This window comes from Streptomyces sp. MB09-02B (assembly GCF_033794485.1).
Taxonomy (GTDB): Bacteria; Actinomycetota; Actinomycetes; order Streptomycetales; family Streptomycetaceae; genus Streptomyces.
Genome location: NZ_JARGEE010000006.1, coordinates 1 through 56,856 on the forward strand (window position 1 = coordinate 1; position 56,856 = coordinate 56,856).

Below are 56,856 nucleotides of genomic sequence, written 5' to 3' on the forward strand. Positions count from 1 at the left end.
CCCCCGCCGCCCCTACCCGCCCCAGCCTGAAGGGGCGCGCAGCCCCTTCAGGCTGGGGCGGGTAGGGGCGGCGGGGGCGAGGAGAATCAGGCGGTGAAGTCGTCCCCGCGGGTTTCCGGCAGCGCCCACAGGCACGCCAGACTGACCAGGCACAACCCACCCGTGTAGAACCCCAGCACCAACGGCGACGACCACTGACTGTTCAGCCACGTCGCCACGAGCGGAGCGAACCCGCCCCCGAGCGTGTTGGCCAGGATGAACGCCGCCGACGCCCCGGTGTAACGCAGCTTCGCCGGGAACAGCTCCGCCAGGAACGCCGCCACCGGCGAGAACATCACGGCGAGCAGCCCGAGGCCCACGGTGTACGCCCCGGTGATCACGAACGCGTTGCCCGTACTGAGCGATCCGTACATCGGCACCGCCCACACCACACTCCCGACCGCGCCCGCCAGCATCAGCGGACGGCGCCCGACCCGATCGGCCAGCCGGGCGACGGGCAGGGTGATCGCGATCCCGGCCGCCGCCCCCACGCTCGCCGCGGTGAGCATCGTGTTCTGCGGGATGCCGAGCGACTTCGGCCCGTAGGACAGGCTGTAGACGATCGTCAGGTAGTAGACGGCGGACCCGCCGACCGCCGCACCGGTGCCGAGCAGCAGCCGCCCGGGGTACCGCGCGACGAGCGTGCCGATCGGGAAGCGCGACACCGGTGTCAGCGGGGACACCGGCGAGCCCGCGGGCGTTGCCGAGGACCGGTCCCGGAAGACCGGTGACTCCGACACCGTCGACCGCACCCACAGCCCGACCATCACGAGCACCGCGCTGAGCAGGAACGGCACCCGCCATGCCCAGTCGGTGAAGCCGTCGCGGCCCACGAGGTTCAGGGTCGGGAGGATGACGGCACTGGAGAGCAGGAACCCGAGGGAGGGGCCGACGTTCGGGACGGCGGCGTACAGGGCCCGTCGGCCGGGCGGGGCGTGTTCGGCGGCCAGCAGGACCGCGCCGCCCCACTCGCCGCCCATGCTGACGCCCTGCAGCAGACGGAGGGTCACCAGGAGGACGGGGGCGAGGAGTCCGGCGGTCTCGTACGTCGGGAGCAGACCGACGCCGACCGTCGCGAGGCCCATGAGCAGCAGGGAGGCGACCAGGGCGCGCCGGCGGCCCAGCCGGTCGCCGATCGTGCCGAAGAGCACGACGCCGAGGGGGCGGGAGACGAAGGCCGCGGCGAAGGTGAGGAACGCGGCGAGGGAGGAGACGGTCGGGTTGCCGGAGGGGAAGAACGCGGGGCCGAGGACGAGCGCGGAGGCCGTGCCGTAGACGGCGAAGTCGTAGTACTCGATGGTCGTGCCGATGAGGCTCGCGGCGGCGACCCTGGACGGCTTGCTCGACCCGGCCGACGGGGAGGCCGGTAAGGAGACGGGTCCGGGAGCCGCGGCCTCGGTGACGGTTCTGGACGGGGATTCGGGCATGGGGGGCTCACTTCCGGTACGCCCGGACACGAATGGTCCGGGACCAGAGGGGGACGGCCACGCATGAAACACGAACCGGAGTGTGGCTGTCACCCTAGGCCGGGAAATTCGATTCCCACAAGGAAACCTCGGAAAAGAGCGCCCGCACGAGTCCGTCGAATGTTTTCGACGAAGAATACGTGCCGATTACACGAGACAACGACAGGTAAAGCATGTGATCCCGCTATGCGTACGGACAGATCGGCAGAGTATGCCGCGAACACGACTCCCCGACCCCGTCAACCCTGCAGATCCTGTCAAGTCGCTATCAATAATCATGTGAGCCACTGCATAAAAATTTGCTCTCGGTCACGCCTTGCCAACTGCCGATCACGCACGGAATGCTGACGCCCGGCTGAACTTGAAAGTTCTACGACCATCGTTTTTCGGACATGGACGGAAGGCTCTTTTCCCGTGCTGAAAAGTGGCAAGCCATTACGTTGGAGAAGACTTTCCCTGACCGGCGACGACCGCCATTTGCTGATTCCGCTCGACCACAGCGTTTCGGACGGTCCGGTCGCTCCTCCGGGTCAGTGGGAAGAGCTGTTGAAGGCGCTGGTGGCCGGCGGCGCCGACGGGATCATCGTCCACAAGGGGCGGGCCCGCACGCTCGACCCGGCCCTCCTGCGGAACTGCGCACTGGTGGTGCACCTGAGCGCCAGCACGGCCTGTTCCGCCGATGTCGACGCCAAGGTGCTGGTCGGCGACGTGGAGGAGGCGGTGGCCCTCGGCGCCGACGCGGTCAGCGTCCATGTGAACATCGGCTCGGACACCGAGGGGCGCCAGCTCGCCGACCTGGGCGCGGTGGCCCGGTCCTGCGACACCTGGGGCATGCCGCTGATCGCGATGGTCTACCCGAGGGGCCCCCGGATCGAGAACCCGCACGACCCCGCGCTCCTCGCGCACATCGTGAACGTCGCCGCCGACCTCGGCGCCGACATGGTGAAGACCTCCGTGGCCCTGCCGCTCGCCCGGATGGCCGAGGTGGTGGCCCACAGCCCCATCCCCGTCCTCGCGGCCGGGGGCCCGCCCGACGGCTCCGATCTCATCGACTACGGCACCGCCGTGATGGCCGCCGGCTGCCACGGACTGGCCGTCGGCCGCCGGATCTTCTCCTCTCCCTCCCCCGCCGCCCTGGTCTCCCGGCTCGCCGCCGTGGTGCACAGCGGCGAGTTCACCGGTGACATGAGCATGCCCAACCCATCCGCTTACTCGACGATCGTGGCAGGTGTCGCATGAGGTTCGCGTGGATCGATCTCCGTGAAGTCCCCCGTCCGCAGCTCCAGGCAGTGGTGGACGCGGCCGTCCACGCCCGGATGGCCGGGGTCGTCTCCGCCGACGCCGAGCTGCTGGGAACGCTGCCGCCGACGGTGACCCGGGTGCTGGCCGGCGCGGCGCCGACCGCCGCTCCCCCGAAGAAGTCCGCCGACAAGGGCGACAAGGAGGCCAGGGCGGCGGCAGACGCCAAACCGGAGACCAAACCCGAGGGCAGGGCCCCGGCCGGCGCCGGCTTCGACCTCCTGCTGCGGAAGTTCACCGTCCAGGACGAGTTGGACGCCCTCGCCGCGGAGAACCGGGCCGCCACCGGCGCGCCGGTCGCCGGCTTCGTCGACGTACGGGACGACCGCACGCTCCAGCTGTCGTGCGTGGGCGCGATGGCGCTGCCGTACACGGTGATCCACTTCGCGGATCCGACGAAGATCCCGCTGGAGATCGTTCTCGCGGCGGCCGAGTCTGCCGAGGGGAAGCTGGTGACCGTCGTCGGGGACCTGGAGGAGGCGGCCATCGTCTTCGACGTCCTCGAACGCGGTTCCGACGGCATCCTGTTCACCCCCCGGAGCGCGGACGACGTGTTCGCGCTGGCCCGGCTGCTGGAGGCGACCACCCCGCAGCTGGAGCTGTCCACGCTCACCGTCGAGAGCATCCGGCACGTCGGTCTCGGCGATCGGGTCTGCGTGGACACCTGCTCGCACTTCGAGGAGGACGAGGGCATCCTCGTCGGCTCGTACTCCTCCGGATTCGTGCTCTGCTGCAGCGAGACCCACCCGCTGCCGTACATGCCGACCCGGCCGTTCCGGGTCAACGCCGGCGCCCTGCACTCGTACACGCTGGGTCCCGACAACCGCACCAACTACCTCAGCGAGGTCGGTTCCGGCAGCGCCCTGCTGGCGGTCGGCGCCGACGGCCGCACCCGGCGGGTGGTGGTCGGACGGGCGAAGCTGGAGTCCCGGCCGCTGCTGGAGATCCGCACCCACGCGGAGGACGGACGGCTGGTGAGCCTGACCGTCCAGGACGACTGGCACGTGCGGGTCCTCGGGCCGGGCGGCAAGGTCCTCAACGTCACGGAACTGCAGACCGGGGACGAGCTGCTCGGCTACCTGGCGCAGGACAAGCGCCATGTCGGCCTGCCCATCGGCGAGTTCTGCAAGGAGGTCTGAGGCCCCATGGGCGAACTCGTGGCGGCCGCGGCCGGCGAGGACGGGATGGGCGTCCTGGTCCAGCGGTTGTTCGACGCGCGGGACGACGGACTGCCCTATCTGACGCACCAGCGGGAGACGGTCACCCGCGGGGAGTTACAGGAGCGGGTGGCCAAGCAGGCCGCGGTGTTCGCCGGTTTCGGCATCGGGCCCGGCAGCACGGTGGGGCTGCGGACGCCGCCCAGTTTCACGCAGGTCGAGGTCCTGCTCGCGCTGTGGCGGCTGGGCGCGCAGGTGATGCTCTTCGACTTCCGGCTGAAGCCCGCCGAGGTCGACGCGCTGTGCGCGGTCTGCCGGCCGCAGTTCATGGTCCGGGCCGGCGCCAACGTCCGGGCCACGTTCGGCTTCCGCTCCGAGTACGAGGTCGCCACCGAGTGCCGCAGGGCGGGGCGGGCGGCCGACGGCGACCACCGGCTCGTCCAGTTCAGCTCGGGGTCGACCGGGCGGCCGAAGGTGATCGGCCGGACCGCCGGGTCGATCGCCGCCGAGGTCGAGGCGTTCGCGGCGGTTCCCGGGATGCCCGTCGAGGGCGACCGGCTGCTGCTGCTCAGCTCCACCGCGCACAGCTTCGGGCTGCTCGGCGGGTTGCTGCACGCGCTGGCGGCCGGGGTCTCCGTCGTCTTCGCGCCCCGGGTCTCGGCCCGCGACATCCTGCGGACCTCCCTCGACCACCGCGTCACCGCCCTGTTCGGGGTGCCGATGCACTACGAACTGCTCGCGTCCGCCCTCGACCCGCCCGCGCTGCCCGCGCTGCGGACCGCCGTCTCCGGCGGCGAACTGATGCCCCCCGAGGTCGCGGCGCGGTTCGCCGAACGGTACGGCGTCACGGTCGGTGAGGCCTACGGCACCACCGAGACCGGCATCGTCGCCGTCGACGTCGGCGGCACGCTCCGGCCCTCCGTCGGCCGCCCCGCGCCCGGGGTGGTCGTCCGCGCGCACAAGGGCGAACTGGACGTCGAGCTCGCCGAGTCGCCGTACCTCTTCGACTCCGGCGGCACCCAGTACGCCGACGGCTGGCTGCACACCCGGGACCGGGCCGCGGTCGGCGCCGACGGGACGGTCACCGTGAGCGGCCGCGCCGACTCCCTCGTCGTCATCGGCGGCCTCAAGGTCGACCTCACCGAGGTCGAGCACGTCCTGCGCGCGCACCCGGCCGTCGAACAGGCGGTCCTGGTCCACGAAGGCGTCACCGAGGCGTACGTGGCCGTCGCCGCCGGGGCCGGGAGCCCGTCGGCGGAGGAGCTGCTGCGCTGGTGCCGGGAGCGGCTGGCCGACTACAAGCTGCCCCGGGTGATCCGCCTGCTGGAGACCCTGCCCCGCACGTCGAACGGGAAGCTGGTCCGCCTGGCGGCGACGCTCCAGGCGGCGGCGGGCGGCAGCGCGTAGCGGCTCGGCGGACCCTGACGACGAGCGGCCCCCACGACATTTCGCACGACCTTCTCACGACATTCCCCCTGGAGATGGCGATCATGAGCACGTCCACCCTGGACAACGAGATCCGCGAGTTCGTCCTGACCACGGTCATCGACGAGATGAACATCCTGCTCAGCCGGGACGGCATCACCGACGAGAGCCCGGTGACCGTCGGCGGCCTGGAGCTGGACTCCCTGAGTCTCATCGAGTTGACGTTGCGGCTGGAGTCGCGGTTCGGCGTGGAGATCCCCGACACCGACATCGAGCCGCTGGCCTCGCTGACCCTCGGCGGGCTCGTCGCCGAGGTCGTCGGGCGCGGGGCGAAGGCATGAGGGCGGAGACCTCCCCGCAGACCGTCATGGGAGCCGTCGTCCCGGCCGGCGCCGCGCCGGTCGTCCTCACCACCGGGCTCGTCCGGGAGCTGCTGTCCGACCGCAAGATCTTCCCCGGTGTCCCGGACGACCTCGCCGAGGACGCCGAACTGGTCCTGGACTCCCTGGGGTTGGTGTGGCTGCTGCATGTGGTGGAGGAGCGGTACGGCCTGGTCGTGGAGCCCGATGACGAGGACATCGCGGGCCTGACCTCGCTCCGACGGCTCACGGAGTTCCTGGGCACGGCCGGAACGCCGGAAGCGGCCGGGACAGCGGGTGCGTCGGACGGGGCGGGTGCGCCGGGGCCGTCGGGTGCGTCGGACGGGGGTGAGCGCGGTGACCGGTGAGGTGACGGTGACCGGGTTCGGCGTCCGGACGGCGTTCGGGGTGGGCGCTGACGCCCTGCGGCGCGGTGTCTTCGCCGGCGTCCCCTCCTTCGCCCCCACCACGCGGTTCGACACCGGCCCCTACCGCACCCCGATGGCCGGCGCCGCCCCCGACGGCCCCGACGCGGTGGAGCACTGGGCGCTGCGTCCCGCTCTCGCGCGCTGCGGCCGGGAAGCCCTCGACATGGCGGGACTCCCGAAGGGCACCGAGGCGGCGGTCCTGCTGGGCATCGCGGGCGACTGCACGAGCATCACGCGGTACTGGCGCGAGGCGGCGGCACCGGGGGCCGACGCCGGGCACGTCGTCCCCGGCGACGAGGCGCCCGGGGCGCCCGGAGCGCCCGGAGCGCCCGATGCGGCCACGCTCGCCGACGCCGTCCCCGCACACCTCGCCGAGTCCCTGGCCGGAGGCCTCGGGCTGACCGGGCCCCGGCTCACCTTCACGAACGCCTGCGTGGCCTCCGCCGCCGCGATCATCCACGCCTGCCGGCTGATCTCCGGCGGGCGGATCGACGTGGCGGTGTGTGCCGGCGGCTATCTCGTGGAGGAGGAGACGTTCGGGAAGTTCGACTCGGGGCGGGCGTTGTCGCGTGACGGCACGGTGCGGCCCTTCAGCGCCGACCGCACCGGGCTGCTGCTCGGCGACGGCGTCGCGGCGGTCGTCCTGGAGTCCGCCGAGCACGCCCGGCGGCGCGGGGCCCGGCCGCTGGCGGGTGTGGTCGGCTGGGGTGCGGCGACCGACGCCCACCACATCGCGCAGCCGCACCCGGACGGTGTCGGCCTGACCCGCGCGACCCTGCAGGCGCTGCGGATGGCCGGGGACCCCGAGGGGGCGGGCCTCGGTTACGTCAACGCCCATGGCACCGGCACCAAGTACAACGACGGCGCCGAGACCCGGGGGCTGCGCGCCGCCCTCCGGGAGCGGGCCGAGTCGATCCCGGTCAGCTCCACCAAGAGCACCACGGGCCATCTCCTGGAGGCCGCCGGAGTCGTGGAGTTCGTGATCACGATGCTGGCCCTGACGGAGGGCGTGCTGCCGCCGACCGCCAACTTCACGCGGGCGGACCCGGAGTGCGACCTGGACTACGTCCCGAACAGCCCCCGCCGGGCCGACCTCCGCCGGGCGCTCACCATCAACGCCGCCTTCGGGGGCGCCAACACCGCACTCGTGCTGGAGCGACCGTGACGGATACGGACCTGGTCAGGACGACCGAGACGCGGTCGGCCGGCCGCAGCGGGGCCCCGGCGGGCAGCACGGTGGCGTCTCGTTCGGCGCTCGGGGTCCGGGCCGCCGCCACCGCGACCCATGGCACCGGGCGGGACGGCGACATCCCGCTGCCGCGCCTGCCCGGGTTCGTGGAGTCGGCGTTCAGTCCGCTGGTGTACGAGGTCGCCGCGCGGTGTCTGACCGAACGGCCCGATGGGGGCACCTCCCGCTCGGGCGAAGCCGGGAGTGGGGTAGGTGCCCGTACCGCCGTGGCGCTCGCGAGCCTGATGGGCGACACCACCACGGCCGATCTGGCGAGCCGACGGGTGGTCTCGGGCCGGGTCCACAACCCGCTGCTGTTCATGCAGGCCACCCCCAACTCCGTACTGGGGCACCTCAGCCGGGAGTTCGGGATCACCGGACAGATGTTCAGCCTGTCGACCCTCGCCGATCCGGTGACCGAACTGCTGGACATGGCCGACCTCCTCCTGGAGGACCCGGAGCTGGACCAGGTCCTGGTCGTGGGCGTGGAGCTCGGCGGCAGCGAGCGCTGGGCCGCCGTGCACCGGGAGCTGTCCGCCGACAACGGCCGTCAGGTCCCGGACCTGCCCGCCTCCGGCGCTCTGGCGGCGGCCCTCCTCCTCGGCCGGGCCGGTCCCGGCGCGCACCCCGGTTCCGGCGCCCCCATGACCACCCTTTCGACGGAGACGTACGCCGGGATGCGCTCGGGGGCGGCTTCGCACCCCGGCAGCGTCCAGGGCCTGTTCGACCTGGCCGCCGCCCACCGGCGGCGCCCGGGAATCGGGGAACGAGACGAGACGGAGAGCCATGCTCATCACTAGGCAGGAGCGGGCACGGATCTGCTCCGACACGGAACTCGGCGCCGGCAACGTCCTGCGACGGCTTCGGGCGTACGAACGCCCGCTCGACGAACCGGTGTTGCACACCGACGGCACCTGGCGCGCACCGGACGGCAGCCGCCCCGAGGTGCTGACACTCGGGCAGTTGTACGAGGTGGTCGAGACCTACGCGGGCTGGTACGCGGCCCACGGTGTACGCCCCCGCGACCCGGTGGCCATCCACTCCTTCTCCGCCGCCGAGTTCGCGGTGAACTTCCTGGCGCTGACGTCGCTCGGAGCCGTGCCGTCGTTCGTCAACGGCAACCTCGCGCCGGAGATCGCCCGGGAGTACGTCCGCCGCCAGGGCGCGGTGGGCGCCTTCACGGACGAGGCGCATCGCGAGGTGCTGGCCGGCAAGGCGGGTGACGAGGCCGGCACGGCGGGTCCGGGCAGCGCGAGAGGCACCGGGGGTGACGGCCTCGAACTCGGTTTCCGCCTGACCGCCGCCGACGTGCGGCCCGAGCACCGCGCGTCGCTCCCGCCGTCGTACCCCTACCGGCACGACCCCACCGACCCGGTGCTCATCTCCCACTCCTCCGGCACGACCGGTCTGCCGAAGGGGGTGCCGCACACCCACCGGACGCTGATGTACGCCCAGCTGCACCGGCTGCGGTTCTCGACCGGCGCCGACATGGAACGCACGCTGGTGGGACTGCCGGGCGCGCACAACGCGATGGTGGCCACCCTGCTGTACTGCCTGCTGCTGCGCACGGACCTCAAGCTGCTCTCCAGCCAGCGCGGCACGGACGTGCTGGACGCGGTCGAGGAGTTCCGGCCGACGACCGTGCTGGCGTTCGCCGGGACCTTCGGCGAGATGGCGGCGGAGGACCTGACGGCGCGCGACCTGTCCAGCGTGCAGGTGTGGTTCAACACGGGGGACGCGGCACACGAGGCGCACATCCGGGCGCTCGTCCAGCACGGGAGCCGGGTCGAGATCCGGCGCGATCTGAGCCGTGTCCGGGTGGAGGGGTCGGTCTTCGTGGACGGGCTCGGTTCGTCGGAAGCCGGCTACTCGGTCTTCCACAACCGGCACACCAAGGACACCTCCGCCTACTCGCGCTGCGTCGGCAAGCCGATCAGCTTCGCCGAGGCCGCCGTGCTCGCCGAGGACGGCACCCCGCTGCCACCCGGGCAGATCGGCCGTCTGGGCCTCAAGTCGCCCACGCTGACGCCCGGTTACTGGAACGACTCGCTGACCTGGAACCGCATGCGGCTCGGCGGCTACTGGCTCACCGGCGACCTCGCCCACCAGGACGAGGAGGGCAACTTCTACCACCTCGACCGGGCCCCGGACGCCATCCGCACCCCGGCGGGCATCGTCTTCAGCACCCGCACCGAGGAACTCCTCCTGGCCCGACTGCCGGAGCTCAGCGACTGCACGGTGGTCGGGGTCGCCCCCGACGGCGTACGCGCGGACTGGGACGGCGACGGCGAAGGGGAGGCGTACGCACTGCTCCAGCTCGCCGACACCGGCGGAGCCGCCGAGGAGCGGAGCGGGCCACGGGACGACGCGCAGCGGACCGGAACGGCGGTCGACGAGGAGTGGACCGGGCGGGTCAACGCGGTGCTGACGGCCGCCGGGTTCCCCCCGGTGACCCGGGCCCTGCGGATGCAGCCCGGTGACGTGGCCAAGGGCGCCACCGGCAAGGTTCTCAAACGAGTGATGCGCGACCGGTTCGCCGCCGACACGGCCGACGCGGTCGCCGCCGAGGAGCAGCACGCATGAGCACGCACACCGACGCCGAGGGCGTCAACCACCGTGCCCGGGCCGGTGAGGCGTACCGGCTGTGGTGGCAACACGACGCCAACTGGTACCAGGGGGTGGCCGCACGGTTCGGGCAGGAGGCCGCGAACGAGATCAACGCGGAGGCGATGGGGAAGGTCGCCCTGCACGTCGGACAGCGGGTCGCCCGGCTGCACGGGTCCCTCCCCGACACCGGCGACGGCCGCAAGGACCTGGAGGAGCTGCGCCGCCGCTACGACGACTGCGGCGACCGGATGTTCCCGCCGGAGCTGCGCAACGCCTCCACCGAGGTCGAGGACGACGACCTGATCGTCCTCACCCTCCGGCGGAACTTCGCGATCACCATGGTCCGGATGGCCGGCTCGCTGGAGGGCTACCGCTGCCCGTGCACCGCCGTCCACGCCGGTTGGTCCGAGGGTCTCGGTGTCACGCTCGCGGAGAACCGGGCCGAGACATGTCTGCGCGACGGCGACAAGGCGTGCCGCCTCCTCATACGGGTCGCCCCGACCGCCACGGCTACCGCACCACCCGCCGCAGTCGTCCCCGGATCGGAGGCCTGAGCCATGCGCGTACTCGTCGCCGGGGCCACCGGCGTGGTCGGACATCCGCTGGTGGGCGCGTTGCGGGCGCGGGGCCACCGGGTGAGCGCGCTGGTGCGGCAGGGGTCGCCGGGCCGGGCCCCGGAGGCGGACGAGGTGGTGGTCGCCGACGCGCTGGACCGCGCGGCCGTGCTGTCGGCGGTGTCGGCCGCCCGGCCCGAGGCGGTCGTGCACCAGATGTCGGCCCTGCGGCTGCTGCGGGACGACCCGCCGGAGGCCTTCGCCCGCACCGCGCGCCTGCGCGTCGAGGGCACGGCCCATCTGATCGAGGCGGCCCGCGCGGCCGGCGCGCGCCGACTGGTAGCCCAGTCCATCGCCTTCGCCGCCGCCCCGGCCGGCGACCGGGTCCTCGACGAGGACGCGCCCCTCCACGTCGACGCCCCCGACCCCGGCTGGGCCTCGACGGTACGGGCGATCGCCGAGCTGGAACGGCAGGTGACGCACAGCGGCCTGGAGGGTGTGGTGCTGCGCTACGGCACGCTGTACGGCCCCCGCACGGCGTACGCCCGTACAGGCGCGACCGCGCAGTCCGTGCGGGCCGGCCGGCTGCCGCTGCCGGGCGGCGGGGCCGGGATCATGTCGTTCCTGCACGTCGAGGACGCCGTCGGGGCGGCCGTGACGGCCGTCGAGTCCGAGGCGACCGGGGTCTTCCATGTGACGGACGACGATCCGGCGCCCGCCGCGCAGTGGCTGCCGCACTTCGCCCGGACGCTGGCCGCGCCCTCCCCGCGCACGGTCCCGGCTGCCCTCGCGCCCCGGCTCCTCGGCTGGTTCATGGCCCACCAGCTCACCTCCGCGCACGGCGCCGCCAACGACCGGGCCCGTACGGTCCTGGGCTGGAAGCCGACCCGACCGAGCTGGCGCGACGGGCTGGGCCGGGAATGACGCGTGCCCATGCCGCCCTCGCCGTCGGCGGGAGCACGCGAACCGCTGTGACCGGGGGCCGCGCGACCGTGCGCGACCGCGGGAGAGACGGAGGCATCCGATGAGCACCACGAGCCGGACGGCTGAGAACACCTCGGCCGCCCCGTCCCGAAGCCGGCTCGTCCTCCTCGTCGTGGTCTGCGCACAGATGCTGATCTGGCTGGACACCTCGATCCTCAACGTCGCCGTCACCACGCTCGCCGACCCGGTGGAGGGCCTGGGCGCCACGCCCGGCGAACTGGAGTGGGTGGCGAGCGCCTACACCCTGGTCGTCGCCGGCACCCTCTTCGCGGGCGGCGCGCTCGCCGACCGTTTCGGCCCCCGGAACACGCTCGTCGCCGGGCTCGCGCTGATCGGCGTGGCCTCCGGGGCGGGCGCGTTCGTGGACAGTCCGGAGTGGCTGATCGTGGCCCGTGCCTTCATGGGCGCGGGCAGCGGCCTGTTGATGCCGGCGACGCTGGCGGTCATCGTGCAGAGCACCCCGGAGGAGAAACGCACGCGGGCGATCGCGATCTGGAGCTCGTCGAGCGGTCTCGGCGTGGCCATCGGCCCGGTGGCGGGCGGGGCCCTGCTCAGCCACTTCTGGTGGGGCTCGGTGTTCCTGGTCAACGTGCCGATCGTCGCCCTGTGTCTGCCGGCGGTCCTGGCCTTCGTCCCCGACCTCGGCGGCTCCCGACGCCGCGTGCTCGACCTGCCCGGCCTCGTCCTGTCGGTGCTCGGCCTGGGCGGGGTGGTCTACGGCATCATCGAACTCGGCGGCGGCAGCGCCTGGTACGGCCCTCACGTGCTGCTTCCCCTGGTGCTGGGCGGTGTCGTGCTGACCGTGTTCGTCGCAGGTCAGCGCAGGTCCGCGACGCCCAGTCTGGATCTTCGGCTGTTCCGGCAGCCCGGCTTCACGGCCGGCAGCGTGGTGCTGCTGATCGCCTTCATGGCGTTGGCCGGTCACCTGTTCTACGCGGCCTTCTACCTCCAGGGCCCCCGGGGCCTCTCCCCCGCCGACGCGGGAACCGTCATGATCGCCGCCGCGATCGGCATCGTCCTGGGCAGCCAGGCCTCTCCCGCGCTGAGCCGTCGGCTGTCGGCCCGCTGGACCGTCGCGGCCGGGGTCCTGGCCACCGCCGCCACCTACGTCGCGTACGCCTGGCTCGACGGGCGGACCCCGCTCTGGTTCGTCGCGGCGCTGCTGTGGATCCAGGGCTTCGGCATGGGGCTGGTCGGCACTCCGGTCACGGCCGTGATGATGCGCGGGGTGCCGCCCCAGCTCGCCGGCGCCGGTTCCGCCGTCAACAGCGTCACCCGGCAGGTGGGCGGCACCCTCGGCGTGGCCATGGCCGGCTCGATCCTCTCGGCCGTCTACCGGGACCGGATGGCCGACGCCGAACTGCCCGCCCCCGCACAGGGCCTGTCACCGGCCGCCGAGGAACAGGCCCGCACCTCGGCCGAGGCCGCCCGCTCCCTGGCCGACTCGCTGAACCTGCCCGGCCTGGCCACCACGGCCGACCGCGCCTTCCTCGACGCCATGTACGCCGCCACGCTCTCCGTCGCCGCCCTCGCCCTGATCGGCTGCCTGGTGGCGGTGGCGGGCCTGCGCTCCCCACCGGGCCGGTAGAAACCCGGTCTCTCAGGAGCGCGGGGAACCGCGCGAGCAGGCCCCCACCGGAGCGCCACGGGAGCGCCACCGGAGCGCCACAGAGCCCCACCCGACAACGAACCCGAGCCTCCCACGCACCCAAGAGGGACCCCCATGACACAGTCCACCCCCCGCTCGGTCTTCGTCACCGGTGGCAACAGAGGCATCGGGCTCGCCACAGCCCGCCGCTTCACAGCGGCCGGAGACCGGGTGACGGTGACCTACCGCAACGACGAGCCCCCCGCCTCCGAGGGCTTCCTCTCCGTACGGTGCGACGTGACCGACACCGACCAGGTCGACCAGGCCTTCAAGGAGGCCGAGACGGCCCACGGCCCGGTCACCGTCCTGGTCGCGAGCGCGGGCGCCGCCCAGGACCGGCTGCTGGTGCGGATGTCCGAGGAGGACTTCACCTCCGTCCTCGACACCAACCTCACCGGAGCCTTCCGGGTCGCGCGGCGCGCGGCGCGCGGCATGCTGCGCGCGGGGCACGGCCGGATCGTCCTGATCTCCTCCACGGCCGCCCTGCACGGTTCGCCGGGCCAGACGAACTACGCGGCCGCGAAGGCCGGTCTGGTCGGCTTCGCCCGCTCCCTCACCCGGGAGTTCGGCGCCCGGGACATCACCTGCAACGTCGTCGCGCCGGGACTCACCGAGACGGACATGAGCCGCGCCCTCACCCCGGAACAGCGCCGCGCCCTGCTGAGCACCACCCCCGCCGGGCGGCTGGGCACCCCGGAGGAGGTCGCCGACGCGGTGTCCTTCCTGGCCGGCGCGGGTTACGTACGCGGCGCCGTGCTCCCGGTCGACGGGGGCGCCGGTATGGGGCACTGAGCTGCCCGGGGGCACCGGTCCGCTGCCGCCGGGACCGGGTGGGGAAGCGGACGTCGCGCGGCCGCCCGTTTCCCCACCCCCGGTTCGGGACGCCGATGCGAACTAGCTCCGCCCGCGCAGCGCCCGGTACGTGGTGACCAGGGCCTTCGTGGACTCGTCCAGCCCCGGCACCTCGGCCCCTTCCGTGAGCGCCGGTTCGACCCGCTTGGCGAGGACCTTGCCCAGCTCGACGCCCCACTGGTCGAAGGAGTCGATGTTCCAGACGGCGCCCTGGACGAACACCTTGTGCTCGTACAGCGCGATGAGCTGGCCGAGGACCGACGGGGTCAGCTCCTTCGCCAGGATCGTCGTCGTCGGGTGGTTCCCCTTGAAGGTCTTGTGCGGCACCAGTTCCTCCGGCACGCCCTCCGCCCGTACCTCGTCCGGCGTCTTGCCGAAGGCCAGCGCCTGGGTCTGGGCGAAGAAGTTGGCCATCAGCAGGTCGTGCTGGGCCTTCAGCGTGTCGCTGAGCTCGGCGACCGGCTCGGCGAAGCCGATGAAGTCCGCCGGGATCAGCTTCGTGCCCTGGTGGATCAACTGGTAGTACGCGTGCTGCCCGTTGGTCCCCGGCGTGCCCCAGACGACCGGCCCGGTCTGCCACTCCACCGGCACCCCGTCGCGGCCCACGTACTTGCCGTTGGACTCCATGTCCAGCTGCTGGAGGTAGGCGGTGAACTTGGACAGGTAGTGGCTGTAGGGCAGCACCGCGTGCGACTGGGCGTCGTGGAAGTTGCCGTACCAGATCCCCAACAGGCCCAGCAGCAGCGGCACATTGGACTCGGCGGGTGCCGTACGGAAGTGCTCGTCGACGATGTGGAAACCGTCGAGCATCTCCCGGAAGCGGTCGGGCCCGATCGCGATCATCAGGGACAGCCCGATCGCCGAGTCGTAGGAGTACCGGCCGCCGACCCAGTCCCAGAACTCGAACATGTTGGCGGTGTCGATGCCGAAGTCCGACACCTTCCCGGCGTTCGTCGAGAGCGCCACGAAGTGCTTGGCGACGGCCTCGGGGCCGGCCTTCAGCTCGGTGAGCAGCCAGTCGCGTGCGCTGGTCGCGTTGGTGATCGTCTCGATGGTGGTGAACGTCTTGGAGGCGATGATGAACAGCGTCTCCGCCGCGTCCAGGTCCCGCACCGCCTCGTGCAGATCGGCCCCGTCCACGTTGGACACGAAACGGACCGTCAGATCGCGGTCGGTGTAGGAGCGCAGCACCTCGTAGGCCATCGCCGGGCCGAGGTCGGAGCCGCCGATACCGATGTTGACGACGTTCTTGATGCGCCTGCCCGTGTGGCCGGTCCACGCGCCGGAGCGGATGCGCTCGGCGAAGCCGGCCATCTTGTCGAGCACGGCGTGCACCTCGGGCACCACGTTCTCGCCGTCGACCTCGATCACCGCGTCGCGCGGGGCGCGCAGCGCGGTGTGCAGGACGGCACGGTCCTCGGTGGTGTTGATCTTCTCGCCGCGGAACATGGCGTCCCGCAGCCCGAACACGTCGGTCGCGGCGGCCAGCTCGCGCAGCAGCCGCAGTGTCTCGTCGGTGACCAGATGCTTGGAGTAGTCGACGTGCAGATCGCCGACCTCCAGTGTGTACCCGGCGCCGCGCCCCGGGTCGGCCGCGAACAACTCCCGCAGCCGGACGTCGCCCTGCTGCTCCCGGTGCTCGGCCAGCGCGGTCCACTCGGGCGTCTGGTTGAGCCTGGTACGGCTTTCTGCGTTCATCTCGGACTTCAGCCTTCTTTCCTACCTGGTCCTGCCTGCGTACCTTGCCCCGCTGCCGTTCCAACCTAATTGATCACGACGAAACACGAGCCGTCGTCCCACGGTCGTCCGACACGACAACAGATACGTCCGCCCCGAGCGCCGGTGTCAGCGCGGGCGAGGAACAGCATGAAGAAGGCGGCGAGCAGGTCGGCGGCACGCCGGTCGCCCCGCTCGGGGCCCGAGGACGCCGCACGCCCCCCGAACACCTCCGGCCGGGCACCCTGGGTGTCCGGCCGGTGTCGTTCGCTAGATCTCGCCCCGCAGTTTGGCGAGCGCCTCGGCGAGGATCGCCTCGCCGTCCGCGTCGCTGCGCCGCTCGCGGACGTAGGCGAGATGCGTCTTGTAGGGCTCGGTGCGGGGCGGGTCCGGCGGGTTGTCCCGGTCCTGTCCGGCCGGGAAGCCGCAGCGCGGGCAGTCCCAGGTGTCGGGGACCTGTGCGTCGCTGGCGAAGCTCGGCTGGGTCTCGTGTCCGTTGGAGCACCAGAAGGAGATGCGCAGCCGGGGTGCGGACTCGCCGCGCTCGGCTTCGCCCATCGGCCCCGCCCCGACCCGGCTTCCTCGGATCGCGTTGCCACTTGCCACGGTCGTAACTCCCTGCGTGATGGTGCGGCGAAGCGAGTCGGCGTTTCGCTTCGCTGCGAGCGCCTCAGTCTACGTAAGGCCCAACGCGCGTCCAGTGATTGGAGTTACATCCCGCCCACAGACGCAAGCCCCATGATAGGCCGCGCTCGAAGTCGCGTACCCGGCATGGGGCTTTACGTGCGGAATGGTGCGTCCGTGACGCGTTGTTCGCCGGTGTCGGCCAGAGGGTCAGTTGTTGACCTTCATCAGGATGCCGAGTACGACAATGCACGCGAACCACAGCAGACCGACCACGACGGTGATCCGGTCGAGGTTGCGCTCGGCGACCGAGGAGCCGCCGACGGAGGACTGCATACCGCCACCGAACATGTCGGAGAGGCCGCCGCCCTTGCCCTTGTGCATCAGCACCAGCAGCATCATCAGCAGGCTGAAGACGATCAGGGCGATCGAGAACCCCATAACCACGGCTGGACCAACTTCCTCGGATTCTGATGGACTGCGGGGACCGGCCGCGTGGCCGGTCCCCGCAAGAGTACGACGTTACGCCGTCAGGGCCTACTCACCGGCCCACTCGACTGATCACGAGGCCCACGATCACTGGTCGCGGAAGCGCACGATCTTGACGAACTCGTCGGCGTCCAGCGAGGCACCGCCGACGAGGGCGCCGTCGATGTCGGCCTGGGCCATGATCTCGGCGACGTTGCCGGCTTTGACGGAGCCGCCGTACTGGATACGGACCTTGTCGGCCAGCTCCTGCCCGTACAGCTCGGCGAGCTTGGCGCGGATCGCCGCGCAGACCTCCTGGGCGTCCTCGGCGCCGCAGACCTTGCCGGTGCCGATGGCCCAGACGGGCTCGTAGGCGATGACGACGGTCTCGGCGTGCTCGGCGGGGACGTCCTTGAGGCCGCCCTCGACCTGGGCGAGGGTGTGGGAGACGTGGTTGCCCGCCTCGCGGACCTCCAGCTCCTCGCCGACGCACAGGATGGGGGTGAGGCCGTGCTTGTAGGCGGCCTTGACCTTGGCGTTGACGATCTCGTCGGTCTCGTCGTGGTACTGGCGGCGCTCGGAGTGGCCGATCGCCACGAACGTGCACTTGAGCTTGGCCAGCATCGGGCCGGAGATCTCGCCGGTGTAGGCGCCGGAGTCCTGGGCCGAGAGGTCCTGGGCGCCGTACTTGATCTTGAGCTTGTCGCCGTCGACCAGGGTCTGGACCGAGCGCAGGTCGGTGAAGGGCGGCAGGACCGCGACCTCACAGGCCTCGTAGTCCTTGTCGGCGAGGGCGAAGGCGAGCTTCTGGACGTGGGCGATGGCCTCGAGGTGGTTGAGGTTCATCTTCCAGTTGCCCGCCATCAGGGGCGTACGCGTGCTCATTGAGGGTCAGTCCTCCAGTGCGGCGAGACCGGGGAGCGTCTTGCCCTCGAGGTATTCGAGGGAGGCGCCGCCACCGGTAGAGATGTGGCCGAATGCGTTCTCGTCGAAGCCCAGGATCCGTACGGCCGCGGCGGAGTCGCCGCCGCCGACGACCGTGAAGGCCTTGGAATCGAGGAGTGCCTGGGCGACCGCCTTGGTGCCCTCGGCGAAATCGGGGTGCTCGAAGACGCCCATGGGGCCGTTCCAGAAGACGGTGGCGGCGTCGGCGATCTTCGAGGCGTACAGCGTGCCGGACTCCGGACCGATGTCCAGGCCCATCTGCCCGGTGGGCATGGCGTCCGCGGCGACGGCGGTGGCGTCGGCCGGAGCCTTGCTCTTCAGGTCCGGGAAGGCGGGGGCGACGACGGCGTCCACGGGCAGGACGATCTCGACACCGGTCTTCTCCGCGCGCTCCAGGTACTCGGTGACCGCGCCGAGCTGGTCCTCCTGGAGGAGGGAGCCGCCGACCTCGTACCCCTTGGCCTTGAGGAAGGTGTACGCCATGCCGCCGCCGATGAGGATGCGGTCGGCCTTGCCGAGCAGCTGGTCGATGACGGCGAGCTTGTCCGAGACCTTGGCGCCGCCGAGCGCGACCACGTAGGGCCGCTGGACGTCGTCGGTGAGCTTCTTCAGGACGCCGACCTCGGTGGCGATGAGGTACCCGGCGTAGTGCGGCAGGCGGGCCGGGAGGTCGAAGACCGAGGCGTGCTTGCGGTGCACCGCGCCGAAGCCGTCGCCGACGTAGACGTCCGCGAGGGCGGCCAGCTGGTCGGCGAAGGCGCCGCGCTCGGCGTCGTCCTTGCTCGTCTCGCCGGCGTTGAAGCGCAGGTTCTCGACGACGGCGACCTGACCGTCGGTCAGGCCCGCGACCGTGGCGGTGGCGGACTCGCCGACCGTGTCCGTCGCGAACGCCACGTCGGCGCCGAGGAGTTCACCGAGGCGGGCGGCGGCCGGGGCGAGCGAGAAGGCCGGGTCCGGGGCGCCCTTGGGGCGGCCGAGGTGGGAGGCGACGACGACGCGCGCGCCCGCCTCGGCCAGCGCCTTCACGGTGGGCAGGACGGCGCGGATACGGCCGTCGTCAGCGATCTTTACAGTGGCGGTGCCGTTTTCGAGCGGCACGTTGAGGTCGGCGCGGACGAAGACCCGCCGGCCGGCGACTGGCTCGGCGAGGAGCTCGTCGATCGTCTTCATGGAGAGGGCTCCCGAGGAGGCTTGTGGTGCTCGTGATCGTAGGAGGAACCGCTTGTGTACGTGCGTCAGGGCTCGGGCGGCGCGTCCCTGCGCCGCCCGAGCCCTGCTCTCACACGGAAGTGCCCGCTCTGCCGATCAGAGCTGGCCGCCCACGAAGACCGTGAGGTCGACGAGGCGGTTGGAGTAGCCCCACTCGTTGTCGTACCAGCCGAGGATCTTCACCGAGTTGCCCTCCTGGACCATGGTCAGGGAGGAGTCGAAGGTGCAGGAGGCCGGGTCGCTGACGATGTCGGAGGAGACGATCGGGTCCTCGGTGTAGGCCAGGTAGCCCTTGAGGTCACCGTCCTCGGAGGCCTTCTTGAACGCGGCGTTGACCTCGTCCTTGGTGACCTCGCGCTGCAGCGTGACGACCAGGTCGGTGGCCGAGCCGGTCGGGACCGGGACGCGCATCGCGATGCCGTCGAGCTTGCCCTTGAGCTGCGGCAGGACCAGCGCGGTGGCCTTCGCGGCACCCGTGGTGGTCGGGATGATGTTCTCGGCGGCGGCGCGGGCGCGACGCAGGTCCGAGTGCGGGAAGTCCAGGATGCGCTGGTCGTTGGTGTAGGCGTGGACCGTCGTCATCAGACCCTTGACGATGCCGAAGTTCTCGTCGAGGACCTTGGCCATCGGCGCCACACAGTTGGTGGTGCAGGAGGCGTTGGAGATGACGTGGTGGTTCGCCGGGTCGTACTTGTCCTGGTTGACACCCATCACGATGGTGATGTCCTCGTCCTTGGCCGGAGCCGAGATGAGGACCTTCTTGGCGCCGCCGGCGAGGTGCTTGGCGGCGTCGGCCTTCTTCGTGAAGATGCCGGTGGACTCGATGACGATGTCGACGCCCAGCTCGCCCCACGGGATGTCCGCGGGGTTGCGCTCGGAGAGGACCTTGATGGTGTGGCCGTCCACGGTGATCGTGTCGGCGGTGTTCGACACCTCGGCCTTGAGGCGGCCCAGGATGGTGTCGTACTTCAGCAGGTGAGCGGTGGTCGCGGTGTCACCCAGGTCGTTGACAGCCACGATCTCGATGTCCGCACCCTGCTCCAGCAGCGCGCGGAAGTAGTTACGACCGATGCGGCCAAAGCCGTTGATGCCTACGCGGATCGTCACGAACCGATCTCCTCGTTGGTACGCCGGCTCAGTGCCGGCGAGCTGTATGGGATGTCCCCGACCGCCTACGACCCTACCTCCCCGACACCCGTCGAGTGACATCGAGATGCCCTATACATGCCGGTGCGGTCCGTACTCGCCAGTAGGAGTACGGACCGCCCTGGTTTTACAAGGTGATTACCTTTTGAGCGGCCCCCCGATCATCTGATTCCAGACGTCCGGAGGGCCGCCCACGAGGCTTTTCCTCAGCCGTTCGGCCCAGTCGGCACTCAGTCCTTCAGCGCCGCCAGCGCCTTGCCGAGCAGTGCCTTGCGGTCGGCCGCCGAGACGACCTGCTCCAGACCGAAGCCCAGCAGCACCGTGTCGTCCGTGGTGACCGCGCCGAAGGTCTTGAACAGTTCACCCGACAGTCCCCAGTCCTTCACGACGGCCGGGCTGCCCGCCGGCGGGCCGGGGGTGGCCCAGGCACCGAGCGACGTCTCGAAGCCGTCGACCGCGCCGGGCGTGCCGCCGATGACGACGGCGGCGTTGTCGGTGAGGAGACCGCGACCGCCGCTGCCGGGGTCGGTGACATAGCTGAGCGACACCTCGACCTTCTTGCCGGCGTACGCGGACAGGTCGAACTCGACCTGCTGCCAGCCGTCCGAGGCCCCGGTGAAGCTGTTCCATGCGCCGCTGGTGCCGCTGGGCGTGCAGCCTCCGGCGCCCACGGTCAGGTACCGCTTCAGGGCCGGGTGGCCCTGGACGAAGAATCCGGCCTCGCACTCGGTGGGCACGGTGGTGGAGGTGGCACCCCCGGCCTCCGGCAGGGTCGTCCAGTCGTCCGCGCCGACGGTGTGCGCCTCCAGGAGGGCGTGGTCGTACCCCTCCTCCGTGCTCCACAGCAGCTGGGTGCGCAGGGTCGGCCTGTCCGCCGCGGTCACCGACGTGAGGTCGATGGTGCGGGTGAGACGGTTCCACGCGTAGTCGGTGTGCGTGGCGGCCGCCATGGACGCGCCCTCGTACGGGCCGTACGGGTTGACCGTCCCGGGGTACTGGCCGGCGCCCGCGCTCTCGAACTGCGGGAACGTCTCCACGGGCAGGGCGTCGGAGGTGACCCCGAACGATCCGGCGGTGTTCAGCGGGTTCCCGGGCGCGTCGCCGAGGGCCCCCGAGAAGCCGTCGAGCTTGGCGAGACCGGCGAAGGCGGTGGCGTTCGGCAGGGAGGTACGGCTGTACGCACCCAGGTAGTACTGGCTGAAATCGTTCGACAGCGTGCCGTCGCCGAGGTCGACGGAGCCGCCGGCGCTCTCGCCCGCCTCGATCAGCTTGCCGCCCTCGTTGAGGTAGGCGCGCAGGGCGAGCTGGGTGGCGACGCCCGGCCGGACGGCGCCCGTGTTGTGCACGACCTGCTTGAAGTGCTTCAGCACGCCGAGCGCGTCGGGCACGCCCTGGGTGGCGACGTCCCAGACGAGCGCCTTCCTGCCGTTGGCCTTCAGCGCGTCCACATAGACCTGCGTCTGGGTCGCGGTCGCGCCCTCCTCGGCGACGACGAGCGTGTCGGCCTTGGGGCGTTCGGCGATCGTGTAGGTGAAGCGCTCGCTCTTGGTCGGCTTGCCGCTCTTCGTCTCACCGGTGAACCAGACCTCGACCTTGTCGCCGGGCTCGCCGTCCTGCACCTTGGCCCGGTACTGGTCGAAGTACAGGTTGTCCTCGCCGCCGAACGTCTCGCCGCCCTTCCAGGGCTTGAGCGTCTGGTCGTACGTGGGGCCGCGGCCGTTGATCCGGTACCTCAGCTCCTTGTCGCGCACGGACTTGCGGGCGACGACGGAGATCGCCTGGTCGGCGCCGCGCGAGTACGACGTGGTGATGGCGGCCGGGGTGAAGTCGGGGGCGTCGACGCCGACCGAGGACTTCGGCTGGTCGGGCTTGACGGCGGACTCGGCGACGGAGAGCGCGAACGGGATGTTCTTCGCGAACTCCTGCTGGATCAGCTTCTCGTCGTCGGGGAACGTGAAGACCGAGGCGCAGTCCTCGGGCTTCCAGGCGTCGTCCGGGTCGATGTTCGACGCGGTCTGGCAGGTCGACATCTCCGGGGTGAAGAACGCCGCGCCGTTGACGTTGGAGGCGTGGCCGTTCGCCTCGCCGTTCGTCGTGTACAGCTCGGAGGAGAGCTGCGGGTGGTAGCCGGGGATCGCGGGGTTCTCCGGGGTGCCGGCCAGCGACTTGTAAAGCACGTCGTCCGGGCTGGGGCTGGCCACCTGCCAGCCGACGCCGTAGAGGATGAGTTCGGCGGCGGAGTGGTAGTTGATGCCGTACTCGAAGCCGATGCGCTTCTCGAAGGCGTCCAGGACCTTGGTCTCGGGCTCCGAGTTCGGGCCGTCGCCGCGGTAGGTCTCGCTGGTGGGGAACGGGGAGGAGCCCTCGTCGTCGTAGCCCCACTTGTAGGCGAAGTTGCGGTTGAGGTCGACGCCGTCGCCGACGGTGATGGCGTTGTCGCCGTTGACGTCCCGCAGGTTCTTGCGCCACTGGCGGTTGCCGTCGGCCTGGTGCGTGAAGTCGTAGCCGTCGGGGTTGGCGGAGATCACGAACCACAGCTCGGTGGAGTCGACGATCTTCTTGATCCGCTTGTCCGTCTTGTAGTTGTCCAGGTAGTGGTGCATCAGGCGCCGGGTCATCTCCGGCGTGATCCACTCACGGGCGTGCTGGTTGGACAGGTACAGCACCGACGGCTTGGCGCCGTCCTTGGTCTTCTTCGCGTTCTTGGTCAGTTTGACCGCGAGGATGTCCTGGCCCCGCAGCGTCTTGCCGAGGGAGACCACCTTGGTCAGGGAGGGGTGCTCCTGTCCCGTCCGGAGGATCTCCTCCTTGAGGTTGCCGGCGCCGCTGTAGGGGCGGTAGACCCCGTCGCCCGCGGCGTCCACGCGCGCCTCGGCCTTGCTGGTGAGGCGGTGCTCCCTCAGCTCGACGCCCTGCTTCTCCAGGGCGTCCGCCTGCTTGTCGGTGAGGTAGACCTCGACCGACGCGGTGCCCTTCTCCGGCGCCTGCTCGCTGAGTTCGTGGCCGTCCTGCCCGGCCGCGAGCAGCAGCGGTATCTGCTTCTTCGTCACCTCGGCCCGGAAGACCTTGACTTCCTCGGTGTCCGAGCCGTCGTTCTCGGCCGCCTGGGCGAGTGGTGCGAGTCCCGCACCACCGCCCAGCAGGAGCGCGCCGGCAGCGAGGATCGATCTCGCTCTTCGTCTCATGAGCCCCCCTTGCAGTGGTTCGCCCCAGCGGCGAACAGACGCCAGGCTCATGTCAGACATGGGTCACGTCAAGGGTGCCTCACAGGCCATACACGGAATTCACGCAGAAAGCCGAAGGCCGGTGCCGACAGCACCCAAATGGGCGTCGGCACCGGCGAGTTGAGCTGTACGGGGGTGTGGTCACCCCACGAGATTCTCGGCCATCTCCTCGGTGATGCTGGCCTCGGTCCCCGGGATGCCGAGGTCCGACGCGCGCTTGTCGGCCATGGCGAGCAGCCGCCTGATCCGGCCCGCGACGGCGTCCTTGGTCAGCGGCGGGTCGGCCAGCGCGCCCAGCTCCTCCAGGGAGGCCTGCTTGTGCTCCATGCGCAGCCGTCCGGCGGCGGCGAGGTGCTCGGGGACGTCGTCGGCGAGGATCTCCAGGGCGCGGCCCACCCGGGCGCCGGCGGCGACGGCGGCCCGGGCCGAGCGGCGCAGATTGGCGTCGTCGAAGTTGGCGAGCCGGTTCGCCGTGGCCCGGACCTCGCGGCGCATCCGCCGCTCCTCCCACGCCAGCACGGACTCGTGGGCGCCGAGGCGGGTGAGGAGCGCGCCGATGGCGTCCCCGTCCCGTACGACGACCCGGTCCACGCCCCGTACCTCGCGCGCCTTGGCCCCGATCGAGAGCCGACGGGCGGCGCCGACGAGCGCGAGGGCGGCCTCCGGGCCCGGGCAGGTCACCTCCAGGGAGGACGAGCGGCCGGGTTCTGTGAGCGAGCCGTGAGCCAGGAAGGCACCGCGCCAGGCCGCCTCCGCGTCGCAGGTGGCGCCGGAGACCACCTGGGGCGGCAGACCGCGGATCGGGCGGCCCCGGCCGTCCACCAGGCCGGTCTGGCGGGCCAGCTGGTCACCGCCGGCGACCACCCGGACGACGTAACGGGAACCGCGGCGCAGACCGCCCGGTGCCATCACGATCAGTTCGGAGCCGTGGCCGAAGATCTCCGCGATGTCCCGCTTGAGTCTGCGGGCCGCCATCGCGGTGTCCAGCTCCGCCTCGATCACGATGCGGCCGCTCACCAGGTGCAGCCCGCCCGCGAACCGCAGGATCGCCGAGACCTCCGCCTTTCTGCAGCAGGTCCGGGTGACGGGTAGCCGGGAGATCTCGTCCTTCACCGCTGCCGTCATCGCCATGGGCCGATCCTTCCATGCATCCGAAAAATACGGTCGTACGCGGCGGCCAACAGCTCCGGGTCATGCCGCGGAGATCCGTCGGTCCGGGCCACCGGCGCCAGCTCGACCGCGGCGCCGAACCGTTTGGCGGCATCGGTCAGGGAGTCGCGGTCGGGCACGGCGGCCTCGTCGGCCAGCACCACGTCCAGGGCGAGTTTAGGGGCGTGTCGTGCCAAAACCTCCAAATGACGCTGCGGGGAGAAGCCATCGGTTTCTCCCGGCTGCGGGGCGAGGTTCAGCGACAGCACGAGCCGGGCCCTGGTCTCGGTCAGGGCGTCGAGCAGCTCGGGCACGAGCAGGTGCGGGATCACCGAGGAGAACCAGGAGCCAGGGCCGAGGACGACCCAGTCGGCGTCGCGGACCGCCGCCACGGCCTCGGGGACGGCCGGCGGGTCGGGCGGCACGACGTGCACGGACTGCACCTCGCCGGGGGTGAGCGCGACGGTCGCCTGCCCCCGCACGGTGTCGACGTCGTCCGGGCGGGCCGGGTCGTGCCCCTTGACCAGGGCCTGGAGCTCCAGGGGCACGGCCGACATGGGCAGGACACGGCCCTGGGCTCCCAGCAGCCTGCCGACCAGGTCGAGGGCCTGGACGTGGTCGCCGAGCTGCTCCCACAGGGCGACGATCAGCAGATTGCCGACCGCGTGCTCGTGCAGCTCGCCCTGGGACTGGAAGCGGTGCTGGATGACACGGGCCCAGGTCTGGCCCCAGTCGTCGTCGCCGCAGAGCGCGGCCAGCGCCTTGCGCAGGTCGCCGGGCGGCAGGACGCCCAGCTCGTCACGGAGGCGGCCGCTGGAGCCGCCGTCGTCGGCCACGGTGACGACGGCGGTGAGGTCGCCGGTGATCCGGCGCAGCGCGGCGAGCGAGGCGGACAGGCCCATGCCGCCGCCGAGCGCGACGACCTTGGGCTGGGCTCCCCGGCGGCGCGGCCGGGCCCCGCGGGCCTCGGCGGGCCTGCCCTCACGGCCCTCCGGGACGACCCGGCGCAGTCTGCTCAGCCTGCTCAGCCGGGACGAGGTGGGTCCGGTCACTCGCGCCCCATGTCCCGGTGCACGACCACGGTCTCGACGCCCTGGGAGGCGAGGCGGGCGGCGAGCTTCTCGGAGGTGGCGACCGAGCGGTGCTTGCCGCCGGTGCAGCCGACCGCGATGGTCACGTACCGCTTGCCCTCGCGGCGGTAACCGGCGGCGATCATCTGGAGCAGCTCGGTGTAGCGGTCGAGGAACTCCTTGGCGTTGGGCTGGTTGAAGACGTACGCGGAGACCTCCTCGTTCAGGCCGGTGTACGGGCGCAGCTCGGGGACCCAGTGCGGGTTGGGCAGGAAGCGCATGTCCACGACCAGGTCGGCGTCGACCGGGAGGCCGTACTTGAAGCCGAAGGACATGACGGTCGCCCGCAGCTCGGGCTCCTCCTCACCCGCGAACTGGGCGTCCATCTTGGCGCGCAGTTCGTGCACGTTCAGGCTGGAGGTGTCGATGACCAGGTCGGCGTCGCCGCGCAGCTCGCGCAGCAGCTCCCGCTCGGCGGCGATGCCGTCGGTGATGCGGCCGTCGCCCTGGAGGGGGTGCGGGCGGCGCACCGACTCGAAGCGGCGCACCAGGGCGTCGTCGGAGGACTCCAGGAACACGATCCGCCGGGTGACGTGCTTGGTGGCCAGGTCGGCGAGCGAGTCACGGAGGTTGTCGAAGAAGCGGCGGCCGCGGACGTCGACGACGACCGCGATCCGGGCCACGTTCCCCTGGGAGCGGGCGCCGAGCTCCACCATGGTGGGGATCAGCGCGGGTGGCAGGTTGTCGACGACGAACCAGCCGAGGTCCTCCAGACACTTGGCGGCCGTGGACCGTCCGGCGCCGGACATGCCGGAGATGATGACCAGCTCGGGGATGGCCGCCTCGGGGACCCCGGCTGTTTCGATGCCCGTACTCACGTGTGCTCCGTCTTCCTGTGGCGCTGGGTGCCGGGGGACATCGTCGCCCACCGCGCTGTGGGCCTCCCCGCGCTCCGCTGTGTGCTCGTGGTGCTGTCGGTCCGGACGCTCTGGGCGCTCCGGGGGTTCTGCGTGTTCCGGGAATCCCGGGCGCTCGTGGTGCTCGGTCATGTCTCCTGCCCTCGCCGCCGGTCCGGGGTGCCCGCGGCCACGGGCTCCCCAGAGGGGTCCGCCGTCGTACCGGGCTCCTCTTCCTCCATGATCTCTCCGGTCGCCGTGTTCACGGCGGGGGCGGCCGGAGCCGTCCGGGCGAGGGCGACGGCGATCGTCTCGGCCGTCTTGCGCCCTACCCCGGGAACCTCGCAGATCTGCTCGATCGTCGCGGAGCGCAGCTTCTTCAGCGAGCCGAAGTGCTTCAGCAGCGCCTGCTTGCGAGCCTCCCCGAGGCCGGGTACGTCGTCCAGGGGGCTCGCCCGGAAGCGCTTGGCGCGCTTGGTGCGCTGGTAGGTGATGGCGAAGCGGTGGGCCTCGTCGCGGACGCGCTGGAGCAGATAGAGGCCCTCGCTGGTGCGGGGCAGGATCACCGGGTCGTCCTCGCCGGGCACCCAGACCTCCTCCAGGCGCTTGGCGAGGCCGCAGACGGCGATGTCGTCGATGCCCAGTTCGTCGAGGGCCCGGCGGGCGGCGGCCACCTGCGGCTGCCCGCCGTCGACGACGACGAGCTGGGGCGGGTAGGCGAACCGCTTGGGGCGGCCGTCCTCCTCGGTGAAGGCGTTCCCGTCGTTGCCGGCGTTCCCGTCGTTGCCGGCGTTCCCGTCCTCCTCGACCCATTCGCCGGTCTTCTCCTTCTCCGCGAGGTACCGCCGGAAGCGGCGGGCGATGACCTCGTGCATGGAGCGGACGTCGTCCTGGCCCTCGCCGTGCCAGACCTGGGTGTCTCCGACCCGGCCCTTGATCTGGAAGCGGCGGTACTCGCTCTTGCGGGCCAGTCCGTCCTCGAAGACGACCATGGAGGCCACGACGTCGTCACCCTGGAGGTGGGAGATGTCGTAGCACTCGATCCGCAGCGGGGCGCTGTCCAGGTCGAGGGCCTCGGCGATCTCCTCCAGGGCACGGGAGCGGGTGGTGAGGTCGGAGGCGCGCTTGGTCTTGTGCAGGACGAGCGACTGCTGGGCGTTGCGCGCGACGGTCTCCATGAGCGCCTTCTTGTCGCCGCGCTGCGGTATGCGCAGGGACACCTGGGCCCCGCGACGCTCGGTGAGCCACTCCTGCACGGGCCCGACGGGGTCGGGCAGCGCCGGTACCAGGACCTCCTTGGGCACGGAGTCGCCGGTCTCCTCGCCGTAGAGCTGCTGGAGCGCGTGTTCGACGAGGTCACCGGTGGTGACGGCCTCCACCTTGTCGGTGACCCAGCCGCGCTGGCCGCGCACCCGCCCGCCGCGGACGTGGAAGATCTGGACGGCCGCCTCCAGCTCGTCCTCGGCGACGGCGATCAGGTCGGCGTCGGTCGCGTCGGCGAGCACGACCGCGTTCTTCTCCATGGCCTTCTTCAGAGCCTCGATGTCGTCACGGAGCCGGGCGGCCCGCTCGTACTCCATCTCCTCGGCCGCGTCCGTCATCTGCTTCTCCAGACGGCGGATGTACGTGCCCGTGCGCCCTGCCATGAAGTCGCTGAACTCGTCGGCCAGTTCGCGGTGGTCCTCGGCGGAGATCCGGTCGACGCAGGGGGCCGAGCACTTGCCGATGTAGCCCAGCAGACAGGGGCGGCCGGTGCGGGCCGCGTTCTTGAACACCCCGGCCGAGCAGGTGCGCACGGGAAAGACGCGCAGCAGCAGGTCGACGGTGTCCCGGATCGCCCACGCGTGCGCGTACGGCCCGAAGTACCGCACGCCCTTCTTCTTGTGACCGCGCATCACCTGCACGCGCGGGTACTGCTCGTTCATCGTGACCGCGAGGTACGGATAGCTCTTGTCGTCGCGGTACTTGACGTTGAACCGGGGGTCGAACTCCTTGATCCAGGAGTACTCCAGCTGAAGCGCCTCGACCTCGGTGGACACCACGGTCCACTCCACGGAGGCGGCCGTGGTGACCATCGACCGGGTGCGCGGATGGAGGCCGGCCAGGTCCTGGAAGTAGTTGGCCAGGCGCTGGCGCAGGCTCTTCGCCTTCCCGACGTAGATCACCCGGCGGTGCTCGTCACGGAACTTGTACACCCCTGGGGAGTCCGGGATCTGCCCCGGACTGGGGCGGTAGCTGGAGGGATCGGCCATGCTCCACACCCTACTGGCGGGGAGTGACAACCCGGGGGCCCTGTGGACAAGGGCCGGTCCCCTGCTCCTAGCGCGTCTCCAAAAACGTCAGCACGGCCAGGACCCGGCGGTGGTCGTCCGGCTCCTCTGGCAGCCTGAGTTTGCCCAGGATGCTCCGCACATGCTTCTCGACCGTCCCCTCGGTGACCCACAGCCGACGGCCGATCCCCGCGTTGGACCGCCCCTCGGCCATCAGCCCGAGGACCTCCCGCTCGCGGTTGCTGAGCATCGACAGCGGATCGTCACGTCGCTGCGCGGCGACCAGCTCCTGCACCAGCGACGGATCCACCACCGACCCACCTCGCCGGATCCGGTCCAGCGTCTCCAGGAACTCGTCCACGACGGTGATCCGGCTCTTGAGCAGGTATCCGATGCTGCGCCCGCCGGCCAGCAGCTCCAGCGCGTCCTCGACCTCGACGAACGCCGACAGCACCAGGATCCCGACCGACGGATACCGCTCCCGGATCTCCCGCGCGGCCTTCAGCCCCTCCGTGGACTGTGTCGGCGGCATCCGGATGTCGACGATCGCGATGTCCGGAAGCTCGTTCTCCACCAGCTCCAAAAGGCCCGCGGCGTCACCGGCCTGCCCGGCCACCTCGTAGCCGACGCGCTCGCAGAGGCTCGCCAGGCCCTCTCGCAGAAGCACGTCGTCGTCCGCGAGCACCACGCGTCCGCGGACCGGATGCTGATCGGCCTCCATGCTCTCGGTCTCCCCCTTGCCCGACCTGTCCGGTTCGTCCCAACAGCCTGCCTGAACTCGGTCTTACGGCTAGCCGGAAGCCTAGTTGGGGGCGGGCCGTGAAGACACCTGAACGTTTGCCCGCAATGCTCGAAGAAGCGCAGCCGCGGGTGGAAACCGGCGCCTCTGACGAGAGACGGCGAGACATCCGCATGCCCGAGAGCCGGACGGCCGTCTCCGCCGTCCGATTCGACCGCCCGGAGCGTACGCCCGTACCGAGACCCGGACTCCCCCCTTTGCACGGGCCTCACCGCGTACGCTTCGGGCGGTCACGCGCGCGTCGCGACGGCCGTCGCGGCCTCCTCGGGCGGGGTCAGCGGCAGCCGCACGCTCAGCGTCGTCCCGCCGCCGGGCGGGCTGGTGACCGTCAACCTGCCGCCGACCGCTTCCACCCGGTCGATGAGCCCGATCAGCCCCGATCCCTTGCCGGGTTCGGCTCCCCCGACGCCGTCGTCCCGGATGAGCAGCTCCAGCACCCCCGAGCGTTCCTCCGCCGCCACCGTCACCACGCTCGCGCGCGCGTGCTTGACGGCGTTGGTGAGGCTCTCGGAGGTGACGTAGTACGCGGCGACCTCGACCTGTTCCGGGAAGCGGGTGCGGGCGAAGCCGAGGTCGAGCTCCACGGGGACGGCAGCCCTGCGGGCCAGGGCGCGCAGGGCGGGACCCAGGCCGCCCTTGGACAGGACGGACGGGTGGATGCCCCGGGCCACCTGGAGCAGGTCCTGGAAGGCGTCGTCGAGGCCCTTGGCCAGATGGTCCAGTTGCCGGGCGAGCTCGGAGGAGGGGTCGTCCAGCAGGGACTGCGTCATCCGCAGCTCCAGCTGGAGGGAGACCAGGCGCTGCTGGACGCCGTCGTGCAGGTCGCGTTCGATGCGCCGCCGTGAGGCGTCCCCGGCGGCCACCACGCGCGCGCGTGAGGCGGTCAGCTGGTCGCGGCTGTCGGCGTTGGCGATCGCGGTGGCGATCAGCCCGGTGAAGTCGGCTAGCCGTGACTCGGCACCGCGGGGCAGCGGATCGGTCAGCGAGGCCGCCACGACCACTCCCCAGATCCGGCTGTCGACGACGATGGGGGCGCCCACGGCGGTCTCCGACCGGACCGCGCACCGGGTCCGGGCCACCTCGTCGATGGTCCTCGCGGCCCCCTCCCGGCGGGTCAGGCAGGCGGCCTCGACCTCGTCCACGCGCGCGTGGACGATCCCGAGGACCTTGACGCCGCCGTCGGGCTCGTACCGGATGACGGCCGAGGCCGTGCCCAGCAGCGACGCGACCTCCTCCGCCACCGTCGCGAACACGTCGGACGGCGGCACGCCGCGCGCGACCGCGGTGGCGACCCGGCGCAGCGCGGCCTGTTCGAGCGCGGCCCGGCGGCTCTCGGTCACGTCGCGGGCGGCCGCGTAGATGAGGCCCTCCTCGGGCACCGACCGGGCGCTCCACTGGAGCCAGCGTTCGGTGCCGTCGGCGCGGAGGTACCGGTTCTCGAACTCGGCGACCTCGGCACCGCTCGCCAGCAGTGCCACGGCCGCCCGGGTGCCGTCCCGGTCGTCCTCGTGGACGAAGTCAAGGAACGGCCGGGAGGTCAGGGTCCGTACCGGATAGCCCAGGGTGCGTTCGAAGGCCGGGTTGACGCGCTTGAAGTAGCCGTCGACACCGGTGATGCAGAGCAGGTCCAGGGAGAGGTTGAAGATGCCCTCCAGTTCCCGTTCGGCCCGCCGGCGCCGGCCGTGGGCCGCGGCGAAGGACGCCATCGTGCCGTTCATACCGCCCAGCAGCTGGGCCCAGGTGCCGTCGAAGGAGTCGACGTCGGCCCGGTGGCCGAGCCGGCCCGCGTCGATCGCCGTGTTCATGTCCCGGATCTCGCCGGCCAGCCGCTCACTGGTCACCCGCAGTTCGCGGAACGTGTCGGCGACGTCGCCGAGTTCGTCGCATCCGGCGTAGCGGATGTCGTACGAGAGGTCGCCGTCCGACAGGGCCCGGGCGCCCTCGGAGACCTGGCCGAGGGGGCGGGTGATCGAGCGGCGCAGCGCCAGCGCGAGGAAGGTGACGAGGGCCAGGACGACGAAACAGGCCGTCAGTTCGGTGTAGGTCCGGGTGCGGGTGGTGCGCAGGTCGCGGTGGGCGGTGTCGTCGAGTTCCCGGGCGGCCCGGTCCCGGATGCCGCGCAGGGCGTCGGTGTAGCTCTCGGACTCGCTGAGCCAGTCGTCGTAGGAGGGCCAGTCGGCGGGCTGGGGGGCGGGGTCGGAGACGAGGTCGCGGGCGATGCGGACCGCGCGTCCGGGAGCCCGGAACCTCACGGTGTGCAGTTCTGCCTTCAGCTCGTCCGACGCGGTCTGCTGGAACGCCCTGAGCTGGGCCTTCTCCAGTTCGGTCCAGCGGCCCGCGGCGGCGGTCGCGTGTCCGTCGCCGGGCGCGTGGAAGAGGATGGCGAGCTCCGCGCGCTCGCTCTCGGCGGCGGCGACGGCCCGCAGCATCGCGATGTGGGCGTCCGCCGCGCGGCCCGAGGCCCTGGTGGGGCGTCCGGCTTCGAGGTCGGCGACGATGTCGAGCAGCCTGTTCTCGATGGCCCCGTAGCGCTGGGCGACGGTCTGCGCCTGGAGCGAGCCGGTGCCCGTCTGGACCCGGAGGGCGTGCAGTTGGCGGCGTACGGCGTCGAGGATCCCGGCGTCGTCGGACCGCGTCCGGCCTACGGTCTCCTCGAAAGCCCGTCGCAGCACGTGGTCGGTGATCCGCTGGGCCGCCGCCCGCGCGCGCACGGTGTCGGGGTCGGCGCTCAGCCGGGCCTCGACCGCGGCGATCCGCTCACGGGCGACGGCGTCGGAGGCCTCGCTGATCTCGAAGGACACCTCGATCGCGGTGTCGAAGTCGCGCAGGGTCCGGGCCTCACGGTCCGGTCGGGGGGTAGTGCCCGTGGTCCGCCAGGTCCTTGTCGACGGCGCGCACCGCCTCGTCCAGGGCGGGCCGTACCGCCGCCCCCCGCATGATCTTCGCGAACGCCTCGGCGAAGGCGTCGGTGATCGCCGGGTAGGCGGGGGTCTGCGGCCGGGGGCGGGCGGTGCCGCCGCGCAGCTGATCGATGTAGAGGCGCTCGGGCCCGCCCTCGGCGAACGCGTCGGTCCGCTCGATCGCGCTGCCGGTGGCGGGGATGCCGCCGTTGACGTCCGTCATCCGCAGGACTTCGTCGGGGCTGAGCAGGAAGGACAGGAACCGCCAGACCGCGTCGCCGTCGGCCGTGCCCGCGGGGACGCCCCACTGCCAGGAGCCCATCCCGGTGGCGCTGCCGGTGCCGAAGTCGGGCAGCGGCACGAGCGCCACGTCGCCCGGGTGGGCCTCGGTGTAGCGCCCGTACCACCAGTGGCCGGTCCAGGACACGGGACTGCGGCCCTTCTGGAAGGCCTCGAAGTCCTTGTTCGCGTCCACGTATCCCGCCTTCGCCCAGCCCTGAAGCGTCGTCAGCGCCTCGACAGACCTCGGCCCGTTGAGCACTCCGTCGGCCGTTCGGTAGGTGGAACGTTCGATGAGGTCGCCGCCCGCAGACCAGACGGCCGGCGCGAAGCCGTACGTCCCCCATTCGGTGCCGGCCCACGCCAGCTGGAGGTCGAGGGGCCTGTGGTAGCCCAGGGTGCGCAGCTTCTTCAGGATGCCGGTGAACTCGTCGGCGGTCCAGGCGTCGGCGACACCCTTCGGGACGCGCACGCCCGCCTTCTTCAGCACCGACGGCCGTACGTACAGGCCGAGTCCGGAGTCGAATGTGCCGAGGCCCCACAGCCGGCCCCGGTAGGTGCCCTGTTCGAGGACGGAGGGGAGCAGGTCCGCGCGCAGGGACTTCGGGACGCAGGAGTCGATCGGCCGGAGGTGCCCGGCCCAGGCGTGGCTGAACAGCTTCGGCGCGTCGAAGTCGAGCAGGTCGGGCAGTTCGCCGTCGGCTGCGGCCGTGCGGACCAGGTCGTCGTAGTCACCCTCGGACACGTCGACGAGGCGGACCGTCACCTCGTCCTGGGTCGAGTTGAAGGCCTGGACCTGGGCGCGTACGGCGTCCAGTTCACCGCGCGCGGAGGGCTCGTGGAACCACATCGTGATCTGCGCGGGGGCGTCGATCCGCCCGTCGCAGGTCGCGTCGGCGGCCCGCCGGGGGCGCTCGCCGTCGTCCCCGCCCGCTTCGCAGCCCGCGAGCAGCAGGCTCATGCAGAGCAGGAGCGCCGCGCGGGCGCGGCACGTCTTCCGGGCGCCGAGCCGTCCTGTGCCCGGGGGAGCGCTTCGCCGGGGTCGGGCGGCGCGGGTCACGGACCGCTCTTCGGGTATCCGTCGTGGGCGGCGAGATCCTGGTCGATGGCCTCGACCGCGTCGTCCAGCGTCTTCTCGACGGGCGCACCGGAGAAGACGATGTCGGCGACCGCGTGCGAGAAGGCCGCGGTCACCGCCGGGTACGCCGGTGTCTGCGGCCTGGGCCGGGCGACACCGCCCCGTAGCTGCTCGATGAACAGCCGCTCCGCGCCGTCCTCGTCGTACAGCGGGGAGAGCTTCACGGCTCCCTCGGTCCCCGGGATCGCGCCGTTGGCCTCGCTCATCCTGGCCACCTGCTCGGGTCGCAGCAGGTACTCCAGGAAGCGCCACACCGCGTCGCCGTCGGCGTCCCCGGAGGGGATGCCCCACTGCCAGGACCCCATACCGGTGACGGTGCCCGTGCCGAAGTCGGGCAGGGGCACGATCGCCACGTCGCCGGGGTGCGCCTCGCTGAACTCGCCGTACTTCCAGTGTCCCATCCAGGAGATGGGCGTGCGGCCCTTCACGAACGCGCTCTTGTCCTTCTCGCGGTCCCTGTCGACATAGCCCTCCTCCACCCAGCGCCGCATGGTGGTGAGCGCCTCGACGGACTCGGGGCCGTTGAGGAACCCGTCGGCCGTGCGGAACTCCTCGGGGTCGATGAGGTCACCGCCGGCGGACCACACGGCCGGCGCGAAGGCGAAGGTGTTCCACTCGTCGGCGGTCTTCGAGTCGATGAAGTTCAGGTCGAGCGGCGCCTCGTAGCCCGCCTCGCGCAGCGTGCCCAGGATCTCCGTCAGCTCGTCGGCGGTCCAGGCGTCGTCGACACCCTTCGGGATGCGCACGCCCGCGTCCCTCAGCACCGACGGCCGTACGTACAGGCCGAGTCCGGAGTCGAACGTGCCGACGCCCCACAACCGCCCGTCGTACGTGCCCTGTTCCCTCAGGGAGGGCAGCAGGTCCTTCCTGGTCCTCGCGGGTACGCAGGAGTCGATCGGCCTGAGCGTGCCGGACCAGGCGTAGCTGTAGAGGTTCGGGCCGTCGAAGTCGAGCAGGTCCGGCAGATCGCCGCTGGCCGCCGCGGACAGCACCAGTTCGGTGTACGGGCGCTGTTCGGGCAGGGTGACCAGCTCGACCCGCACCTGTTCCTGGGCTCTGTTGAACTCCCTGACCTGGCTCTTCAGCGTGGTCTGCTCGCCGCTCTGGCCCGCGTGGAACCACATGGTGATGTGGGCGGTGCCGTCGATCCTGCCGTCGCAGGTCGTGTCGCCCGCCGTCTTCTCCTTCTCGTCCACCCGGCCGTCGCCGTCACCGGCGCCGCAGCCCGCCAGGAGCAGCGCGACGGCCGCCGCGCCCGACATCAGGGCACGGCGGACAGGACGTTTTCCGAGGTCCCGGCGTTGCGTCTGCATCGCACACCCCCACTCGACCGGACGGCACGGCCCCCAGGGCGACGACATGCTACTCCTCGTGTCGTGTGCGATTCCCTGCGTGAGAGTGAACCCGTCCACCCCGCCCAGGACTTCAGCACATTCCCGCCGACGGGCGTCCGGCGGCGACGACACTTTACGGCTAGCCGGAATGTATGCCCCTGACCACCTTGGGAGGCTGTGCGCATGTCCATGCGCTGTCTCATCGTCGATGACAGTGCCCGGTTCCTGGAGGCCGCCCGTACGCTGCTGGAGCACGACGGCGTGCATGTCGTCGGGGTGGCGTCCACGGGCGCGGAGGCGCTGGCACGGGCCGTGGAACTGGCCCCGGATCTGGTCCTGCTGGATGTCGACCTCGACGGGGAGAGCGGACTGGAGCTCGCGCCGAGGCTCGCGGGCACGGCCGCCTCCGTCATCGTCCTCATCTCCACGCACCCGCTGGACGACATCCAGGAACTCGTCGCGGCGACTCCCGCCCGGGGTTTTCTGCACAAGTCGAAGCTCTCGGGCCAGGCGCTGCGGGACCTGTCGGGGCCCGATCCCGGGCCGTCGGCACGGTGAGGACGCCGACGACGGTGTCCGGCCATGTCGCTCGGCAGGTGTTGTCGGGACTAGGTCAACACGCTTCAATGCGGAGGAACCCGGGGCGAGGAACGCGGTCGTACGGATGTGAAGACGGACGACCGCCCAGGGTTCCTGGGGCCCCGAGCGTCCGCCGGGCGCCCGATCGGCACGCGCGGTCCCGAGCACACGTCGCGCACACGCACTCGTCTACGGAAAGGTCCCCGCATGCGGCACGCCACAGAGCACGCGGACGTCGCCTCGGTCACGGATGCCGCAGCCCTCGCGGCGGTCACGGACACCGCAATCGTCGCGGACGTCGCATCCGTCAGGGCGGTCACGGGCGCCGCAGCCGTCGCGGACGTCGCCACGGTGGAGCTGGAGTCGGTCCTGCGGGGCGGTCCCTTCCATGTCGCCCTGCGCGCCGCGATCGCCGCCCGCGGACTGCCGCTGCAGCGCGTGCAGCACCATCTGACGCGCCACGGGGTCAAGGTCGGTGTCACCAGCCTCAGTTACTGGCAGCAGGGCGCCCGGCGTCCGCAGCGTCCCGAGTCGCTGCGGGCCGTGCGGGCCCTGGAGGAGATCCTCCAGCTCCCGGACGAGTCGCTGATCCGGTTGCTCGCCCGGCCCGACGAGCAGTCCGGTCCGGACCGTCCCGCCGGCCGCTCGTACCGCTCCGTCGTGGAGGCCACCGGTGTCCTCGAACGCCTCCTCGCCGAACTGGAGGTGCCGCTCGACGGCGGGGTGCACACCGTCGGCCACCACGAACGGGTCCGGGTCGGCGCCCGCCGGGAGCTGCTCGGCCGCGAGTCCCAGCAGATCGTGCGCGCCCACAGGGACGGTGTGAACCGCTATGTGGCCGTCCACCACGGCGACCCCGGCTGCGCACCCGAGCGGGTGGACGTCCGCGCCCTGGAGAACTGCCGCAGGGGGCGGGTGCGCTGGGACCAGGACACCGGCGTCCTGGTCGCCGAGCTCCTCTTCGACACCCGGCTGCACAGCGGCGACACCCATCTCTTCCGCTACGGCTTCGACGACGGCACGGCCGGTGTCTGCACCGAGTACGTCCGTGGGTTCCGCTCCACGGGCGGGCAGTACGCGCTCCAGGTCCGCTTCAACGAACGTGCCCTGCCGCTGCGCTGCCACCGCTTCAGCCAGCACTCCGCCGCGGCACCGCGCGGCGGCCGGCAGCACCTCGCCCTGAGCGGCCTCCACCGCTCGGTGCACCTCGTCGAACCCCGGGTACGCACGGGCATCGTGGGGATCGGCTGGGACTGGGAGTGAGCGCCCGGACCGGTGACTGACCGCACGGTCGAGGGCTGACCACCCGGGTCAGGGGCTGACAGCCCGGATCAGGCGCTGACCGCCCGGAGGAGGGCTGCGCGGCTGTGGAGCGGACGGCCCCGGTGGTGCGCGGGTGCGGGCGGCCGCCGTGGTGCGCGCACTGCGATACTTTCCGGCCGAGAGCCCGAGAAAGGATCCGTCCCGTGATCGTCGTCGCCGGAGAAGCCCTGATCGACCTCGTCCCGCAGGGCGCGGGCGCGCTCGTGGATCTGCGGCCGGCCCGGGGCGGCGGCCCCTACAACACGGCCGTGGCGCTCGGCCGTCTCGGCTCCCCCACCGCCTTCTGCTCCCGGGTGTCGTACGACGTCTACGGAGAAGCCCTGCTGGACGGCCTGCGCGAGGCCGGTGTGAACGTGGCAGCCGTGCAGCGGGGCTCCGAGCCCACGACCCTCGCGCTGGCCTCCATCGGCACGGACGGCTCGGCCCGGTACTCGTTCTACGTCGAGGGCAGCGCCGACCGCCTCTTCGAGACCCCCGACCGGCTTCCCCGGGGCACCCGCGCCGTGTCGTTCGGCACCTGCTCGCTCGTCCTGGAGCCCGGCGCGAGCGCGTACGAGAAGCTGCTGCACTCGGCCGCCGCCCAGGGCGTGTTCACCGCCCTCGACCCCAACGTCCGGCCGGGTCTGATCCCGGACGCGGAGGCCTATCGGGCCCGCTTCTCGAGCTGGCTGCCCTCGGTGTCGTTGCTCAAGCTCTCCGAGGAGGACGCGCGGTGGCTGGGCGGTACCCCGCGGCTGTGGCTGGACTCCGGCCCCGCCGCCGTCGTCGTCACCCACGGCGGCGACGGGCTGACCGTCCACACCCGGGCCGGCGCCGAACACTCCGTACCGGGCGAGAAGGTCGACGTCGTCGACACCATCGGCGCCGGTGACACCGTCAACGCAGCTCTCCTGCACGGCCTTGCGGCCCGGGACGCCCTCTCCTCCACGGCTCTCACGGCGCTGGGTGCCGACGACTGGACCCGCCTGCTGCGCTTCGCGGCCCGCGCGGCGGCCGTCACCTGCTCCCGGGCGGGCGCGGAACCGCCGTACGCGGCGGAGATGGGCGAACCGCGGTCCCTCGACCCCGGGGTGCGCGAGGGCTGACCGCCACCAGCGCGGGGCGTCCGACTCCGACGAGGGAAAGGCGGCGGCCCGCGGGGAGTGCCCCGCGGGCCGCCGTGTCCCGGTCGATGTGCGGCGGCAGCAGCCGTCGCTCAAATGCCTCAGGCCTTGCGCGCCCGCGTGACCTTCTTCGCGGGAGCAGCCTTCTTCGCGGTCGCGGCCTTCTTCGCGGTCGCGGCAGCCTTCTTGGCAGTGGTGGACTCGGCAGCCGTGGACTTGGCCGCAGCGGACTTGACGGCCGTGGACTTGGCCGCGGTGGTCCTGGCGGTCGTGGACCCGGGCGCCGTGGTGGTGCGGGCCGTCGTCGTCTTCCGCGCGGTCGAGCCGGCGGCGACGGTCTTCTTCGCCGCCGCCCTGCGCGGGGCCTTCACCGGAGCCGCGTCGCTGATCCGGTCGGCACCGAGGATCTCCCGCAGGAACTTGCCCGTGTGGCTGGTCGGAACCCCGGCGACCTGCTCGGGCGTGCCCTCGGCGATGACGAGGCCACCGCCGGCGCCGCCCTCGGGCCCCATGTCCACGACCCAGTCGGCGGTCTTGATGACATCGAGGTTGTGCTCGATGACGATGACCGTGTTGCCCTTGTCGACCAGGCCGGAGAGCACCTTGAGGAGCTTGCTGATGTCCTCGAAGTGCAGACCGGTGGTCGGCTCGTCCAGGACGTAGACCGTGCGGCCGGTGGAGCGCTTCTGCAGCTCGCTGGCGAGCTTCACGCGCTGTGCCTCACCACCGGACAGGGTGGTCGCGGCCTGACCGAGCCGGACGTAGCCGAGGCCGACGTCCTTGAGGGTCCTGAGGTGGCGGGCGATCGCGGGGACGGCCTCGAAGAAGTCGGTCGCCTCCTCGATCGGCATGTTCAGCACGTCGGCGATGGACTTGCCCTTGTAGTGGACCTCCAGGGTCTCCCGGTTGTACCGGGCGCCGTGGCAGACCTCGCACGGGACGTAGACGTCCGGGAGGAAGTTCATCTCGATCTTGATGGTGCCGTCGCCCGCGCAGTTCTCGCAGCGGCCGCCCTTGACGTTGAAGGAGAAGCGCCCGGGCAGATAGCCGCGGACCTTCGCCTCGGTGGTCTCGGCGAACAGCTTGCGGACGTGGTCGAAGACGCCGGTGTACGTGGCCGGGTTGGACCGGGGCGTCCGGCCGATCGGCGACTGGTCGACGTGGACGACCTTGTCGACGAGGTCGTCGCCGTCCACGCGCGTGTGCCGTCCGGGGACGCTGCGGGCGCCGTTCAGCTCGCGGGCCAGGTGCGTGTACAGGATGTCGTTGACCAGCGTCGACTTGCCGGATCCGGAGACGCCGGTGACGGCAGTGAAGACACCCAGGGGGAACGAGACGTCGATGTCCTGGAGGTTGTTCTCGCGGGCGCCGTGCACCGTGAGCTGCCGGGTCGGGTCGAGCGGGCGGCGGATGTCGGGCAGCGGGATGGCCTTGCGGCCCGACAGGTACTGCCCGGTCTGCGACTCGGCGTTGTCCAGCAGCTCCTTCAGGGAGCCGCTGTGCACGACCTTGCCGCCGTGCTCGCCCGCGCCGGGGCCGATGTCGACGATCCAGTCGGCCATCTTGATGGTGTCCTCGTCGTGCTCGACGACGATGAGCGTGTTGCCCATGTCGCGCAGCCGGACCAGGGTCTCGATGAGCCGGTGGTTGTCCCGCTGGTGCAGACCGATGGAGGGCTCGTCGAGGACGTAGAGCACGCCGACGAGGCCGGAGCCGATCTGGGTGGCCAGGCGGATGCGCTGGGCCTCGCCGCCGGAGAGCGTGCCGGCCGCGCGGTTCAGCGAGAGGTAGTCCAGGCCGACGTCGACCAGGAACCGCAGCCGCTCGTTGACCTCCTTCAGCACGCGCTCGGCGATCTTCTTGTCGCGGGCGCTCAGCCTGAGCTCGCCCAGGAAGTCCGCGCAGTCGCTGATCGACATGGCGGAGACCTCGGCGATCGACTTCTCCATGATCGTGACCGCGAGGACGATCGGCTTGAGGCGTGTGCCCTCACAGGTGGGGCAGGGCACCTCGCGCATATAGCCCTCGAAGCGCTCACGGCTGGCGTCGCTCTCGGCCTCGCTGTGCCGCCGCTTCACGAAGGGGACGGCGCCCTCGAAGGCCGTGGTGTACACCCGCTCGCGGCCGTACCGGTTGCGGTAGCGGACCTCGATCTGGGTCTTGTGGCCCTGCAGCAGGGCCTTCTTCGCGCGCTGCGGGAGGCCGGCGAAGGGGATGTCGGTCCGGAATCCCAGGGCGTCCGCGAGGGCTCCGATGAGGCGGCCGAAGTAGTCCTTGGTGTGGCCGTGCGACCAGGGGTGGATGGCGCCCTCGTCGAGCGACTTGTCCTCGTCCGGGACGATCAGCTCGGGGTCGACCTCCATGCGCGTACCGATGCCGGAGCAGTCGGGGCAGGCGCCGAAGGGCGAGTTGAAGGAGAAGGAGCGAGGCTCCAGCTCCTCGAAGGACAGGTCGTCGTACGGGCAGTACAGGTGCTCCGAGAACATGCGCTCGCGCTCGGGGTCGTCCTCGGGGAGGTCGACGAAGTCGAGCACGACCATGCCGCCGGAGAGGCCGAGGGCGGTCTCCACGGAGTCGGTGAGGCGGCGCTTGGCGGTGTCCTTCACCGTGAGGCGGTCGACGACCACCTCGATGGTGTGCTTCTCCTGCTTCTTCAGGGTGGGCGGGCTGGAGAGCTGGACGGTCTCGCCGTCCACCCGGGCGCGGCTGTACCCCTTGGTCTGGAGGTCCGCGAAGAGGTCGACGAACTCGCCCTTGCGCTCCCGCACGAGCGGGGACAGCACCTGGAAGCGGCTGCCCTCCGGCAGCTCCAGCACCCGGTCGACGATCGCCTGCGGCGACTGGCGGGAGATCGGGCGGCTGCACTGCGGACAGTGCGGCTTGCCGATGCGCGCGAAGAGCAGGCGCAGGTAGTCGTAGACCTCGGTGATGGTGCCGACCGTCGAGCGCGGGTTGCGCGAGGTCGACTTCTGGTCGATGGAGACCGCCGGGGACAGACCCTCGATGAAGTCGACGTCCGGCTTGTCCATCTGCCCGAGGAACTGCCGGGCGTAGGAGGAGAGCGACTCGACGTACCGGCGCTGCCCCTCGGCGAAGATCGTGTCGAAGGCCAGCGAGGACTTGCCCGACCCCGACAGGCCCGTGAAGACGATGAGCGAGTCGCGTGGCAGGTCGAGCGAGACGTTCTTCAGGTTGTGCTCGCGCGCGCCACGGACGATGAGACGGTCGGCCACGCCGGTCCGCACCTTTCTTGAGTGAATGACAGGGGCCAGAGCCCCCGTCTTCCACAGACTAGGGGGAGCCACTGACAGCGCCGGTCCTGTTTCCCCGTTCCACAACAATCCCGGGCCTTCCAGCATGCCCGACGCCGCCCCCGACCATATAGCACGCGCATTCGATTTACGGCCCTGGTCCGCCACCTTCACCCGAAGGTGTGGCCGGGGCTAGGGTCGACGGCATGATGGATCACGCGCGTGACCTGGCCTCTGTGTGTGAAGCGACGGACCGGCTACTCAGCGCGGTCGCCGCCCTGGACGACGCCGCTGTGACCGAGCCGTCACGACTGCCCGGCTGGACCCGTGGTCACGTCCTCGCCCACCTCGCCCGCAACGCGGACGCCCTCGTGAACGTCTTCGGGGGCCGCCCCATGTACGCCTCCGCCGAGGCCCGGGACGCCGACATCGAGCGGGACGCGCCGCGCCCCCTGAAAGCCCAGCTCGCCGACGTACGCGACAGCGCGCACCGCTTCCAGGACGCCGCCTCGGCCTCGCAGGACTGGTCCCGCACGGTGGAACTGCGGGGCGGAGTCCTGGACACCGCGGACCGGCTGCCCTTCCGGCGGTGGATCGAGGTGGAGCTCCATCACGTGGATCTGGGGATCGGGTACGAGCTGGAGGACCTGCCGGGCGAGTTCGCCCAGCGCGAGATCAACTTCCTCACCCACCGGTTCCGGAACCACCCCGAAGTGCCCGCGCTGATGATCAGACAGGACGACGGGCGCATGATCCCCACCGGAGCGGTCGGCACCACCACCCCGGAACGGCTGGAGAGCGGCCACCACCTCATGATCACCGGCACCCGGGCCGACCTCCTCGGCTGGCTGGCCGGCCGCCGCGACGGCACCGCGCTGCGCGTCGAAGGAGGCACGCTCCCTTCGCTGCCCCCGCTATAGGCTGCCCTTATGACGTACAGCGGAGCGGTGAAGGTCGGCGGTCCTGCGGATGTGCACGAGCTGCCGGACCTGATGATCTCCAAGGTCGCGGTGGGCCCGATGGACAACAACGCGTATCTGCTGCGCTGCCGCGCCACCGACGAGCAACTGTTGATCGACGCCGCGAACGACGCCCACACCCTGCTCACCCTGATCGGTGACGACGGGATCGCGTCCGTCGTCACCACGCACCAGCACGGCGACCACTGGCAGGCGCTCGCCGAGGTCGTGGCGGCCACCGGCGCCCGTACGTACGCCGGCCGGGACGACGCCGAGGGCATCCCGGTGCCGACCGACGTACCGGTCGGCGACGGGGACACGATCCGGGTGGGGCGCGTGGAGCTCACCGCGCGCCACCTGGTGGGACACACGCCGGGTTCGATCGCCCTGGTCTACGACGACCCGCACGGGCATCCGCATGTGTTCACCGGGGACTGCCTCTTCCCGGGGGGTGTGGGCAACACCCGTAAGGACCCGGAGGCGTTCGCCAGCCTGATCCACGACGTCGAGACCAAGATCTTCGACGTGCTGCCCGACGAGACGTGGATCTACCCCGGCCACGGCAACGACACCACCCTCGGCACGGAGCGGCCCCACCTCGCGGAGTGGCGCGCACGAGGCTGGTAACCGCCTACGACGACCGCCTCCCTTCTCGCATCCGATGCGGGGGCGGTCACGCGTTCAGGCCCGTCGGTGCCCAGGGAGCGCCATGCCCCAGGGACAATGGCGTACAGAGCTCCGTCACCGACGCCGACGGCAGTGACCGCGGGGTGGGACTGGTGGGCTCGCGTGTTGAGGTGTCGCGCATTCAGGACGCAGGTGCGACGGCTGATTACTGACCGTTTCCGGTAACGGTGGTCCAGCGCGGGTCGATGCGGCCCAGCCATGCGTCTTGATCGTCGGCCAAGGGCTCCTTCAGGGGAAGCTGGGGGACCCGGCAGGCGAAGGTGGATACGGCGTCATCTCCGTCGCCGTGGTCGTGGTGTTCCCGGGGCACGGCTACGTCCTGTTGTTCGGCCGCGCCGAGCGCACCAACCTTTCCGCGCTGCTCCGGCCGGGACGCTCTCGCTTGTCATACAGCGACCGGGCCGAATAGGTCCACCATGTGCCGCTGGAGAGCTATCAGCTCCGTCATGGTGTAGAGGCCACTGCCGGGGACGGGTTCCCCACCCTTCGGACCGTCTGCGTGCGCCACCACGACGGTCCTGACCTGATGGGCCGGGTCGGGCAGATACGTCAGGCCGGTGACATGGAAACGGGCGCGGGCCGCCGGCTTCGCCGCCTCCCGACCTGTCAGATCAGCCATGGTGGGCGGCCGGCTGAACGTTCCCGCGTAGAACTCGATCATGGGTGACTCGTTGAGGCCCGTGATCTCCCACACGTAGGCAGCGTGGAAGCGCCCGCTGAGCTCGATGGAAAGGACGTCACCCGCACGCAGGAACGTGAGGGGGCGGGGGAGGCTCGGCTTGCGAGTCAGCGGAGCGGGAGCCGTGGACAGGAACTGCTTGATGTCCTCCGATTGCCGCTCGAAGGCATCTGAGAGCGCGACCTCACGATTGAGGTCATCGACTGCTCTTCTCGCTTGCGTGGTGACGGCCACGTCCTGGAGGCCGTACTTGTGCAGCAGCGTGGCGAGCGCCACCCAGACCACGTTCTTCGTCATGGGACGCACGTCGTCGCAGTCGAAGAGGCAACGCCAACGGCTGAGCACAGGGGTGATCAGGTCGCGGACGAGTTCCCCGTGGGTGGCCGGAGGGACCTGCATCTGGTGGTGCACCCAGCGCGCCAGTTCCTCGTCCAGCGCCCGGACATGCCCCCTTGCAGCCAGCTTGTCCAACACCTGCTGATGCTTCACGCCGCGCCCTCCGCCACATCGTCCGAGAGGGTTCAAACTACCTTTGCCCTCCTGTTCGCACTGGCCCCGACGCCTTGGCGCAGGCCCTGGCTCGACCGGTCGGGCGGGACCGCCAGAGCAACACAGTCCGTACGATGCGGCAGTGAGGCTGCCTCTGGGCTTCAGGCAGAGGTGCGATACGGATCACTGTCGGTGATGCGCGGGGACGCCTCGGCGCTCAAGGTGCCCCTGGACAGGACGATGGTCATGAACCGATGCCGCCGGGTGGCGCGATCGCCGCACCCACCAGGCGCAGGAAGAGGGCTCTGCGCTCGCGCCAGAGCACCGGGTCCGCACTCGTCTCCTTGAGTCCCTCCGTGACCGCGAGGAGGAGACGCGCGATATCCCCGGCGGTCGCACCGACGGCCGAGAACTGGACCTCTCCGGCCACCGCAGCCGCGTCCAGCGCGGAGGCCAGCCGGGCCGCCAGGGCGGCATTGGCTTCGCTGACGATGTCCCCCGTGATGGTGAGACCGGCGTCGAGCAGTTCCCCGCCATGGCTGCTGGACGAGATCTGCGCCATCAATCCCCCGAAGTAGGCGGCCGTCGCGGCATCGACTCGCGACAGTACGTCGCCTCGCCCGGCGAGAGACGTGTCCACCTGGGCGAGTGCTCTCGAGTGCGCCCTCCGGGACCCTGCCCGGAAGAGGTCTTCCTTGGTGGAGAAGTGAAGGTAGAGCGCTGCCCGCGACATCCCGGCAGCGCGGGCGATGTCCTGCATGGTGGTCTTGCCGTACCCATATTGACTGAAAACGGTCAGAGCGGCGTCAAGAATGCGCCCAACCCGGTCATCTACCATATCCGCACGCTAACGGTTTAGACAGATCAAGTCCAATTAGACAAGTCGTGTTAGCTTGTCCAGCGCCCCACGCAAGGTGTGGCCTCGCACCCGCGCCCCCGTTCGATTTGATCGCGACCCGTCGGCGCGTCCCCGCCCTCGAACCCAGGAGTGACACCCCCATGGCACAGACAGCCGATGTCCCGGCCACCCACCCGGTCGCGGAACAGATCCGCGAGGTCGAGCGAGCCCGGCTCCGTGCACTGGTCGCGGGTGATGCCGCCGCCGGATCCGATCTGCACGCGCCGGACTTCCAACTCGTCACTCCCGTCGGTGCGGTGCTGTCCAAGGACGAATACCTCACGGCCATCGCCACCGGACACATCGACTATGTCGCTTGGGAACCCGGTTCCATCGACGTCCGCCTCTACGGCAACGCCGCCGTAATCCGCTACCAGGCCACCCTCGAAGTGGTCTTCGCGGGCCACGCGGTCCCTCGCGCTACGTACTGGCACACCGACAGCTACGAGAACAACGACGGCCAGTGGCGGGCGGTGTGGTCCCAAGCGACTGAGATCAGGCAGACCCCCTGAGCGTCATTCTGCGGCGCCTCAGGTCCGCAAGGGATCGGCGAGGACGCGGCGGAGTCCCGGCCGGCACAGGTTCGGAACGGGTGAGATGGCCCGGGTGCCAGAGGGTGGTGCGCAGGCCGATACGGGTACGGAGAGCGTCCGCACGACCCGGGGTGATCCGCTTCTCCCGACTGCCGTCGGATCGCCGTCTCCCGTCATGACGCCGCGATGGTCGTGCGCCGAACCATCGAGGTGTGGGACCTGGCTCCCTCCCGCCGTACGGCTGTCTTCCCCGACGCCCGCGCGGCCGAACTCGCCCTCTCGCCCTCTCGCCCTCTCGCCCGACGGCAAACATCTGGTGACCGCCGCAGGTGATCGGATCGATCTCCATTCGAAGCAGGTACGGCGGCTCACCGGACGGACAACTTCTGGCCGGGGTAACGTCCCCGGCGAGGAGGCCGGCGGGGTCCTGAGCACGTGAGGCGTAGTGGAAGCCCGTCAGGATGAGCGCCTTGTCCCGGGCCGCGGCGAGGGTGTCGGGGCAGGCCCTCACCACGCGGTACAGGTCGGGCACCTCGGCGGCCGCCGCCTGGCTCCGGCCGCGCCGCTCGCCTTCCTGCAGCCGCCGAACGGCCAGGCCGTCCAGCGCCTTGCGGGCGGCCGCCTGGTCGTCGCGGGTTACAGCGCAGCCGCGCTCACGCAGGCCGACGACGACCCCGGCAAGGATCGTGCTTGCCGACGACGGGGCGTAGCCGTTGCCGTTCTGCTGGCCCTCGCGCAGCATCCACGTCACGAACGCCACCAGCCCGCCCCGGGATCCCTCCCGTTCCGGCAGCTCGGTGACGGCGCAGAAGCGCGTCCACATCCGCGCCGGGGTGAGCTCCTTCGCGACGGCGTCGGCCAGGTCCTCGGCCTCGGCGAGCCGAAGGGCGGCCTCGACGCCGTGCCGCTCGGCCCACCGCTCGAGTCCCACGTTCGCCGGCCTCAACGCGAGACGTGCTGGGGGGCACCCCGCCCCCTCCGGCCCGTTCTCCTGGATTTCGGCGGGCGTCCTCGACGCAGCGGCCGCCGACCTCACGCAGCGGGAAGACGAGTTCAACCGCTCCCGCATCCAGCCCACCCGCCCGGCGAATGGCTGCCGACCGTTGAGAAACGTAGCCATTTCGCTGACAGATCCGGCCTCCTACGCGGTTTCGGCGGTCCGTACCGCTACACATCCGCGCAGGTCAGACCAGCCGGACCCGTGTACACCCCGCCTGGGGACGTCAGACCGCCGAGAACGCCCGGAGACCCATGCCGTCCATGCCGCTGACCACCCGCGTACCCCCGCCGTCCACGCGGCCCTGGTGGACCTCGCCGCCCGCCGCCGCATGTCCCTCGCTGCCACAGCCGCCGACATCCTGAGCGCCGCCGTCTGCGACCCGGACGGCACACCCCCCGACGAGACGTGGATCTACCCCGGAGACGGCAACGACACCACCCTCGGCACGGAGCGGCCACACCTCGCGGAGATGCGCGTACGAGGCTGGTAATCGTCCAACGCCGACCGCCCGCCCCCGTCTCTCGCATCCGAAGCGGGAGGCGGTCGCGCATTCAGGCCCGTCGGCGCCCACGGAGCGCCATGCCCACGGAAACGGTGGCGTCCAGAGCTCCGTCACCGACGCCGGCAGCGGTGACCGCGGGGTGGGAAGATCTGTGCCAGATCGTGCGCCGAGGCCAGGCGGGTTGCAGGTCGACCGCCGCCCGTGATCAGTCTCGAGGGCTACCCGGCGCGATCCCACTCTTCAGGTCGCGCTGCCTCGGCGAGAGGCTCCGACTCCGGGTCAGCCAACGCCTGGCGCCCGTACGCACGAAGCAGGTAACCGCTGAGCTTTCCTGGCTGCCGTGACGAATGGCCCCTGCTTGCTCACCAAGACCGAGCGGGGGCCATCCGCATGTCCGGCTCACAGATCCTCGGTGTCCCGCACGTCAATCTCGCACTCCAGATCGGGAATTACACCGAGCTGCTTCCTCACCGCCTCACGGGCATCACCGCTCAGAGATACCGATACCCCGGCGGGGACGTCGGGAGTGTCCGAGCGGTTGACGGATGCCACGATCGCATCCGGATCCACGTTCTCCAGCGCGTGGAGAACCTCGTCGACACGGTCGTTCCTCACAGTCGTCGAGACATAGGTACGGACAGTCATGCTTGTCTCCCTAGTGGTAGCCCCACTCCTCCGGCCCGCCGCCCGCCGTCCTTGTCGGGCGGGTGTACGACCGGGCGGAAGCCATGCCGCCAGCCTCACCCCGGCGGAGGCAGAGCGCATCCGCACCCGTTGCGCGAGCGCGAGAGACGTAGGTACATGTGGCCTGAAGTGATGACCCTGCGGCACTGGTCCGCCGACTGCCATGATCATCCGGACGTGTTCCGTGATGGGAGGCAAGAGATGGCGATACCGCTGCCCGATGGGCTGGCTACGCCGGCACTCGTGGTCGATCCTGACGTTCTGGACAGGAACATCTCGCAGATGGCTGAGGCTTCGCGGTCTCGCGGGTTCGCTCTGCGCCCGCACGCCAAGAGCCACAAGTGCGCGCAGATCGCCGATCGTCAGCTTCGAGCCGGCGCGCGCGGGCTGTCGGTGGCCACGATCAGCGAGGCCGAGGCATTCGCTCGGGTCGGCGTGGATGACCTGTTCATCGCTTACCCCGTGTGGCTCGATGCCGACAAGGCGCAGCGGCTGCGCCGACTGGCGGACGACGTCGTCCTGAAAGTTGGTGTCGAATCGGTCGAAGGCGCGCATCGGCTGGGCAAAGCCGTGCGCGGCAGCGCACGGCCGGTCGAGGTGCTCGTCGAAGTCGACAGCGGGAGCCACCGCACGGGAGTACCGCCTCACGCTGCTGGTGAGGTCGGGAAGGCTGCCGCCGACGCAGGACTCGATGTTGCCGGCGTGTTCACCTTCCCGGGACACGGCTACGCGCACGATGCGCAGGCGCGTGAGCGTGCCGCACGGGACGAGGAGCGCACGCTGAGCGAGGCCGCACAGGCGCTGCGGGACTTTGGGATGGACATCCGCGTGGTCAGCGGCGGGTCGACTCCTACGGTGGGGCGATGGCAGCCGGGAGAGGTGAACGAGTTGCGGCCCGGTGTCTACGTCTTCAATGACGCCACCCAGCTGGCCATTGGCACATGCGGTGTGGGGGATCTGGCACTGGTTGCCGCAGCGACGGTGATCAGCGTTCCCGCCCCTGACCGCTTTGTGCTTGATGTCGGTAGCAAGGTCCTCGGCTCCGACCGGTCGCCTTGGGTGACGGGCCACGGCTACCTGCCCCAGTTCCCGCAGGGAACCATCACCGGATTGTGGGAGCACCACGCCGTGGTCCGGCTTCCGGAGGGGGTGAGGGGACCATGCCTTGGGTCGCTGGTCGCTGTCGTCCCCAACCACATATGCACGCCGGTGAATCTCGCCGAGCAGCTGCTGGTCGTCCGAGACCGCGAGGTGGTCGACCGCTGGCAGGTAACGGCGCGAGGTGCCAATACCTGAGCATCGCATCAGGCCGAGAGCCGGCGGTAGCAGATCAGAGTTGTGGCTGTCCCGGCGAAGGCAAGGAGGCGTTCAGCCCTGCGCTCGTAACGACGGTGAAGGCGTCGGCACCCGGCCGGCCAGGCCACCGTCCGCTCCACGGTCCCCCGGTGCGGCCCAGCCGGGGCGAGGGAGGGGGCGAACGCAAGGCGTCGAGCGCGGCAGGACGTGGGGCCTGAAGCCCCATATCGGCTCCCGATAGGCGTGCCACCATTTCGACACGACGCGGACGCCTGTCCGCACCGAGTGGGAGGGGAAAGACATGGCGAAAGACCGACCGTGGAACCGCGCGGAGTACACCGCACCCCCGGCGCCGGAAGGATTCAGCCTCGGGGACGCCAGCGACGAGGAAGTGCGCGCCTACTGTCTTCAACGCTCCCGTGCGTTCCTGGCCAGAGCAGAGGCCAAGGAGGCCGCGATAAGCAGCGACCGCCAACTGGAGATCGCGGCCCACTACGCGATGATCGCGCACGCCTTCCGCCCCGGCCCGCAACCGGAGTGACGCCAGTGGTGTGGTGAGGGCCTACGCAGAAGACCCGGCCCGGCCGTTCATGCCTGGGGCGCTCGGCCGGACCGGGGGCCCTCCGGTGACACGGGCAGCCGCATCGCAACGTCATCCGCAACGTCATCGACGGGGCCTCCCATCGGAGGATCCTCGCGGCGTACTCCGCCGGGGCCGTCACACACAGGTGGTGCATGTCGTGCGCGCGCACTCCGGGGCCTTCTCCACAGCCGTCACGGCTGGAGACCTGGGTCCACCCGGGCCACGGCAACGACACGACGCTCGGCGCGGAGCGCCCGCACTTGCCGGAGCGGCACGCAGGGGGCTGTGTAACTCCCCGGTGCCATAAGGCAGTTGGTGGGACGATCGGATGGGGGCGCGAACGGTCCCGCACGCGCCCCGTGTGAATCGAACGCACATGTCGGTGTCCCGCGCGCGCTCCCGGCGTACGTCGTGGCGTAGTCCACTGGAAGCAGGTCCGCACGGGATGACGGCTCCCGCGCGGATGGGCCGCCGGCCTCACCAACCCCGCCCTCGGCCGGCGGCCCCGCCCTCGCGGTCGCACGCGTTCACGCAGCCGCAACACCCGTTCCCAGAATGCGGACAAACACCCGCGTGACCTCGACAGACAGCACGTCGCGCTGTCAATCTCACGCCATGCGTCCTGTCCTGCGAACCGCGCGCTCACCGCGCCGTGCCGTCCCCGCCGCCATAGCCGCCCTGCTCGCCGTCGTCGCGGTGGGCTGCGCCCCGCAGCCGGAGGAGGACGCCTCCGGCTCGGCCTCCTCCTCGGCGTCCGGAACCTCCTGCGCCAAGGGCGACCTGAGCACGAAGACGTCCGGCAAGCTGACCGTCGCCACCGACGAACCGGCGTACGAGCCCTGGTTCAAGGACGACGACCCGAAGAACGGCGAGGGTTTCGAGTCCGCGGTCGCGTACGCCGTGGCGAAGCAACTCGGCTACGACAAGGCGGATGTCGTCTGGCAGAGCGTGCCCTTCAACAAGGCCTTCGCGCCGGGGGCGAAGACCTTCGACCTCGACATCAACCAGGTCTCGATCAGCGACGAGCGCAAGAAGGCCGTCGACTTCTCGTCGGGTTACTACGACGTGCGTCAGGCTGTCGTCGCGCTCAAGGGCTCCGCCGCCGCGAAGGCGACGAGCATCGCGGACCTCAGGAAGCTGCACCTGGGCGCCCAGGTCGGCACCACCAGCCTGAACTACATCCAGGACGTGGTGAAGCCGACCCGGGAGGCAGCCGCGTACGCGAAGAACGACCAGGCCAAGTCCGCGCTGAAGAACGGTCAGGTCGACGCGATCGTGGTCGATCTGCCGACCGCGTTCTACATCACCTCGGCCGAGGTGACGGACGCGAGGATCGTCGGCCAGTTCGAGAACCAGGGCGGCACGCCCGAGCAGTTCGGGCTCGTCCTCGACAAGGGCAGTGCCCTCACGTCCTGCGTGACGACCGCCGTGGACGCCCTGCGCGAGGACGGCACGCTGGCGAGGATCGAGCAGGAGTGGCTCTCCGACGCCGTCGACGCCCCGGTCCTCAAGTGACGGTCGTCAAGCAGGAGCCCGGCCCCGAGGACGCGGACGGCCAGGGCGACCCGCCCGGCGCGGACGACGGCTACGTCCCCTCGCGCCGGCGGCTGGACCGGGAGCGCTACCGGCGCGACCGTGCCCGCCGCGCCACCGCCGTCGCCGCCCTGTCGACCCTGGTCACGGCCGTCGTCCTCTACCTGGTCGTCGTCAACGCGCCCGGCTGGCCACGGACCAAGGAGACGTTCTTCAGCGCGGAGTACGCGCGCGAGGCGCTCCCCAAGGTCCTCGAAGGGCTCTGGCTCAACGTACGGCTGCTGCTGGTCTGCGGCGTCGCCGTGCTCGTCCTCGGCATGCTCATCGCCGTCGCGCGGACCCTGCGCGGCCCGGTGTTCTTCCCGCTGCGGGCGCTGGCGGCCGCGTACACCGACTTCTTCCGGGGCCTGCCGCTGATCATCAACCTGATGATCGTGGTCCTGGGCGTTCCCGCGCTCCGGCTCCAGGGGGTGACCGTCGACCCGGTCCTCCTCGGCGGCACGGCGCTGACGCTCACGTACTCGGCGTACGTGGCCGAGGTGTTCCGCGCCGGCATCGAGTCGGTGCACCCCTCGCAGCGCGCGGCGGCCCGCTCGCTGGGCCTGACCAACCGGCAGGCGCTGCGGCACGTCGTGCTCCCCCAGGCGGTACGCCGTCAGGTGCCGCCCCTGCTCAACGACCTGGTGTCGTTGCAGAAGGACACCGGCCTGGTCTCGATCGGCGGCGCGATCGACGCGGTGCGGGCGGCTGACATCATCGTGGGCCGCAGCCTCAACTACACGCCCTACATCGTCGCGGGACTGGTCTTCGTCGCCCTGACCATCCCGATGACCCGCTTCACCGACTGGGTCACGGCCCGCATGGACCGGCAGCGGGCACAGGGAGGGACGACATGAGCGACAGCCGAGACACCGTGGAGACCGGGCAGGCCGGGCAGGCCGCGCGCCCCTCCGACGGCTCCCCCGTGCTGCGGATGGAGTCCGTGCGCAAGACCTTCGGCGGCTCCGTCGTGCTGCGGGACGTCGATCTGGAGGTCGCCCCGCACACCGTGACCGCGCTGATCGGCGCCTCCGGGTCCGGCAAGTCGACGCTGCTGCGGTGCGCCAACCTCCTGGAGGACATCGACGACGGAGCGATCTGGCTGGACGGCGAGGAGATCACCGACCCGCGTGTCGACCAGGACGCGGTCCGGCGGCGTATCGGCGTGGTCTTCCAGTCGTACAACCTGTTCCCGCACATGACGGTGCTGGACAACATCACCCTCGCCCCGCGCCGGGTGCACGACGTTCCCCGCGCGGAGGCCGAGGAGCGGGCGCGTGCGCTGCTGGACCGGCTGGGGCTGAGCGGGAAGGCGGGCGCCTATCCCGACCGGCTCAGCGGCGGTCAGCAGCAGCGCGTGGCGATCGTGCGCGCCCTCGCCGTACGCCCCCGGCTGCTGCTCCTCGACGAGATCACCGCGGCCCTCGACCCCGAGCTGGTCGGCGAGGTTCTTAACGTCGTCCGCGATCTGAAGGCCGACGGCATGACGATGGTCCTGGCCACGCACGAGATGAGCTTCGCCCGCGATGTCGCCGACCAGGTCTGCTTCCTGGACGGAGGCGTCGTGCTCGAACACGGCACCGCGGACCAGGTCTTCGGCGACCCGCGGCAAGAACGTACGCGTCAGTTCCTGCGCCGGATCGTCGAAGCAGGCCGCCTGTAAGGGGTGCGGGCCGCCTGTAAGGGGCGCCCGCCTGGAGATCGGCCCTTACCACGCAGGGCCCGCGCCCGTGTCGACGGCTTCGGGCGCGGGCTCAGGCGTCCGCCCGGCCCGCCCCGGCGAGCGCGGCGACCCGCTCCACGCCGAACACATAGCCCTGCACCCCGCACCCGGCGATCACCCCGTCGGCGCGCAGGGAGACGTACGAGTGGTGCCGGAACGTCTCGCGCTGGTGGATGTTGGAGATGTGCACCTCCAGCACCGGCAGCCCGTCGCAGGTGTTGAGGGCGTCCAGGATCGCCACTGAGGTGTGCGAGTAGGCACCCGGGTTGATGACGATCCCGCTGTGGTGGAGCCGGGCCTCATGGATCCAGTCGACCAGTTCGCCCTCGTGGTTGGACTGCCGGAAGTCCACCGTGCCGCCGTGCGCGGCCGCCGCCTTGGCGCACATCGCCTCGACGTCGGCGAGGGTGTCCGAGCCGTAGATCTCGGGCTGGCGCTGCCCCAGGAGGTTCAGGTTGGGGCCGTTGAGAATCATGATCGGGGCGTGGGCCAGGCTGCGGGGCACGGTTCCTCCGGTCCGTTCGGGGGTGGGCGGCCCGTCGGGACCGCCGCTCGACCCCGGTTTATCACGGTGAAACCGTCGGGCAGGAGGCCGTACCCTCCCGGCATGACCGCACCCTCGTACCCTCCCAAGCCCTCCCCCGGCGACCGGGTCGCCGTCGTCTCACCCGGTGCCGGCCTGCCGGAACTCTTCCCGCGCCCCTTCGAACTGGGTTTGGAGCGGCTGCGCGACGAGTACGGTCTCGTGCCGGTCGAGTATCCGACGACACGGAAGATGGGCACCACGCCGCGGGAGCGGGCGGACGACCTGCACGCGGCCTTCGCCGACCCGGACGTCAAGGCGGTGCTGACGTCGATCGGCGGCGACGACCAGATCACCGTGCTGCCCTTCCTGGACCGGGAGTTGCTGCGGGCCAACCCCAAGCCGTTCTTCGGACTGAGCGACAACACCAACCTGCTGGCGTACCTGTACACCACCGGCATAGTCGGCTTTCACGGCGGCACCGTGATGACCGCGCTGGGCAGGTCCGGCGCCATGGACCCGCTGACCGCCGACTCCCTGCGCGCGGCCCTTTTCACCTCGGGACGGTACGACCTGCGGCCTGCCGAGTACTTCAACGACATCGACCGCGACTGGGCGGACCCGGCGACCTTCGACGCGGAGCCGGAGACCGTGCCGGGCGCCGGATGGACCTGGGTGAACCCCGACCGCGTGGTGGAGGGCCGGAGTTGGGGCGGCTGTCTGGAGATCGTCGGCTGGCTGCTGATGGCCGACCGCGAAGTACCGCGCGATCCGGCCGTGTTCGACGGCGGTGTGCTCTTCCTGGAGACCTCCGAGGAACTGCCCAGCGGCGAGGAGGTCTTCCGCACCCTGCGCAACATGGGCGAACGCGGTCTGCTACGACGCTTCTCCGCACTGCTGATGGGCCGCCCCAAGACGTGGTCCCTGGACCGGCCCAACAGCCCGGAGGAGGCGGCCCGTTACGCGTCCGGGCAGCGGGAGGCCGTCCTGCGCGCCATGCGGACGTACGCCCCCGACGCCACGATCGTCTTCGACGTGGACCTCGGGCACACCGATCCGCAGGTCGTCATCCCCTACGGGGGCGTGATCCGGGTGGACGGACCCGCCCGGCGCATCACGGTGACCTACTGAGACCCGTTGACGCCTCCTGGACCACCTTGGCCTCGCACGGGCCTCCGCACGCCCCCGTAACCGCCCGTCACCGTGGGTAGTTGACGCGGCATGCAACCTGCACGCACCGTGAAACCGCCCTCGATGCTGCGCCTGGCGTCCGCCTCGCTCGCCGGGACGGCCATCGAGTTCTACGACTTCTTCGTCTACGGCACGGCGGCGGCCCTCGTCCTGGGGCCGCTGTTCTTCCCGACGTTCTCACCCCTGGCCGGGACCCTCGCGGCCTTCGCGACCTTCGGGGTCGGGTTCGTGGCGCGTCCGCTCGGCTCGGTGCTGTTCGGCCACATCGGGGACCGGCACGGGCGGCGGCCGGTCCTCGTCGCCTCGCTGCTGCTGACCGGGGGCGCGACCGTGGCCGTCGGCTGCGTCCCCACGTTCGACTCGATCGGTGTGAGCGCCCCTTTCCTCCTGCTCGTGCTGCGTTTCCTGCAAGGGCTCGGGCTGGGCGGGGAGTGGGGCGGGGCGGTGCTGCTGACGGCGGAGCACGCGCCGGCCGACCGCCGGGGACTGTGGTCGAGCTTTCCGCAGGTCGGGCCGGCGGTCGGCTTCCTGCTGGCCAACGGGGTGATGCTGGCGCTGTCGGCGACCCTGACGGAGGCCCAGTTCGCCGCCTGGGGGTGGCGGGTGCCGTTCTGGGCGGCCGGTGTGCTCGCCCTCGCGGGACTGTGGCTGCGGTCCTCGCTCACGGAGAGCCCGCGGTTCCTGGAGATCACCGAGCCCGCGCGCGTGCCGCTCGCCGAGGTGGTGCGCGGCCACTGGCGCCTGGTCCTGCTGACGGCCGGCGCGCTCGCGATCGGGTACGCGGTGTTCTACGCGGTGACGACCTGGTCCCTCTCGTACGGCACGGAGCGCCTCGGGGTGAGCCGCACGGTCATGCTGACCTGCATCATGGGCGCCGTGGTGGTGAAGGGCGCCCTGACGCCGGTGGCGGCGGTCCTCGGCGACCGGTACGGACGGCGCCCGATGTGTCTGATCGGCTGTGGCGTCACCGTGCTGTGGATGTTCCCCATGGTCGCGCTCCTGGCGACCGGCGAACCCCTGCTGATCTTCTTCGGGTTCCTCGTGGCGATGCTCGGCTTCGTCACCATGTTCGCCGTCATCGCCGCGTACCTGCCCGAGCTGTACGAGCCCCGGGTGCGCTGCACGGGGGCGGCCGTCGGCTACAACCTCGGCGGGGTGCTCGGCGGAGCCCTGACCCCGATCGTGGCCACCGCCGTGGCCCAGGGCGGACGGGTGCCCTGGGGTGTGGGCGCCTATCTCACCGGGATCGCCGTGCTGAGCCTGGGCTGTTTCGCCCTGCTGCCGGAGACCCGGCCGGTGCCCGTGGCGACGACGGCGGAGGCGGAACCCGCGACGGGATGAGCCCCGGGGCCCTACGGGTTCACCGCCAACTCCAGATACGCCGCGAACAGCACCAGGTGCACCCCGCCCTGCAGCGGTGTCGCGCGTCCCGGCACCACGGTCAGGGAGGCCACCACGACCGTCAGGGCGAGCAGCACCATATGGGTGGCGCCGAGGCCGAGGACGAGCGGGCCGGTGAGCCAGACCGAGGCGAGGGCGACGGCCGGGATGGTGAGACCGATGCTGGCCATGGCGGAGCCGAGGGCCAGGTTGAGGCTGGTCTGGACCCGGTCGCGGCGGGCGGCGCGCAGCGCGGCGATCGTCTCCGGCAGCAGCACCAGCAGCGCGATGATCACACCGACCACCGCGTGCGGCAGTCCCGCCCCCTCGACGCCGGACTCGATGGTCGGCGAGACGCCCTTGGCGAGGCCGACCACACCGACGAGGGCGAGGCCGAGCAGTCCGAGGCTCGTCCCGGCGGTGCGGGCCGACGGCGCCTCGGCGTGGTCGTCCTGGGTGATCACCTCGCCCATCCTGGTGATCGGCAGGAAGTAGTCCCGGTGGCGCACGGTCTGTGTCGCCACGAACAGCCCGTACAGGGCCAGTGAGGACAGGGCCGCGAAGGTGAGCTGAGCCGTGGAGAACTCGGGGCCCGGCTTGCTCGTGGTGAAGGTGGGGAGCACCAGGCTGAGCGTGGCCAGGGTCGCGACCGTGGCGAGGGCGGCGCCGGTCCCCTCGGGATTGAAGA

The 56,856-nt window shown here is 71.1% G+C and carries 48 protein-coding genes and 2 pseudogenes (1 of these 50 only partly in view); 26 read left to right on the forward strand and 24 right to left on the reverse strand.

Going from position 1 to position 56,856, the window contains the following annotated elements:
• Positions 1-86 precede the first annotated feature (86 nt).
• Entirely contained in the window at positions 87-1,466 is a 1,380-nt protein-coding gene (locus tag P1P70_RS01990; protein WP_319234009.1) for an MFS transporter, read from the reverse strand.
• A gap of 453 nt (positions 1,467-1,919) precedes the next feature.
• On the opposite strand from P1P70_RS01990, the gene P1P70_RS01995 reads away from it, so the two are divergent.
• The 12 genes from P1P70_RS01995 to fabG all read left to right on the forward strand — a co-directional run bounded on the left by P1P70_RS01995 (position 1,920) and on the right by fabG (position 13,986).
• Positions 1,920-2,744, forward strand: a complete 825-nt coding sequence (locus P1P70_RS01995) for a 2-amino-3,7-dideoxy-D-threo-hept-6-ulosonate synthase (RefSeq protein WP_319234010.1) — start codon at positions 1,920-1,922, stop codon at positions 2,742-2,744.
• A complete protein-coding gene (locus P1P70_RS02000) occupies positions 2,741-3,943 on the forward strand; it encodes a 3-dehydroquinate synthase II family protein (protein ID WP_319234011.1) in 1,203 nt (400 codons plus the stop codon). The genes P1P70_RS01995 and P1P70_RS02000 overlap by 4 nt, the downstream gene beginning before the upstream one ends.
• Positions 3,944-3,949: 6 nt before the next feature.
• The gene (locus P1P70_RS02005; protein ID WP_319234013.1) at positions 3,950-5,368 is read left to right on the forward strand and encodes a fatty acid--CoA ligase family protein; all 1,419 of its coding nucleotides are present in this window, start codon (positions 3,950-3,952) and stop codon (positions 5,366-5,368) included.
• 74 nt (positions 5,369-5,442) lie between these two features.
• A complete protein-coding gene (locus tag P1P70_RS02010) occupies positions 5,443-5,727 on the forward strand; it encodes an acyl carrier protein (RefSeq protein WP_177261679.1) in 285 nt (94 codons plus the stop codon).
• Positions 5,724-6,113, forward strand: a complete 390-nt coding sequence (locus P1P70_RS02015; RefSeq protein WP_319234015.1) for an acyl carrier protein — start codon at positions 5,724-5,726, stop codon at positions 6,111-6,113. Before P1P70_RS02010 ends, P1P70_RS02015 begins: the two co-directional genes overlap by 4 nt.
• On the forward strand, positions 6,103-7,338 hold the full coding sequence (locus P1P70_RS02020) for a beta-ketoacyl-[acyl-carrier-protein] synthase family protein (protein ID WP_319234017.1): 1,236 nt from the start codon (positions 6,103-6,105) through the stop codon (positions 7,336-7,338). The genes P1P70_RS02015 and P1P70_RS02020 overlap by 11 nt, the downstream gene beginning before the upstream one ends.
• Complete coding sequence (locus P1P70_RS02025) at positions 7,335-8,201, forward strand: hypothetical protein (protein WP_319234018.1); 867 nt, start codon at positions 7,335-7,337, stop codon at positions 8,199-8,201. Before P1P70_RS02020 ends, P1P70_RS02025 begins: the two co-directional genes overlap by 4 nt.
• Complete coding sequence (locus P1P70_RS02030; protein WP_319234019.1) at positions 8,188-9,984, forward strand: class I adenylate-forming enzyme family protein; 1,797 nt, start codon at positions 8,188-8,190, stop codon at positions 9,982-9,984. Before P1P70_RS02025 ends, P1P70_RS02030 begins: the two co-directional genes overlap by 14 nt.
• A complete protein-coding gene (locus tag P1P70_RS02035; protein ID WP_319234020.1) occupies positions 9,981-10,562 on the forward strand; it encodes a hypothetical protein in 582 nt (193 codons plus the stop codon). The genes P1P70_RS02030 and P1P70_RS02035 overlap by 4 nt, the downstream gene beginning before the upstream one ends.
• A gap of 3 nt (positions 10,563-10,565) precedes the next feature.
• Positions 10,566-11,486, forward strand: coding sequence for an NAD(P)-dependent oxidoreductase (locus tag P1P70_RS02040; protein WP_319234021.1), 921 nt, complete (start codon positions 10,566-10,568; stop codon positions 11,484-11,486).
• A 100-nt stretch (positions 11,487-11,586) separates the two neighbouring features.
• Positions 11,587-13,134: an MFS transporter gene (locus P1P70_RS02045; protein ID WP_319234022.1), complete on the forward strand. Its 1,548-nt coding sequence runs from the start codon at positions 11,587-11,589 to the stop codon at positions 13,132-13,134.
• A gap of 135 nt (positions 13,135-13,269) precedes the next feature.
• The gene (fabG, locus tag P1P70_RS02050) at positions 13,270-13,986 is read left to right on the forward strand and encodes a 3-oxoacyl-ACP reductase FabG (protein WP_319234024.1); all 717 of its coding nucleotides are present in this window, start codon (positions 13,270-13,272) and stop codon (positions 13,984-13,986) included.
• A gap of 102 nt (positions 13,987-14,088) precedes the next feature.
• Here fabG and pgi read toward each other — a convergent pair whose 3' ends face one another.
• From pgi to P1P70_RS02125, 15 genes are all read right to left on the reverse strand, one after another.
• Positions 14,089-15,744, reverse strand: a complete 1,656-nt coding sequence (pgi, locus tag P1P70_RS02055) for a glucose-6-phosphate isomerase (RefSeq protein ID WP_319234026.1) — start codon at positions 15,742-15,744, stop codon at positions 14,089-14,091.
• Positions 15,745-16,032: 288 nt separating this feature from the next.
• Complete coding sequence (locus P1P70_RS02060; RefSeq protein ID WP_003957010.1) at positions 16,033-16,368, reverse strand: RNA polymerase-binding protein RbpA; 336 nt, start codon at positions 16,366-16,368, stop codon at positions 16,033-16,035.
• A 228-nt stretch (positions 16,369-16,596) separates the two neighbouring features.
• Positions 16,597-16,827, reverse strand: coding sequence for a preprotein translocase subunit SecG (gene secG / locus P1P70_RS02065; RefSeq protein WP_029181151.1), 231 nt, complete (start codon positions 16,825-16,827; stop codon positions 16,597-16,599).
• 135 nt (positions 16,828-16,962) lie between these two features.
• Positions 16,963-17,739, reverse strand: a complete 777-nt coding sequence (tpiA, locus tag P1P70_RS02070; protein ID WP_319234028.1) for a triose-phosphate isomerase — start codon at positions 17,737-17,739, stop codon at positions 16,963-16,965.
• A 6-nt stretch (positions 17,740-17,745) separates the two neighbouring features.
• Positions 17,746-18,969: a phosphoglycerate kinase gene (locus P1P70_RS02075; protein WP_319234030.1), complete on the reverse strand. Its 1,224-nt coding sequence runs from the start codon at positions 18,967-18,969 to the stop codon at positions 17,746-17,748.
• Between the two features lie 135 nt (positions 18,970-19,104).
• Complete coding sequence (gene gap, locus P1P70_RS02080) at positions 19,105-20,115, reverse strand: type I glyceraldehyde-3-phosphate dehydrogenase (RefSeq protein ID WP_184895499.1); 1,011 nt, start codon at positions 20,113-20,115, stop codon at positions 19,105-19,107.
• A gap of 269 nt (positions 20,116-20,384) precedes the next feature.
• Positions 20,385-23,339: a M14 family metallopeptidase gene (locus tag P1P70_RS02085; RefSeq protein WP_319234032.1), complete on the reverse strand. Its 2,955-nt coding sequence runs from the start codon at positions 23,337-23,339 to the stop codon at positions 20,385-20,387.
• A 180-nt stretch (positions 23,340-23,519) separates the two neighbouring features.
• Positions 23,520-24,509, reverse strand: a complete 990-nt coding sequence (whiA, locus tag P1P70_RS02090) for a DNA-binding protein WhiA (RefSeq protein WP_184895496.1) — start codon at positions 24,507-24,509, stop codon at positions 23,520-23,522.
• Positions 24,500-25,579, reverse strand: a complete 1,080-nt coding sequence (locus P1P70_RS02095) for a uridine diphosphate-N-acetylglucosamine-binding protein YvcK (protein WP_319234035.1) — start codon at positions 25,577-25,579, stop codon at positions 24,500-24,502. The genes whiA and P1P70_RS02095 overlap by 10 nt, the downstream gene beginning before the upstream one ends.
• Entirely contained in the window at positions 25,576-26,646 is a 1,071-nt protein-coding gene (rapZ, locus tag P1P70_RS02100; protein WP_319234037.1) for an RNase adapter RapZ, read from the reverse strand. The genes P1P70_RS02095 and rapZ overlap by 4 nt, the downstream gene beginning before the upstream one ends.
• Complete coding sequence (gene uvrC / locus P1P70_RS02105) at positions 26,643-28,745, reverse strand: excinuclease ABC subunit UvrC (protein ID WP_319234039.1); 2,103 nt, start codon at positions 28,743-28,745, stop codon at positions 26,643-26,645. The genes rapZ and uvrC overlap by 4 nt, the downstream gene beginning before the upstream one ends.
• 67 nt (positions 28,746-28,812) lie before the next feature.
• Positions 28,813-29,484, reverse strand: a complete 672-nt coding sequence (locus tag P1P70_RS02110; RefSeq protein ID WP_215454519.1) for a response regulator transcription factor — start codon at positions 29,482-29,484, stop codon at positions 28,813-28,815.
• 308 nt (positions 29,485-29,792) lie between these two features.
• The gene (locus P1P70_RS02115) at positions 29,793-32,363 is read right to left on the reverse strand and encodes a PAS domain S-box protein (protein ID WP_319234042.1); all 2,571 of its coding nucleotides are present in this window, start codon (positions 32,361-32,363) and stop codon (positions 29,793-29,795) included.
• A 37-nt stretch (positions 32,364-32,400) separates the two neighbouring features.
• The gene (locus P1P70_RS02120) at positions 32,401-33,702 is read right to left on the reverse strand and encodes a sugar ABC transporter substrate-binding protein (RefSeq protein WP_319234044.1); all 1,302 of its coding nucleotides are present in this window, start codon (positions 33,700-33,702) and stop codon (positions 32,401-32,403) included.
• A gap of 95 nt (positions 33,703-33,797) precedes the next feature.
• A complete protein-coding gene (locus P1P70_RS02125; protein WP_319234046.1) occupies positions 33,798-35,192 on the reverse strand; it encodes a sugar ABC transporter substrate-binding protein in 1,395 nt (464 codons plus the stop codon).
• Between the two features lie 204 nt (positions 35,193-35,396).
• Here P1P70_RS02125 and P1P70_RS02130 point away from each other — a divergent pair, with 204 nt between their 5' ends.
• The 3 genes from P1P70_RS02130 (at position 35,397) to P1P70_RS02140 (ending at position 38,200) form a co-directional block, all read left to right on the forward strand.
• Positions 35,397-35,771 (forward strand): response regulator, encoded by a 375-nt coding sequence (locus P1P70_RS02130; RefSeq protein ID WP_319234048.1) that lies wholly within the window; start codon positions 35,397-35,399, stop codon positions 35,769-35,771.
• Positions 35,772-35,999: 228 nt separating this feature from the next.
• On the forward strand, positions 36,000-37,055 hold the full coding sequence (locus P1P70_RS02135) for a hypothetical protein (RefSeq protein WP_319234049.1): 1,056 nt from the start codon (positions 36,000-36,002) through the stop codon (positions 37,053-37,055).
• A 203-nt stretch (positions 37,056-37,258) separates the two neighbouring features.
• Positions 37,259-38,200 carry a carbohydrate kinase gene (locus P1P70_RS02140; RefSeq protein ID WP_319234050.1) on the forward strand — a complete coding sequence of 314 codons (942 nt, stop codon included), beginning with the start codon at positions 37,259-37,261 and terminating at the stop codon, positions 38,198-38,200.
• Positions 38,201-38,319: 119 nt separating this feature from the next.
• On the opposite strand, the gene uvrA is transcribed toward P1P70_RS02140, so the two are convergent.
• Positions 38,320-41,451 carry an excinuclease ABC subunit UvrA gene (gene uvrA / locus P1P70_RS02145; protein ID WP_319234051.1) on the reverse strand — a complete coding sequence of 1,044 codons (3,132 nt, stop codon included), beginning with the start codon at positions 41,449-41,451 and terminating at the stop codon, positions 38,320-38,322.
• Between the two features lie 224 nt (positions 41,452-41,675).
• On the opposite strand from uvrA, the gene P1P70_RS02150 reads away from it, so the two are divergent.
• Both P1P70_RS02150 and P1P70_RS02155 read left to right on the forward strand, forming a co-directional pair.
• Positions 41,676-42,389 (forward strand): maleylpyruvate isomerase family mycothiol-dependent enzyme, encoded by a 714-nt coding sequence (locus tag P1P70_RS02150; RefSeq protein WP_319234053.1) that lies wholly within the window; start codon positions 41,676-41,678, stop codon positions 42,387-42,389.
• A gap of 9 nt (positions 42,390-42,398) precedes the next feature.
• Positions 42,399-43,055, forward strand: coding sequence for an MBL fold metallo-hydrolase (locus P1P70_RS02155; RefSeq protein ID WP_319234054.1), 657 nt, complete (start codon positions 42,399-42,401; stop codon positions 43,053-43,055).
• A gap of 445 nt (positions 43,056-43,500) precedes the next feature.
• Here P1P70_RS02155 and P1P70_RS02160 read toward each other — a convergent pair whose 3' ends face one another.
• A complete protein-coding gene (locus P1P70_RS02160; protein ID WP_319234055.1) occupies positions 43,501-44,283 on the reverse strand; it encodes a hypothetical protein in 783 nt (260 codons plus the stop codon).
• Positions 44,284-44,527: 244 nt separating this feature from the next.
• On the reverse strand, positions 44,528-45,121 hold the full coding sequence (locus P1P70_RS02165) for a helix-turn-helix domain-containing protein (RefSeq protein WP_319234057.1): 594 nt from the start codon (positions 45,119-45,121) through the stop codon (positions 44,528-44,530).
• A gap of 161 nt (positions 45,122-45,282) precedes the next feature.
• On the opposite strand from P1P70_RS02165, the gene P1P70_RS02170 reads away from it, so the two are divergent.
• A complete protein-coding gene (locus P1P70_RS02170; RefSeq protein WP_319234058.1) occupies positions 45,283-45,693 on the forward strand; it encodes a nuclear transport factor 2 family protein in 411 nt (136 codons plus the stop codon).
• Here the strand turns inward: P1P70_RS02170 and P1P70_RS02175 are convergent.
• Complete coding sequence (locus tag P1P70_RS02175) at positions 45,677-46,645, reverse strand: hypothetical protein (RefSeq protein WP_319234060.1); 969 nt, start codon at positions 46,643-46,645, stop codon at positions 45,677-45,679. The genes P1P70_RS02170 and P1P70_RS02175 overlap by 17 nt on opposite strands.
• 457 nt (positions 46,646-47,102) lie before the next feature.
• Here P1P70_RS02175 and P1P70_RS02180 point away from each other — a divergent pair.
• A pseudogene (locus P1P70_RS02180) lies at positions 47,103-47,204 on the forward strand (MBL fold metallo-hydrolase); the annotation flags it as partial.
• A gap of 411 nt (positions 47,205-47,615) precedes the next feature.
• Here P1P70_RS02180 and P1P70_RS02185 read toward each other — a convergent pair.
• Positions 47,616-47,861 (reverse strand): hypothetical protein, encoded by a 246-nt coding sequence (locus tag P1P70_RS02185; protein WP_319234061.1) that lies wholly within the window; start codon positions 47,859-47,861, stop codon positions 47,616-47,618.
• A gap of 171 nt (positions 47,862-48,032) precedes the next feature.
• Here P1P70_RS02185 and P1P70_RS02190 point away from each other — a divergent pair, with 171 nt between their 5' ends.
• A complete protein-coding gene (locus P1P70_RS02190; protein WP_319234063.1) occupies positions 48,033-49,196 on the forward strand; it encodes an alanine racemase in 1,164 nt (387 codons plus the stop codon).
• Between the two features lie 8 nt (positions 49,197-49,204).
• Here P1P70_RS02190 and P1P70_RS02195 read toward each other — a convergent pair.
• Positions 49,205-49,354 (reverse strand): annotated as a pseudogene (locus tag P1P70_RS02195) (IS5/IS1182 family transposase); the annotation flags it as partial.
• 143 nt (positions 49,355-49,497) lie between these two features.
• Here P1P70_RS02195 and P1P70_RS02200 point away from each other — a divergent pair.
• The 4 genes from P1P70_RS02200 to P1P70_RS02220 all read left to right on the forward strand — a co-directional run bounded on the left by P1P70_RS02200 (position 49,498) and on the right by P1P70_RS02220 (position 53,014).
• The gene (locus tag P1P70_RS02200; protein ID WP_319234091.1) at positions 49,498-49,737 is read left to right on the forward strand and encodes a hypothetical protein; all 240 of its coding nucleotides are present in this window, start codon (positions 49,498-49,500) and stop codon (positions 49,735-49,737) included.
• 657 nt (positions 49,738-50,394) lie between these two features.
• Complete coding sequence (locus P1P70_RS02210; RefSeq protein ID WP_319234064.1) at positions 50,395-51,294, forward strand: ABC transporter substrate-binding protein; 900 nt, start codon at positions 50,395-50,397, stop codon at positions 51,292-51,294.
• Positions 51,291-52,208 carry an amino acid ABC transporter permease gene (locus tag P1P70_RS02215; RefSeq protein ID WP_319234065.1) on the forward strand — a complete coding sequence of 306 codons (918 nt, stop codon included), beginning with the start codon at positions 51,291-51,293 and terminating at the stop codon, positions 52,206-52,208. Before P1P70_RS02210 ends, P1P70_RS02215 begins: the two co-directional genes overlap by 4 nt.
• The gene (locus tag P1P70_RS02220; protein ID WP_319234066.1) at positions 52,205-53,014 is read left to right on the forward strand and encodes an amino acid ABC transporter ATP-binding protein; all 810 of its coding nucleotides are present in this window, start codon (positions 52,205-52,207) and stop codon (positions 53,012-53,014) included. Before P1P70_RS02215 ends, P1P70_RS02220 begins: the two co-directional genes overlap by 4 nt.
• Positions 53,015-53,105: 91 nt before the next feature.
• Here the strand turns inward: P1P70_RS02220 and aroQ are convergent, their stop codons facing one another.
• Complete coding sequence (gene aroQ / locus P1P70_RS02225) at positions 53,106-53,579, reverse strand: type II 3-dehydroquinate dehydratase (RefSeq protein ID WP_045560964.1); 474 nt, start codon at positions 53,577-53,579, stop codon at positions 53,106-53,108.
• Between the two features lie 102 nt (positions 53,580-53,681).
• Between aroQ and P1P70_RS02230 the strand changes: the two genes are divergently transcribed.
• Positions 53,682-54,728, forward strand: coding sequence for an LD-carboxypeptidase (locus P1P70_RS02230; RefSeq protein ID WP_319234068.1), 1,047 nt, complete (start codon positions 53,682-53,684; stop codon positions 54,726-54,728).
• Between the two features lie 123 nt (positions 54,729-54,851).
• On the forward strand, positions 54,852-56,129 hold the full coding sequence (locus P1P70_RS02235) for an MFS transporter (RefSeq protein WP_319234069.1): 1,278 nt from the start codon (positions 54,852-54,854) through the stop codon (positions 56,127-56,129).
• A gap of 11 nt (positions 56,130-56,140) precedes the next feature.
• Here the strand turns inward: P1P70_RS02235 and P1P70_RS02240 are convergent, their stop codons facing one another.
• Positions 56,141-56,856, reverse strand: the 3' portion of a protein-coding gene (locus P1P70_RS02240) for an ionic transporter y4hA (protein WP_319234070.1). 385 nt of this gene lie beyond the right edge of the window; the window shows 716 of its 1,101 coding nt (coding positions 386-1,101); its start codon lies off the right edge, out of view — the gene reads right to left on this strand; it ends in the stop codon at positions 56,141-56,143.

What these genes read in the sequence shown, in the direction of transcription:
- P1P70_RS02075 (WP_319234030.1), bottom strand. Translation starts at nt 18,969, where the DNA reads ATGAAGACGATCGACGAGCTCCTCGCCGAGCCAGTCGCCGGCCGGCGG.
- P1P70_RS02010 (WP_177261679.1), top strand. Translation starts at nt 5,443, where the DNA reads ATGGCGATCATGAGCACGTCCACCCTGGACAACGAGATCCGCGAGTTC.
- P1P70_RS02155 (WP_319234054.1), top strand. Translation starts at nt 42,399, where the DNA reads ATGACGTACAGCGGAGCGGTGAAGGTCGGCGGTCCTGCGGATGTGCAC.
- rapZ (WP_319234037.1), bottom strand. Translation starts at nt 26,646, where the DNA reads ATGACCGAGCACCACGAGCGCCCGGGATTCCCGGAACACGCAGAACCC.
- P1P70_RS02235 (WP_319234069.1), top strand. Translation starts at nt 54,852, where the DNA reads ATGCTGCGCCTGGCGTCCGCCTCGCTCGCCGGGACGGCCATCGAGTTC.
- secG (WP_029181151.1), bottom strand. Translation starts at nt 16,827, where the DNA reads ATGGGGTTCTCGATCGCCCTGATCGTCTTCAGCCTGCTGATGATGCTG.
- P1P70_RS02135 (WP_319234049.1), top strand. Translation starts at nt 36,000, where the DNA reads ATGCGGCACGCCACAGAGCACGCGGACGTCGCCTCGGTCACGGATGCC.
- P1P70_RS02130 (WP_319234048.1), top strand. Translation starts at nt 35,397, where the DNA reads ATGTCCATGCGCTGTCTCATCGTCGATGACAGTGCCCGGTTCCTGGAG.
- whiA (WP_184895496.1), bottom strand. Translation starts at nt 24,509, where the DNA reads ATGGCGATGACGGCAGCGGTGAAGGACGAGATCTCCCGGCTACCCGTC.
- tpiA (WP_319234028.1), bottom strand. Translation starts at nt 17,739, where the DNA reads ATGAGCACGCGTACGCCCCTGATGGCGGGCAACTGGAAGATGAACCTC.
- P1P70_RS02150 (WP_319234053.1), top strand. Translation starts at nt 41,676, where the DNA reads ATGATGGATCACGCGCGTGACCTGGCCTCTGTGTGTGAAGCGACGGAC.
- P1P70_RS02110 (WP_215454519.1), bottom strand. Translation starts at nt 29,484, where the DNA reads ATGGAGGCCGATCAGCATCCGGTCCGCGGACGCGTGGTGCTCGCGGAC.
- P1P70_RS02035 (WP_319234020.1), top strand. Translation starts at nt 9,981, where the DNA reads ATGAGCACGCACACCGACGCCGAGGGCGTCAACCACCGTGCCCGGGCC.
- P1P70_RS02170 (WP_319234058.1), top strand. Translation starts at nt 45,283, where the DNA reads ATGGCACAGACAGCCGATGTCCCGGCCACCCACCCGGTCGCGGAACAG.
- P1P70_RS02185 (WP_319234061.1), bottom strand. Translation starts at nt 47,861, where the DNA reads ATGACTGTCCGTACCTATGTCTCGACGACTGTGAGGAACGACCGTGTC.
- P1P70_RS02030 (WP_319234019.1), top strand. Translation starts at nt 8,188, where the DNA reads ATGCTCATCACTAGGCAGGAGCGGGCACGGATCTGCTCCGACACGGAA.
- P1P70_RS02005 (WP_319234013.1), top strand. Translation starts at nt 3,950, where the DNA reads ATGGGCGAACTCGTGGCGGCCGCGGCCGGCGAGGACGGGATGGGCGTC.
- P1P70_RS02015 (WP_319234015.1), top strand. Translation starts at nt 5,724, where the DNA reads ATGAGGGCGGAGACCTCCCCGCAGACCGTCATGGGAGCCGTCGTCCCG.
- P1P70_RS02220 (WP_319234066.1), top strand. Translation starts at nt 52,205, where the DNA reads ATGAGCGACAGCCGAGACACCGTGGAGACCGGGCAGGCCGGGCAGGCC.
- P1P70_RS02125 (WP_319234046.1), bottom strand. Translation starts at nt 35,192, where the DNA reads ATGCAGACGCAACGCCGGGACCTCGGAAAACGTCCTGTCCGCCGTGCC.
- P1P70_RS02085 (WP_319234032.1), bottom strand. Translation starts at nt 23,339, where the DNA reads ATGAGACGAAGAGCGAGATCGATCCTCGCTGCCGGCGCGCTCCTGCTG.
- P1P70_RS02190 (WP_319234063.1), top strand. Translation starts at nt 48,033, where the DNA reads ATGACCCTGCGGCACTGGTCCGCCGACTGCCATGATCATCCGGACGTG.
- P1P70_RS02045 (WP_319234022.1), top strand. Translation starts at nt 11,587, where the DNA reads ATGAGCACCACGAGCCGGACGGCTGAGAACACCTCGGCCGCCCCGTCC.
- pgi (WP_319234026.1), bottom strand. Translation starts at nt 15,744, where the DNA reads ATGAACGCAGAAAGCCGTACCAGGCTCAACCAGACGCCCGAGTGGACC.
- P1P70_RS02210 (WP_319234064.1), top strand. Translation starts at nt 50,395, where the DNA reads ATGCGTCCTGTCCTGCGAACCGCGCGCTCACCGCGCCGTGCCGTCCCC.
- fabG (WP_319234024.1), top strand. Translation starts at nt 13,270, where the DNA reads ATGACACAGTCCACCCCCCGCTCGGTCTTCGTCACCGGTGGCAACAGA.
- P1P70_RS02000 (WP_319234011.1), top strand. Translation starts at nt 2,741, where the DNA reads ATGAGGTTCGCGTGGATCGATCTCCGTGAAGTCCCCCGTCCGCAGCTC.
- P1P70_RS02120 (WP_319234044.1), bottom strand. Translation starts at nt 33,702, where the DNA reads ATGAGCCTGCTGCTCGCGGGCTGCGAAGCGGGCGGGGACGACGGCGAG.
- uvrC (WP_319234039.1), bottom strand. Translation starts at nt 28,745, where the DNA reads ATGGCCGATCCCTCCAGCTACCGCCCCAGTCCGGGGCAGATCCCGGAC.
- P1P70_RS02200 (WP_319234091.1), top strand. Translation starts at nt 49,498, where the DNA reads ATGGCGAAAGACCGACCGTGGAACCGCGCGGAGTACACCGCACCCCCG.
- P1P70_RS02230 (WP_319234068.1), top strand. Translation starts at nt 53,682, where the DNA reads ATGACCGCACCCTCGTACCCTCCCAAGCCCTCCCCCGGCGACCGGGTC.
- P1P70_RS02040 (WP_319234021.1), top strand. Translation starts at nt 10,566, where the DNA reads ATGCGCGTACTCGTCGCCGGGGCCACCGGCGTGGTCGGACATCCGCTG.
- P1P70_RS02165 (WP_319234057.1), bottom strand. Translation starts at nt 45,121, where the DNA reads ATGGTAGATGACCGGGTTGGGCGCATTCTTGACGCCGCTCTGACCGTT.
- P1P70_RS01990 (WP_319234009.1), bottom strand. Translation starts at nt 1,466, where the DNA reads ATGCCCGAATCCCCGTCCAGAACCGTCACCGAGGCCGCGGCTCCCGGA.